We start from the raw sequence: 57,671 nt of genomic DNA, 5'->3' as shown, positions 1-57,671 counted from the left end.
GAAGACAAAAAACCAATCAAAGAAGCGTTAGCAGCATACTGAAACACAATAGGAACATCCAAAGCTGGGCGAGCACCAGGAACAACCTTTCTAGCAATACCCTGGAATGCTGGAACAAGCTCACCCAAAATAATGCGAACGCCATAAAGAATAATGCTCACACCAATACCAAATTGCAAAGCCTGAGCAAAAGCAGCCATAAGAAAATCACTGTAATCCTTAGGCTTAGAAGAAAAGATTTTCAAAACTTCCTTCATCGGCAGAACTATAGAAGACCACACCGCAAACACTAAGTAGAGAACAATCATAAGCAATGTAGTTGATAGCATGGAATCACGCAAAAAACTTAAGCTTTTAGGGAAATTAATATCCTCAGTAGATTTAGACTTCTTACCAACTGCAGTGCCTACAGCTCCGGAAATTATGTAGCTTAAAGAATTAAAATGCCCAATTGCAATATTGTCACTGCCAGTTATGCGGCTCATAAAAGGCTGCGCAAAAGCAGGCAAAGAAACCATAGCGGTCGCCATAATAACAGAGCCAACAATCACAATAAGTATCTGATTGGCAGTCCCAAACCCAACAGATAGCACAACAGACATAAGAACCGACATAAATACAATATGATGGCCGGTTAAGAAAATATATTTAAGAGGCGTAAAACGGGCGGCAAGAAGCATTAAAACGAAGCTTAAAACGATCATGTAAGCAGATGTAGAACCAATATAAGCTGAACCTACACCATGCTGGTTGTAAGCTTGTGCAGTAATAACCTCGTTTGTGGGGACAACACCGTGAGCGCCAGTGCATTTGAATACTAAAGCGCCAAATGGGGAAAGCGCAGAAACCACAACTCCAGCACCAGCACCAAGAATAAGATAGCCCATAGCAGCTTTCAATCCGCCAGCAATAACTTGACCAGCGTTACGTTTCAAAGCAATCAAACCTATTGCAGCTATAATTCCAATCAAATATGCTGGAACATTCAAAATTTGTTTGCTTATGAAACACAAAATCTGAACAGCAATGTCCATATCTTGCTTCTTTCTGCTATCTTCTTACGTATACGCTTACGTAGGTAAACAGAAATTCACCTAAAGCGTTCAAGATTTCACAGCCATGCGAGCTAAGACTTTCACGTCTCAGCAAACGCATAGCAGTGAACTCATGTTAATAAAACTACTCGTAGCGCTTAAGCACTTCCTTAATCTCTTCAACATCCATAAAGTTTTCAATACTTTCTACAGGTGTTGACGTGCCTTTAAGCTCCGATGCCAACTGAGGTGAAGTCATAACCACATCATTCATGTTTGCAGTGCCTTTAGCGCTGCCAACATCTGAAGTAGTTACAGACACATCCATACCAAGGTCTTCAGCAGCAGCCTCAACACTAATCTTGAGTAGCACTGAAGTACCAATCCCGTTACCGCATACGCACAGGATATTCATATCATCCTCGTTTCTATTAACTTTTAAAACTTTTAAAAACTCTCACAATTCCAGCGAGCGTACTCAGCTTTGAAGAATCGCACGAATCTTCTCCGCACTGTCGGCCTTAGACAGCGCGTCCAATTTTGCCGGTTCAGTAAGCGCAGCCGCAATCGTAGACATAACACCAACGTGCTCATTGTCATCGTGACCAGCGAGGCCAATCACCAGAGAAACTGGATCATTTGCGGCATTACCGAACTTCACTGGACTGCTAAGCCGAATCCAACTTAAACCACTTTTTAGTACCGCCTTTGACGGCCGTGAATGCGCCAGCGCTAAGCCTGGAGCAATCACTACGTAAGGCCCCATGCTTTCCACGGTATTAATCATCTCGTCAGTGTATACATTAGTCGTAAAACCTGCTTCTCGCAAAGCATCACCTGCTAAACGAATTACACTGCGCCAATCTTTTGCTTGCACATCAAGTTTAACAGCAATATTCGGAAGCAGCGAATTAATGTCTACACTCATACATTTCCTCCATAACCTACTTATAATAGCCGCCCAATATATTTGCTAATAAACACGAACTCTAATCTTGCATAACAGAGCTATACCACTCCCCAGAAAGCGCTGCACAAGCCTGCTCATAAGCTTGCTGCAATGTAACATTTGAAAGCTTAAAACGCACGTCATCTAAAGCAGCAGGTGTCATAGAAAGCGAAGTAACGCCTAAACCTACCAAAACAACAGCGAGATTAGGATCAGCAGCAGCCTCTCCACAAACACAAACAGGCGTGTTATGTAACTTACCAGCATCAACAATCATTTTTATAGCGCGCAAAACAGCAGGATGCCAAGTAGTCTGATAGTTAGCTACAGAACCTAAAGTTCTATCAGCAGCAAGCAAATACTGAGTTAAATCGTTCGTACCGATTGAAATAAAATCAGCAATTTGAGCGACTTCATCCGCCATAAAAGCGATCGAAGGAACTTCCGCCATAATACCGACTTTTTTCAAACCTTTAGATTTTCCAAGTTTAACAAAATACTCAGTTTCTTGCTCGTCTGCAACCATAGGAGCCATAACACACAAATCAGAATTTGTTACAGAATTTGCTCGAGAAAGAGCTTCCAACTGACCTTCTAAAACGTCACGATGCTTGCACAATGTGCGCAAACCACGAAGACCTAAAGCAGGATTTGGTTCGTTTCCTGAAGCTAGGAAAGGAAGAGGCTTGTCTGCTCCTGCGTCGAGCAGTCGGATAACAACTTGCTTACCTTCAAATTTTGATAAAAGACTCACATATGCATCAGTCTGCTCATCGATACTAGGAGGCTTCTCGTTGCCGATAAACAAAAATTCTGTACGAAACAATCCAACACCCTCAGCACCATATTCGCAAGCAATACCAGCACCTTCAGGAGTGCCAACATTAGCCAACAACGGAATCTTATGCCCGTCACTGGTGCAGCCGCACATACCTCGAAGATCCTTGGCACGACTTTTACGTTCTCTTGCCTCACGTAATCTTTCAAGCTCATCTTCAGTAGGATCTGCAATAACAACACCGTTTGCAGCATCAACCAAAACCATTTGATTATTTTGCAAAACTGAAGATTCTTTTACTCCAACAACTGCCACGATCCCTCGAGCACGAGCAATAATAGCCGTATGACTAGTTGGACCTCCTTCACTAGTAACAACAGCTAAAACTTTCGTAAGATCTAAAGAAGCAGTATCTGCTGGAGAAATATCTTGAGCTACTAAAACAAAAGGCTCATCACTTTCCGGTATTCCAGGAGCTTCAACACCCAACAGTATGGCAATAACTCTTTGACAAATATCATGTAAATCTCTTACGCGTTCAGCAACATATCCGCCTAAACTGCGCAAAGTTTCTTCAAAACCAGCAAAACCTTCCCATACTGCTCTAGCAGCAGTTTTTCCGTCCAATACTGAATTATTAATTGCAGAATAAAGAGCAGGATCAATTGCAATCTGAGCGAGTGCTTGCATAATAGCAGCAGCTTTCTTACCAGCTTCATCCCCTTTTAACGCTGCCCTAGCGCAAGTTTTAAGATACTCACTGACAGTGCGTAAAGCGTTCTGCACATTTTGCATAACTTCTTCAACTGATTCATCAGACGAACGTGGCGTATCGTTCGGCTCCGCTATAGGCTGACCCATTCGCAATACTTTGCCAGCAGCCATTTCGCGACCTATACCTACGCCTGTAAGCCTCATTGAAACTCCTTAATCACCCAACTCATAAAACATACATTAGTAAAATATTTATACAACTTAAACGCAACTAGATAAATTTTCGCCATATTACGCTATGTTTGGAATTGAAGTGTGAAATTAGTGATTTTGGCCGCACTCATTGCGCATGTAATGAAACCAAAATGTAATCCTCTTACTAGCGGAAATACTCAAGGAGCAGAAATGGTCACCGCAATACGAACTCTTACTATTCAAGATTCTGTCGGTATTCACGCGCGACCTGCTTCTGATTTTTCGCAAGCTTCTATACGTTCTGGATGCGAAGTAGTTATTTCAAAAGGTGACGGAAACCCAGTAAACGCAAATAGTATTCTTTCGATTATAGGGTTAGGAATTACTCGCGGAGACACTATCACGATTAGAGTTGAAGGAGAGCGTGCAGAAGAAGTTGCAGATGATTTAATATCAATACTCGCAGAATCTTAAATACGCTTTTGAATATTTCCTAATACAGAAGCGCGCAAAAAAGAGCTTCAAAAACTAAAGTAGGATTACCGTTACCTACGAGTCTTCTTCTAGCTTTAGAAATCTCATCAACACACAGTAAAGCACGTTTGATAGTGAAATCTTTAGCAAGATTATTTATATCCGCATAAAAATCTTGATTAATAATAGGCGATGACTCTTGAGCATTGTTTAATACAATAAGAATATCCCTATAAACACTTTCTACTGCGTTTAAAGCACGATTTAATACGTCTCTACTAGTACGAGTAACTTTGCGTTTAACTTCATCTTTTTTGCCAATAGCATTATATGCTGCACGCAACTTTGAAGGCATACGATCATCTTTAGTTAACCCGTTAATCCTGCGAAACTCATCCTGCTCAGCTTCAACCCCACTCTGAACTTCAGTTTCAGCTTGTGCTTTAGAATCGTCGATAAGATTTCCGGCTAGAATTACAGCGTCTGTTGCAGCACGCAGGTGTAGCAGCCCGTATACGAGTTCATTTCTACGAGACAACGCACGTTCGTCTGAGGCATAAAGCTCAGCTAATTGCAAATTACCTTGCGCTATTCTCGCAACACTATTAGAAAGACTTTTATCGGCACCAGTTTTATCCGCAATATATTTAGAAACCGATTTTTCATCTGCCGTAGTCAGTTGCACGATTTGTGTACGAGAACGAATAGTTGGTAGAACATCCTGCACGCTGGAAGCACAAAGTATCCAAATAGTGTGTGGACTTGGCTCCTCAATTTCTTTTAGAAGCACATTTGTACTGCGTTCAAGCATCCGCTGAATGTCTTCGATAATAATTATTCGCCAATAAGCTGTACTCGGCATTTGTTCGGAAATAGAAACAATTTCTCGAACATCATCAATGCTTATAGTTACAGCATCAGTACTTAAAGTGTTAACATCCGGATGCGAGCCTGCTAAAACTTCGCGCGCCACCTGCGAAAGCTCCCCTTCGCTTTCACCATGATCTGGACTTTCAAGAGCTGCAGCAAATGCGCGAGCAAGAGTTACAGCACCAAAACCTTCAGCTCCACAAATAAGCCAGGATTGCGCTAGAGCGCTTGAATCTCCACAAGCTGCGGCACGGAGTCTTTTAACTGCTTGCTCCTGCCCTACTACACAATCCCAAACGCTCATTTAATCACGCTCCGCAAGTAAAGAATCAACATCCTCCTCAATTAATTTTGATAACTTTTCTGGAGAACAAGAAGCATCAAGAACACGATAACGGCTGTGATCATCATCCGCTAAATCAAGAAAAGCTTCTCTAGTTCGACGCGCAAAATCCAAACCTGCAGATTCCATACGATCAGCTTTACCGTGTAGTCTTTCAAAAGCCGCTTCCGGAAGCATATCAAGTAAGTAAGTTCGCTTAGGCCACAAAGAGTCAGTCGCCCATTCGCTTAAATTGCGAACGTCTTCCATTGTTAACTCTCTACCGCCAGACTGATACGCAAGAGAAGAATCAATATAACGGTCTGTTATCACTACAGCACCACGACTAAGCGCCGGTCGAATGATTTGCGCAACATGCTGTGCTCTATCGGCCGCAAAAAGTAAAGCTTCTGCTCGAGAAGAAATAAAACCTCCGTGAAGAAGAATTTCTCTTAAAGATTTACCAAGCGAAGTTCCGCCGGGTTCAAGCGTAACTACAACTTCTTTGCCGAGATCTTCTAAATGCTTTTTTAAAGCTTCAACCTGAGTGGTTTTACCTACTCCGTCAATACCTTCAAAAGATATAAACAACCCTTTGTTGGTTGAGACGTGATTTGAGCAACCGCAATTTCCGCCGCATGCGCAGGCTGTGGAAAAATCTTCAGAAAAATCTTCAGAAAATCCGCTATCTTGAGATTCCATAAGTAATTACCTACTTTGCTGCAGCTGACTTCGTAGTTTTTCTTGTAGTTGATTTTGCTACAGTAGATTTTTTCGAAGATGTTTTCTTTGCTGTAGATTTAGCAGCGCTTTTTGCAGTCGTACGCTTCTTACGTTTTACAGGTCCGGCTGCACGCTTCTGAGCTAACAGCGCAAAAGCTTCCTGTGGATCAATCGATTCAGGCGTATACTGTTTTGGCAAAGTACGGTTCGTTTCACCATCTGTAATATAAGCTCCATAGAAGCCGTCTTTAATTACCACAGGCTTACCAGTTTCAGGATCCGCACCTAATTCGCGAAGAGGCGGCTTTGCTGCAGCTCTAGTACGTTTACCATACTTTGGTTGACTAAACAAATCTTGAGCTTCTTGCAAAGTGATAGAGAAAATAGCATCCTCACTAGTAAGAGAACGAGTTTCTGGTTTTGCTGCGGAGGAATCAGAGGAAGATTCGCCCGAAGACTCATAGGATTTTGTTAAGTAAGCACCGTAACGTCCGTTATTCGCTTCAATTCGTGCGCGCTTAATATTACCTTCAGAATCTTTTTCTTCAAATTCACCAACTAATCGTGGCAAACGCAGCAACTGTAAAGCTTCCTGCAATGTTATAGTTGCAGGATCCATAGTCTTAAATAGGGAAGCCATTTTTGGTTTCTCAGCAGACTTATTTTCGCTACTTTCAGAAGAATCAGAAGAATCAGAAGATGATACTGAAGATGCTGATACGAGCGCAACGTAAGGACCAAATCTTCCGTTACGAACTTCCACACTTCCACCAGTTTCCGGATCAACTCCCAAAACTCGAGGACCTTCAGCATTATTTTCCAGCAAATCTCTAGCAACTTTAACTGTTAACTCATCAGGAGCTAAAGTTTCCGGCAATGAAGCGTGAAGAGGATTACCTTCAGAATCTAAATGTTTAGTATCTTCCAAATACGGGCCGTAACGACCAACTCGAACATTTAAACCGTCGCCAATTTCAATAGTGTTGATTTCACGAGCATCAATCTCACCAAGCTCAGCAACCTGCTGCTGCAAACCGGCATGAACCTGATCTTTAGAATTCAAAGACTCGTCGCCGTCACCAAAGTAGAATCTAGTAAGCCAATCCTTACCAGCTTCCTCTCCGTGAGCAATACGATCCAAACCATTTTCCATATCAGCAGTAAACGCGTAATCAACATACTTTGGGAAATTAGATTCCAAAAGCTTAATCACAGCAAAAGCAAGCCACGAAGGTATTAGTGCACGACCGCGCTCATAAACGTATCCGCGATCAAAAATAGTCGCAATAATACTCGCGTAAGTAGAAGGGCGTCCAATTTCTTTAGCTTCCAAAGTTTTTACTAAAGAAGCTTCAGTATATCGAGCAGGAGGCTGCGTTTCGTGAGCTTCAGCAGTAACGTCAGAAGTTGACAAAATATCTCCGCGAGACATTGGCGGTAAAGCTTTAGACTCCTCATCAGATCCAGCTTTGACGCCACCATATACTTTCATAAAACCTGCGAAAGTAATAACAGTTCCAGAAGCTTGGAAAGTAGCCTCTCCAAAACTAGCAGCATCAGCATTCAGCTTAACTGTAGCAGTGAAACCAGTAGCATCGGCCATTTGAGAAGCTAAAGTGCGCTGCCAAATAAGCGTATACAACTTCAACTGATCAGCAGGAAGAACACCAGCTAAATCACTTGGATTACGGAAACTTGCGCCGGCAGGTCGTATACATTCATGCGCTTCCTGCGCACCTGCAGTAGTAGTAGTGTACTGTTTTGGAGCATCCGCAACATATTCTGATCCAAAATTCTCCGCAGCAGCAGACCTAGCTGCAGCAATAGCCTCTTGAGAAAGCGTTACAGAATCAGTACGCATATAAGTAATGTAGCCGTTTTCGTACAAAGATTGAGCTGCTCGCATAGTTTGACGAGAGCTCATAGATAAACGGTTTCCTGCAGTTTGCTGCAAAGTTGACGTAGTAAACGGCGGAAGTGGACGGCGACGATACGGTTTCGTATCCATCGAGTCAACAATAAAATTAGATTTTCTAAGTTCTTCTGCAATTTTAGAAGCTTCAGACTCATCAAGATGTAACGCAAAAGTAGAGTCTTTATCAGCAACAAGCTCTCCCTTAGAATTAAAATCTTTAGAAGTAGCTATGCGTTTACCTTTAAGAGAAGTCATACGAGCATCAAACTCAACTTCTTTACCATCCGCATCAGGAGCACGCAAAACAGCAGTCAAATCCCAATAGGATGCTCGAATAAACGCCATACGTTCGCGCTCGCGCTCAACAATAAGCCTTGTGGCAACTGATTGTACGCGACCTGCAGAAAGACCTGGGCCAACTTTTCGCCAAAGTACAGGAGAAAGTTCGTAACCGTACAAGCGATCCAACACTCTACGCGTTTCCTGCGCATCAACCATATTATCGTCTACGTCACGAGTGTTACGTAAGGAAGCGTTAATAGCATCCTTAGTTATCTCGTGAAATACCATTCGCTTTACTGGCACTTTTGGCTTCAAAGCCTCTACAAGATGCCAAGCAATAGCCTCACCCTCACGATCCTCATCAGTTGCAAGATAAAGCTCATCAGCTTTAGCTAGAGCACTTTTTAATTCAGCAACAGTTTTCTTCTTATCTGCCCCAACCACGTAATAAGGAGCAAACCCGTGATCAACATCTACGCCAAATTTACCGTACTCAGCTTTATGTGAAGCTGGAACTTGGCTTGGTTGAGCGAGGTCGCGAATATGCCCCACTGAAGCCATTACCGTGTATCCATTACCCAGATACCCGCCAATCTTACGTGCCTTAGTGGGAGACTCTACAATGACCAGCTTATTCTCTGCTGTCATATTCGCTCCTTTCATAAACTAAATTAACTAACACACTTACACAACACATCATCTACACAAGTCATCGCGTAAACCGCATCCGGTAATGCGTACGCTAAGACATGTGCTGCATTACGATCACGTATTAAAACGTAAACGCATACCAACTCATAAGTAACTCTACCGAAACTTACACTGCATACCTAACAAATACTGCCTATGTGGATACAAGCACGCGGGGTAAACAATACTTGGTATAAGCTACTACTTTGCTTGCGGAGGCATCGGCGGCGCACCGACTAAACCAATACGGCTCAGCGGCGCTGCAGTTGCCTGACGCATCACCATTAATACGCCATACACAAACAACGATACACCTGCAATAGACCAGTATGTAGCAATATACGACACGCCAACAGCCCAACGTGCAAACAAATCAACTCCAGGAAGTATTTGCCAAATCAAGTATGCAGCGTACATGCACATCATCACACCCAAAGTAATCATTGATGTACCAACGATTTGCACACTAATTGAAGAACGCCTGGAACCAGGAATATCCATTCCTGATTTTCTTGTAAAAGCGAGAACCAGCAAAGTTATAGCGCCAACAATAAGCACAGAAACAATCACATCCGAAGGCCTGTGCCAGTGACCGGCTACAAGCGAGCATGAAACCAGGAAGACAAGTGCTGAAGAAGATAAAGCAGACCATGCTCTAAATCCACGGCTAGCGCAACAAACTATTAAAGCACAAGACGCTGCAATAATTAAAGCATGACCAGAAGGAGCAGAATTTGATGCTAAATACTCAATACTAATCAGCATTGGACGCGGAAGTATCTTTTTTAACGGTTCAGCAATAATTGAAAGCAATATAATTGCTGCGCACTGACCAATAAGCCACCAACGCTTACGCATAACAGCCAAAATCAGCGAACAAACTGTTATAACTGCCCCCAAAACCATTATGCCTATTGAATTTCTTAACGGCATAAGCACAATCGATAATGCAGAAGGCACACCGTTTACACCAAATCCTGCAATAACCATCTCCTCGTAGCCTTGTCCCAAAACGGTTTGTACGGTAACCCACCACAAAAATGTTGCAATAGAAAGCATCATAACTGCTAACACAACACACCATATTCGCGTAGATAAGCGAGGAAGATTCAAAAGCGGATCCTGCTGAGAAGTGTCAGGAATTTGCGCATTTTTACTCTTGCTGGCTGAAGATGATGAAGAACCATAAAGTATAGAATCAACGTTAGTGTTATTTAACTTTTCGTAATACTCTTCGTCGTTATTTTTATCAATCGGCTTAAAACCATTAAGTCCAGAAAAAGTGTCAGAATCTGAATCGTTTTGCTCACCAGTAGCCTCTTTGAGCACTGAATCAGAATCAGATACTTTATTTTTACTTTCGTAAGGTTTAAAAGAACTATCGTCAGTATCAAATGATGAGTCTGCACTATTTTTAGATTCATCAAAATTTTGGCTCGAGTCTTCGCGCATCTTTGCATCCTCATCCGCAGCCTTGTTAAGCGCAGCATCCATTGAAGCCGCTACACCTGAATCACTTGACGAATGTGCAGTTACGGAATTATCCTGCTGATTATCATCTTTCTGTGATGACATGAATTCTTCACTCATACTGTAGACTTTACGACAGTCTCTGCGATATCGCTAGTTTTGACATAATAAAAACCTCCACGCACCCACCAGAGGCCACTTACCCTTGCTGCATTTCTGCCCTGGGGGGATTGGGTGACGTAGTGCCACGCGGAGGCTCTATCTATATTACACTATTTTTTCTACTTGTCGAGTTTATCTAAACTACGCGCGCCAAACGCTTTTACCGTGCTCTTTAGCATTCTCAACATCTGCATCAAGTTGAGATTCATCAGCCTCAACTTTTCCAGCAATATACTGCTCTACTAATTCTCGCGCTTCACCATCTTCATACTGAACAGCAGGAGACTTCATAAAGTAGGAGCTAGGAGCCAAAATCGGCCCGGATAGATTACGATCTAAAGCAATTTTTGCAGCGCGAACAGCGTCGATTACAATACCTGCAGAATTGGGAGAATCCCAAACTTCAAGCTTATATTCCAAATTTAGCGGAACATCGCCGAAAGTAGTTCCTTCCAAACGCACAAAAGCAAACTTACGGTCATCTAACCAAGCCACGTAATCAGATGGTCCAATATGAACATTGTGCTCATCCATCTCATGAGGAACGATTGATGTTACTGCACGAGTCTTAGAAATCTTCTTAGATTCAAGCCTTGAACGTTGAAGCATGTTCATAAAGTCCATGTTTCCACCAACATTCAGCTGATATGTTCTATCTAGACGTACGCCACGATCTTCGAATAATCGAGCCATAACTCGATGAGTAATTGTTGCACCAACTTGACTTTTAATATCGTCGCCAATAATCGGTACTCCAGCGTCACGGAACTTTTGCGCCCACTCGGGATCAGAAGCAATAAACACTGGAAGGCAATTTACGAATGCACATCCTGCTTCCATTGCAGCAGTTGCATAAGCTTTATCTGCTTGCTCAGAGCCTACAGGAAGATAGGAAACCAAAACGTCAACATGCTTATCGCGCAAAACTTGAGCAACGTCAACAGGCTCCTTTTCTGACTCGTCAATCATTTCACGATAATAATCACCTAAACCGTCGTAAGTTGGTCCACGTAAAACTTCTACACCTAAATTAGGCACATCAGCAAAACGAATAGTGTTATTTTGAGAAGCTCCAATTGCTTCGCTTAAATCATGTCCAACTTTCAAAGAGTCAACGTCGAAAGCCGTCACAAACTCAATGTCTCTAACGCGATACGAGCCAAATACAGCGTGCATCAACCCAGGAATTTTATCACCGTCATCAGCGTTCTTGTAATATTCGACGCCCTGAACCAGCGACGAAGCACAATTGCCCACGCCGGCAATGGCTACGCGGATGCTCATATAGACTCCTTGCCTGCAAAATTAGCGACACTACTTAGTGCCGTCATTACACAAATACTATACCTTTTCATAATAATCGTTAGCCAATATAGGCGTTTTATATAGTAATAGTTATTACGCTAATTTACTAAAATTTTATGTTAGTTTAGCATTCTAAAAATTCTACGATACGCGCATAAGAAGAATATATTTTGGAAATTTACTTAATTACCATATTAAATACTGTTAAATCTTAATAAAATAATATAAATTCAATCTAAACTCGATTTAAACTAACTCTAAATTCAAGCCCGGGCGCTACGGTGTAAGTATGGTTGAACAAAGGGACAGGCGAAATTATACTTCAGCACACGCAAGAACAACGAGAAGTACAATACGACAATCGCAATCGAGCGCAACGCAAGGATCTAACTATTCAGAGTTTCAGCAAGGATACGCAACAAACTCTGCTTATGGCAGCCAATATTCCAATTCAAATCAACCAAGACACGGTCAAAGTAGAAAAAATGCAAACGGTGCAAGAGGATCAAAAAACTCAAAAAATCGGCACTTACCTTGGCGAAAACGTCACCCAATAATATTTTGGATGCTCATGATTATTTTTACGCCTATACTTCTTGGTATTTTAACCATACTTATAATGTATGCAACTACTGAAATACCGGCTCCAGATAAAGTCGCAATGGCAGATAAAACCAAGGTATACTATTCGGACGGAAAAACAGAAATAGGATCTTTTGCTGAACAAAATCGCGAAATAATTAGCTGTGACGCACTTCCAAAATACGTCGGAAACGCAATAGTAGCATCAGAAAACCGCTCGTTCTACGAAGATAAAGGAATTGATCTTAAAGGAATCGGTCGAGCACTTATACACAACATGACTAAGCGCGGCCGTTGGGGCGGATCTACAATAACCCAACAGTACGCAGAACGCTATTATTTGGGAGAAACAAAAAGCTATTTTGGAAAGTTACGCGAAGCTATTCTTGCCGTTAAAATCGCGCAAACTCAAGATAAGAAAACAGTTTTATGCAACTACATGAACACTATTTATCTTGGCAGAGGAGCATACGGTATTCAAGCCGCTTCGAAAGCTTACTTTGGAGTTGACGCTAAAGATTTAACACTTTCACAAGCTGCACTTTTAGCCGGCATAATACCAGCTCCTAGTAAATGGGATCCTGCAGTAGGTCCAAAAGAAGCAGGAATACGATTTAAGCGCGTTTTACGAATAATGAAAGAAGATCACTACATCAGCGAAAAAGAAGCGAAAGAAGCTACACTTCCGCAAACTATACAGAATAAGCAAAATAACGTTTATTCAGGACCTCACGGATATCTTCTTCGCATGGTTAGAGACGAACTAACTCGCAATGGATCTTTTACTCAAGACGATCTGGACACCGGCGGATATCGTATTGTTACAACTATAGACAAACCTCGTCAAGACATGATGTTTAAGGTTGCAAGTCCTTCACAAGATGGTAAAAATATTGTGCCGCAAGGATTGCAAATAGGAGCAATGTCTATAAACGCAAAAGACGGCTCTATTATTTCCGTTTATGCCGGAGACGACTATCTTTCTAAACCTCTTAATAACGCTACGCAAGCACTGTACGAACCAGGATCAACAATGAAACCTTTCGCACTACTTGGAGCAATACAAGCTGGTACTAGTTTAGATACGCAATTTAATGGAAATTCTCCACAGCAGTTTAGCGGAATTACGGCTCCCGTAAGCAATTTCGCAAACGTAAGCTACGGAAATATTAATTTATACCAGGCAACAGCAAATTCAGTTAACACAGTTTACATGCAGTTACAAAATAAGCTTGGCGCAAACAAAGTGGCTGAAACTGCTGTAAAAGCTGGGTTGGATCCAAAACGTATGAACGGTAAAAACCCATTCACCGTACTAGGAAATGATCCAGTGCACGTAAGTGAAATAGCCAGAGCCTACGCAACCTTTGCAAATCAAGGAAAACTCCCAGATCTACATATTGTTGCAAGCGTAAAAAATCCGGATGGAAAAGAATTTTATCGAGCGCCTGTAGAAGGAACGCAAGTATTCAACAGTAACGATACGAATCTTGCGTCGAAAGCGTTGACTGGCGTAGTACAGCAAGGTACTGCAAAAGAAGCACGCTCAGTTGGTAAAACTCTTGGCGGAAAGTCTGGTACAGCAAACGATAAAACTGCTGGAAGTTTCGTTGGATTTACTCCTAATGTTGTTACCGTATTTGCAATGTGGTACCCGGATGCAAACGGAAATCCTCAAAAAATACCAGCATTCCGCGGATATTCTGGAGGCAGCGATTACCCTATACACATGTTCACTCGTTACATGCGTCAAGCGCTTGCTGGGGAGCAAAATGCTAAATTCCCTGAAGCAAAAGATGATGGAAAAGTAGGCGGATTGGACGGAACATGGGGATTAGGTCGTAAAGAAGAAGTTGACGATAGTGCGGAAAATCAAGACGCAGAAGCCGATAAAGACGAGAACAAATCTGACGCCAATAAAGATAATCTTGGAACTGCTTCTGGAGCAGGTGCTGGAAGCGGAGCTGGCGCTGGATCTGGTGCCGGAAGCGGAACTGGTAGTAGTGCTGGCGCTGGCGCAGGTAGTGGATCTGGTACCGATTTGAGCGGAGGAAGCAATCCCACCGGATCAGGTGGATCTGTCGGTTCTGAAGCTGATACAAATCAGAAAAATAGCGGCATAGGCGGAGACTCAAATGATTGAAAATCAAGCGGAGTTAGATAAGTTTCGTTCATAAAGAGCGAATAAACGCAAATAAAAAATAACGGACGCTACAAAACGTCCGTTATAGAATTTTGCTTAAAAAATACTATTTTTAGTGATTTTTATGCATTGATTCGCTTGTAAACGTAGTCTTCCAAAACGTCTGCAGTTACGTTATTGTATCCGTTTAATTCCGCAAATTGTGGCCCGTTTTGTATGTGCGAACGAGAAAATGCTGTTTGAGCGATAGTAGTAGCACCAGAGTCTGCTGCGGCAGTAAGACCAGAAATTGAATCCTCAAGCGCAACGCAATACGCCATTTGCTTTCTAATTTCTTCTTCAGTACCAGAAATTCCCACTATTTTACCGGCTGCAATATAAGGCTCTGCGCTTGGTTTAGGAGCATAACCGTCATCGCCACAAACATAACCAGCAAAAGCGCCTTTAGGAGCTTGATTTACTATATTTTCAACCAAACTTCTCGGCGAATTGCTTACAAGAATCGAAGGAATACCGGCATCCGATAGGCTTTTTAATACGTCTAGTACTCCTGGAGTCCACGGAACATGCTCAGCTTCACGAGCAGCCACGTAATCTACCATACCCTTGCCGATTTCTTCTACAGTAAGTTTTGTACCGCTTGGAATCATCTTATCGGCAACTGTTTTCAAAGAACCGCCTGAACATTCCCAAGCTAAATCTTCATCCCAATATCCCCCATATTTTTTCACTAAATAAAATTCCGACTCATGCCAATACGGCTCTGAATCCACAAGAGTTCCATCCATATCCCAAAAAACTGCGCGCAATAATCTATCCGAATTATTCAATTTTGTACTTTTTACTGTCATTCACTTCCCTTTATTTATTTAATTACTTACATAGTTTTATTTGACATCGTTCTATGGTACACACACTGCTTACATGCGCATGTCACGAAATTTATTGCAGTAAAAACTCTTACTGCTTAATGATTTTTAAAAATTAATTGCAGAGTACATAGCGCCTAAAGAAGCCACGCTCGCCATAAAACCATAGATTTTTCGTCATCTGCTTTTGCGCTATTTTTAGCAGAATTTCTGCTATTACCATTCGTAGAACTGGAAGAAGGCAATTCCTTACGCACAGTTTTAATGTCACTTCGCCAATTGCGAGCGTTTCTTGAACGTTGAACTTCAAAAACATCTCCATCAGCGTTTGCGGCAAAAATATTTCTTGCAGACGACTCAGCTTCATCACGCAACCTGCGTAATTGTCTTTTAAGCTGGCGGTTTTCTTCTTTTAATTCAAGAATACGCATAATTCCAGCAAGATTTATTCCTTCAGACTGACTTAAACGCTGCGTTTGCACTAATCGATCTATATCTCTTAGCGAATACCTGCGAGCGCCGCCATCGGTCCGTTGAGGCATAATTAGCTTTAGACGATCGTACTGCCTTAGCGTTTGAGGATGTGTATTAGTTAAGGTAGCTACGTGACTTACCGTAAATATTGGCAGATCTATTTCAAAACCTACTTCATCGGCACCGTCTAAAGTTGCGTTACCGCGCACTAAAGCTACAGCACACATTTCATATAGTGCTTTTGTTTCTCGCTCTATATGCACCATAATGCAACCTTTCTTACTAATAACTTGCTGGAATTAAGGTGAGTAAATACTAAACTAAAATCACTAAAGTAACGCTAGAAAACGCGTTTTTAGTTTTCTCTCATATTAGCGATACTTTCAGCGAATTCACTACCTGCAGCTTTGTCAAATTCTTTCGCCGCATGCTTAAGAATTAGACCTGGCTTTTTCGGAATTTGTATCTCAACTATTCCTACGAAATCTCCATTGGTACCCGGTACTCCCTTACCTTCGACGCGAGTTTCAGTACCGCTTGATGCTCCTGCTGGAATTTTGAAAGTAACAGATTTGCCATCTACGTCTAATACTGTAACTTTCGCACCTGCAACAGCTTCACCAAGGGTTACTGGAATGTTGGTAACTAGGTTGTTCCCTTCAAGCTTGAACTTTTTATCTTCAGCAACATGCACTTTAAGATACATGTCTCCGCTAGTTCCACCGAACTCTCCCGGTTTACCTTTTCCAGATAAGCGAATTTTTTGTCCATCTCTAACGCCTGCAGGAACGCGAGTTTTGAAGCTTTCTCCGTTAGATTTTAACGATACTGTCGCACCTTTGTATGCTTGGCGAAATGTTAAGTTTATGGATGTTGTAATATCTTCGCCACGCTTAGGAGTTTCAGGATTACCGTACGAGCCGTTTCCATATTCTGACTCTTCAAATCCTGCGGAAGCTCTGGAATTACGACCAGTCCGTGCACTTTGCGCAGCATTAAACATGGAGAAAATATCTCCCATATTTGGAACACCGCCGGTTGTACTGAAACGTACATGCGTATTTCCATTGCCCATTCCGTTCATTCCAGCACCACTAAACATGGAGAAAATGTCGGAAAAACCTGATGCGTCGAATCCGCCATTACCCGCTCCACCAGCAAAACGAGCACCACCAGCACCAAATTGACGAATAGCGTCATAACGCTGGCGAGTTTGACTGTCTTTCAGCACATCATAAGCTTCAGAAACATCCTTAAATTTTTCTTCTGCTTCTTTTGTTTTGTTTAAATCAGGGTGATATTTACGAGCAAGTTTACGATACGCTTTAGTAATCGTTGCCTCATCTGCATCTTTGGAGACACCGAGAACCTTATAAAAATCCTTAGCTAACCATTCATTTTCAGCCATTTGTGCCTCCTTTCACATCAGCACATTGGCATATTTACGCTATATTTTTGACCCAATATAACCTACTCGTGCTGACTTATGAGATTAAAGCCAACACGAGTAAGTATGTAAATCAATTCTTAATCACTATTAACGCTTAAATTTATAATGCGTTAATTGCAATTAATTGTTATTTGGCGACGCTACTACAACACGAGCTGCGCGAATAACGCGATCTCCAATTCGGTAGCCTGCTTCGACTACAGCATCTACAGTTTCTTTGGTTGCGTTTGGATCCGGACGATGCAAAATAGCATCATGCTTAGTAGGATCGAAATCCTCGCCTTTTTGACCAAACTTTTCAACACCGAATTTTTCGAACGCTTTATCTAATTTTGCAGCAACAGCTTTAAACGAATCATCCATATCACTATGTTCGCGTATGCGATCAATATCATCTAAGGCTGGAAGTAATGCAGTTAATACGTCGATAATTCCATGCTGGCGGAAACGATCCTGCTCTTTCGCCGAACGATTGCGGAAGTTAATAAACTCTGCTCGTTCACGCTGCAACGCTTCTAAATATTCTGCAGCCTCTTTTTTAGCTTTTCCAAGTGGAGTAAGGGAATCATCTTTTGTAGATTCCGCACTATCCTTAGAGTCTGCATTATCAGAAGTTACGGCGTCATCTGTGTCCGAAACGTTATCTGCTTGAGAGCTTGCTGTAGCGTTAGAAGAATCCTCTTGCTTTTTATTCTCGCCTTCGCTATGGGTAGACGAGTCAGAAAAATCGCCGGTACCGGCTGATGCTTTTTCAGCATCGCCAGTACCTGCATTATTTTTTAACGACTCAGCATCATCCATACCGTTGAGGTAATCGTTGGTGTTGAAGTCGGACATTACTTGTTGTCCTTATCGTCCTTGTCGTCGTCCACCACTTCGGCGTCAACTACATCATCGTCTTTTGCGGAAGGCTTAGCACCTGCAGCAGAAGCAGATGCAGAAGCATTATCTCCTGCAGCACCCTGCTGAGCGTAAAGCTGCTGACCGATCTTCTGAGCAGAAGTCATCAACTCGCTTTGAGCAGACTTAATCTTTTCAACGTCGTCACCCTTCAAAGCTTCCTTCAAAGCATTAACTTTGTCGGTAACTTCCTTAGAGATTTCGTCGGAAAGCTTGTCTTTATTGTCGTTCACGAGCTTTTCAGTCTGGTAAGCAAAGGCTTCTGCCTGGTTACGAACTTCAGCTTCTTCCTTACGCTTCTTATCTTCAGCTTCGTGAGCTTCAGCTTCCTTCACCATGCGGTCGATTTCGTCCTTTGGAAGACCAGAACCACCGGTAATAGTCATGGACTGTTCCTTACCAGTGCCCTTATCCTTAGCGGAAACGTGCACAATGCCGTTAGCATCGATATCGAAAGTAACTTCAATCTGAGGAACGCCACGAGGAGCTGGAGCAATACCAGTCAATTCAAAAGTACCGAGAGGCTTGTTATCGCGAGCAAACTCACGTTCACCCTGGTAAACCTGAATCAACACGGATGGCTGATTATCTTCGGCAGTAGAGAATACTTCCGAGCGCTTCGTAGGAATAGCAGTGTTACGATCGATAAGCTTTGTCATAATTCCACCCTTGGTTTCAATACCCAAGGAAAGTGGAGTTACATCAATAAGCAGAACGTCCTTACGGTCTCCCTTAATAACGCCAGACTGCACGGCTGCACCAACTGCAACAACCTCATCTGGGTTCACAGACTGGTTAGCTTCCTTACCGCCGGTAAGCTCCTTCACAAGATCCTTAACAGCTGGCATACGAGTTGAACCACCAACAAGAACCACGTGATCAATCTGGCTTACTGAAATACCAGCGTCAGCAAGCACGTTGTTGAATGGAGTACGGCAGCGACCGAGCAAGTCGGAAGTCATTTCCTCAAAGTGAGCACGAGTCAAAGTCTCATCCAAATGCACTGGAGTGCCGTCAGGAGTCATTGCCAAGTACTGCATAGAAATTGAAGTGGAAGTAGAAGAGCTAAGTTCCTTCTTTGCCTGCTCAGCAGCTTCCTTCAAGCGCTGCAAAGCAATCTTATCCTTGCTCAAATCAACGCCATACTTGTTCTTAACTTCGCCAACGAGCCAATCGATAATCTTCTGATCCCAGTCATCGCCACCCAAGTGGTTATCACCGTTAGTGGCCTGAACCTGGATTGTGGAGAATCCATCGTCATCCTTACCAATTTCAAGCAAGGACACATCGAAAGTACCGCCGCCCAAGTCGAATACCAAAATGCGCTCGTCTTCCTTGCCTTTTTCAAGGCCGTAAGCCAAAGCTGCAGCAGTTGGTTCGTTAATAATACGAAGAACGTTCAAGCCTGCAATCTTGCCTGCGTCCTTAGTTGCCTGACGCTGAGCATCGTTGAAGTAAGCTGGGCATGTAATAACAGCGTCTGTTACCGGCTCACCCAAGTAAGCTTCAGCATCGCGCTTCAACTTCATCAAAACCTGTGCGGAAATCTCCTGTGGAGTCCACTTCTTACCGTCGATTTCAACAGTCCAATCAGTGCCCATGTGACGCTTTACAGAGCTAATCGTGCGATCAACATTTGTTACGGCCTGACGCTTAGCAACTTCACCAACCAAGATCTCGCCAGACTTGCTAAATGCTACAACAGATGGCGTGGTACGAGCGCCTTCAGCGTTTACAATAACAGTTGGGCTGCCACCTTCAAGAGTAGCGATGCAAGAGTTAGTTGTACCCAAATCAATACCTACTGCGCGTCCCATAATTTCTCCTTGTTTCTTTTTTGCGCGTTACAGCGTAAATATTATTTTTTCGTCTAAGTTTTGTTATTACATAAGCTGCGCTTTTATTAACTTCCGTATTTATTAACTTCCGTATGGTAGCTAATAATCAGCAGCAGCTTTTTTTACTTTCCAAAACCTGAGCCTACTACACTCAACTTCCCAAAGTCAACTTTTATTCCCAAAAATTATAAAAAACTTTATACAACTAGACTCAAGTTTTAAATAAAAGCATAATTTAAGGAGAAATTACGCACGTCTCACGCGCTGAATTTAAAATGACGTAAGGAATTATTAAGCGCATTGTAACGCGCTAAAACGCCAATAAGCGGCGTGCCAATACCGGTTATGAGTTTGATTGCTTCAGTTGCCATCATTGCGCCAACAATAGCTGCAGTCGCGCCTAATACAGCCGATTTTGGCACTTTTTCTTTAGGCGGAGGGCAAGCGTACAAATCACGCAAACCAGGACCTTTTCCTGGCACAAAAACGCTTACTTGACCTTCATAATAAAGTACCGAGCCGTAAACTTCCGGCGTACCAGCGCCCCAAGCAGCATCCGCAATCAAAAAGCGAGTAGAAAAATTATCACAACCATCAATTATCAAGTCGTGACTTTCTACAAGCTGTTTTGCGTTATCTTCATTAAATCTATTTACAAGGTTGATTTTTAAACCTGGAGATAACGCCTGCAAACGCTTAGCTGCAAGTTGCGCTTTAGATTTGCCGCACTGATCGACAGTATATAAAGTCTGCCTTTGCAAATTAGAAAGCTCAACAACGTCGTCGTCACAAATCGTGATTTCGCCAACTCCTGCTGCAGCAAGCGAAAGCAAGCACGGCGAACCAAGTCCACCTGCACCAACCATGCAGATTTTCGCATCGCGAAGTAACTGCTGATGCTCATGCGTAAAGCCCGGCAGGAGCAAGTGGCGGCAAGTGCGTTCCGCCTCAAGCTCCTGCAGGCTGCTATACGAATCGTCGCAAAACGTATTGCTCACAGAACCGAATCCGCCCAAGCGCGACCTTCAACAGGCGAAGAAGCGAGCGCATGTTCACGCTTAGGAATACGGCCAGCATCGTGAGCAAGCTTGCCAGCAGTAACAGCAGCAGCCATTGCGCGACCCATCTTAACTGGATCTGGGCAGCGAGTTACAGCGCTTGCAAGGAGCACGCCCGAGCAACCAATTTCGAAAGCTTTAACAACATCGGAAGCAGTTCCAACACCAGCATCCAAAATCACAGGAACGCCAGCTTCCTTGCATTCGCGCACAATCAGCTCAATATTTCGAGGATTCAGAATACCAAGACCAGTTCCAATTGGAGCACCCCCTGGCATAACAGCTTTCACGCCAAGCGACACAAGGCGACGAGCCACAATCGGGTCGTCATTCGTGTAGCAAAGCACGCTAAAACCTTCTTCAATAAGCTTTTCAGCAGCAAGCAAAACTTCGCGAGTATCTGGGAGCAAAGTATCATCGTCTGCAATCACTTCGAGCTTAATCCAGTCAGTTCCAAGCGATTCACGAGCCATTTTTGCTGTAAGAACAGCATCATGCGCAGTTTTGCAACCAGCAGTATTTGGCAAAACGTTAATATTATGGCGTTGCAACATACCGTAAATATCAACGCCAGTTTTTGCGTGACGACGTATTGCAACAGTCGCTACTTCCGCACCTGAAGCTACCAGCGTCTTTTCCATAATGTCAATACTCGTCATGCCACCAGTGCCAAGCAAAAGCCTTGAATGTAAAGTCTTACCGCAAAGCTGCCAAGTATCGGCATTTTCTTCTTCATTATTTTCTGTATTATTTTCTGACATTTTAAGCCTTTTATATAAATTTTTTGAAACTATACTCAAATTATTTGAAATCAGCCGCTTATTTGAAATCAGCCACCCTGAACTGCACTGAGAATTTCGATTCTATCCCCATCGCAGATAATGCTTGATTTCCATTGCGCGCGCGAAAGTACATCGTCGCCAATCGCAACAGCTATACCAGGACCTGCATCTGGGCCATAAAGATGCGCAACAAGATCTGCCACAGTCGACCCATCTTGAACTTGAGTAGTTTCACCATTGACGACGATTTGCATAGTTCAACCTTTATTAACGTCTATTAAAACTTGCGTTACTAGAACGCTTACTAGAAACTTGCGTAACTAGAAACTTGAGCTACTAGAATCGAGCAGGATCGCAGCTTTCCAAGAAGCCCTTTTCCTTCTCAGTCAACTCTTGCTCAAGCACAAGCTTTGTAGTCAAAGAAGAACCCAAAGCGGTGAGCAAAATGCCGTGACGGAAGTAACCGGTGGAAATCGTTGTATGCGTCTTAGGATCAATGCCAATGAATGGCAAATCATCTGGAGTTCCAGGACGGCCACCAGCGGTAACCTCAGTAATCGAGCATTCCTGAATGCCAGGAAGCACGCTTGCTGCATCGCGAAGCAAGTCAAGCACGCCGCCAACCTTTGGAATATCGCGGTCATCTTCGCGAGAAGTAGCACCGAGCACAAGCTCGCCAGTTTCCTTAGCGCGAGGCACCAAATAAACTGGACGGTCATGCACAAATCCACGAACCACAGAGCTCAAAATTGGACGCAAAGGCTCTGGAATAGTCATACGAATCATATCGCCCCACACAGCACGAAGCTTAAGCTGCGGAAGCATATCCTTAGCACCCAAACCAGATGCCAAAACTGTGTCTGGACCCAAATCGTCTGGAGTGCTTGCGCGACGCTCAATAACAACACCACGCTTTTCAAGTGCATCAATCATTGCTGCAGTGAACTGACGAGGATTAATCTGATGATCATCCGGCACACTTACAGCGCCTGCAATCGTCGGCGAAAGCGCAGGCTCAATTTCACGAAGCTTACTCACAGAAATATGCTCAGCTCTACGTCCATAACGATGCTGCAAGTTTAGCAACTCATTCACGTGCTCGTTATCTGCAGCGTCACCACCGATTACATAAGAGCCGCACTCTAAGTAGCCAGTTGGCTTATCGGTGTACTTTGCAACCGAATCAACCAATTCCTTATACATAGTTGCAGACTCAAACATAAGAGGATACAACGCTTCTTGCTGATATTGCATTTCTGCGGTAGGAGCTAACATGCCGGCAGCATGGTGAGAAGCGCCTGAGACTGGATCTGGATCAATTATGCTAACTTTTACGCCAGCTTCCGTAAGTCTCCAAGCTGTTGCTAAACCAATAATACCTGCACCAATAATACGAATATTTCGCATAATACTCCTTCCCTACGGCGGCATTACCCGCATCAGGTTTACGGTCGGCTTTCGCCCTCTCAGCCTGTGTAGAACAAGCTCCCGCGTTTCGTAGCTTTGACTTTCAAAACTGCGATTGTAAAACGCTGTAATATTGCCAACTTTAGCGATATTACAAACGCTACAGATAGACGCAACGAAAATATGTGAGCTTCGTCACACTATCGTGCAGCATTTTAACACTTCCACAGAAAATCTGTTAATTTAGCCGGTATGCCAAACGGTAAAACTAAGCATTTTCGTTACTAGCGCAGATTGTGTTCTGCATTAGTGTCTCTAATCGGCTGTTTTGGGACACTCGCGCAGTACGCGTTCTGCATTAGGGTCTGATTTTGCCTATCTTCAGACATTCGTGCAGATTGCGTTCTGCATTAGTGTCTCCAATCGGCTGTTTTGGGACACTCGCGCAGTACGCGTTCTGCATTAGGGCCTGATCTTGTTTGTTGCGCGAGTGTGAGATTGAGATGGGCGTGAGAAGTGTGTTAAGCGTGTGTGAGGAGTGGGTGTTACTTGTCTCGCAGCGCTACGCGAGTATCTGATTTTGGTGTGGCGCGAGTTTGGGGGGATTTCTCTCCTCGCACCTCCCGGCCTTCGCTACATAGTCATGCAAAACATTATTAACGTAAAACAACTTTGCTTATGTTGTACTTACGTTCGCTCAGTCCTCTTTTAGTGCTCGTAGAGAAATCCCCCCAAACTTCTGCGTGCCAATCGTTAATAACCGTGTTTAATCGCCGAGATTTTTCGATTTTTCTTCTTCGCTCAATGAATCACCATCGGAGTGCTGCGAATCGACTTGCATGAGCGCTTAAAGCGTAGCGCGCGAATGCACTTCGATTCGCTGAGCTTGCTCAAAGTTGAAAGCACAGTGTGCTTTCAACGCAAGCGAAGACGTGAGCGCGCTGTAACGCGCGAGCGATACATTTCGCTCTGTGCGAAAAATCTCAAATCTCTGCCTCGTGAATAGCAAAGCATCTTCAACCAAGCAACACCCACCCCTCACACACCACTAAAACTCGCGCTACGCTCTATGCACTCAGGCAGGTCGTAGCGCTGCGTAAGTGTCTCTAATTGAGTATTTTCAGACACTCGCGCAGATGAAATTACTCAACCGAACGCAGTAAAATCTCTTCAAGCACGCGCTTTACAGAAACAGGCAAAGTACAACGCCACTGCGCCCACTTCATTACAGAATCCTGATCGGTTGCTCTAGAGTTAAGCATATCCACGCTATTCCGCTGCGCTAAAGCCTCTTCGTTGCTATCGTATTCAAGAGCCGCAAGCGCACTCAAAGCACTCGCACTACCGCCCGACTCACGAATCGCATCAAAAGCCATTTCCTTACCGCGGTACGGCACTTGCGCTTGAAGCAAGAATCTATAAGCATCTCCAACTTTAGGGTCAGCAGCAATCTGCAAGCCGCCATCAACAATTACGCGAACTTCTGAACGCGATGGCACATCTTTTACAGAAACCGACAAGCTCAAAGTCGATTCTTCACCTTCGTAAGAAACTGCGAACTCATTTGCATTAAGATCTCTACTTCCAACAAACACTCGAACGTGCGAAAAATCAGGGCAAGCTACTCCCCTAAACACCACATTCCAGTCGCGAGTTTGTGGCACAGATTCTATAGCAGCATCACATCCTGCAACACCAGAAATAACAAATTGCGAAGAAGAATTACCATCTCGCCACACAAAATTCATGCGAGTATTGGCAGTATTCCCAGCAGACGCTGCAGCAAAGTCACCATTATCTTCGCGCATAACGAATTCGCCGTCAGCTCCAGGGAACGCAAGAACGCACAAAGCCCGCGGATTTTCAATACTATTCACCGATTCAGCAGCCTCATCGTTACGAGCGCAATCTTCAACACTTGGCAAAACTTGCGTTGGCACAATAGCGCCGGCATGCGCAAATACTGGCACGCGGTCAAGCGCACGCCACACTTCAAAGCGACGACCATTCCAACCACGAGACACGTATCGACGTCCATCAAAGAAATCGTACCAATCTCCCTCAGGCAGCCACACTCCAGCCGACCCACGCAAAGCAGCAGCATCGTTAGAAGAAACTATAGGAGACACTATCAGCTCACTACCAAACCGATATTCGTCGCGCATTTCGTAAGCAATACCAACTTCTGGAGACTGCCAATACATTGGCTCCACAATCGGACGATTCTCAAAAGCTGCGCGATAATTCATCGTATAAACGTATGGCAAAAGTTCTGCGCGCAAACGCAACATTTTTACCATAGCTTCACGAGTTTCTTGAGGGAAATTCCACGGCTCTTTGCCAGCAAACGGCGAACAGGTGGAATGTAAACGATTAATAGGACTAAACACTCCAAGTTCATACCATCGCGCTTCCAACTCGTTATCTCGCACGCCAAGCATATGGCCACCAATATCGTGGCTCCACCAACCATAACCAATATTCGAAGCAGTAGAGGTGAAGTACGCTTGAAAAGCCAGCGAATCCCAAGTAGTAACAGTATCTCCCGAGAATCCAACCGGGTAGCGATGCGAACCAGGACCAGCATAACGAGAGAACGTAAGAGGCCAACGACCACCGCGCGCAGAATCCTCATAATGCATATGATTTAGCATCCAAAGAGGGTCCAAACCAGGCTCGCGCGTCACGCCTCCCTGCTGCCAATCAACCCACCAGAATCGCACGCCTTCATCTTCCATGCGATGATGCATATTAAAATACGCTTGAACAAATTGCGGATTAGTTAAATCAAATTCCACAGCTTTACCACTTGCAGGATCAATGCCCATATCTCGTGCAACCTGCGGATAATCTCTTTCAAACGCACGCACGCCATCGCGCGGGTGCAAATTCAAAGTCGCAGAAAGACCTTCCTGAGAAAGCTTCCGTAAGAAAGCTTTATGATCAGGGAAAAGCTCTTCGTTCCAAGTGTAGCCAGTCCAGCCGGAACCATATTTCGCATCAACATCCGTAACATGCCAGTCCATGTCAATAACAGCCGTGCTAAACGGTATACCTTCACGCTTAAAACGATTATGCAATTGCAAATATTCATCTTGATGATAGCGATAATACCTACTCCACCAATTTCCAAGAGCAAATCTAGGAAGCAGAGGCTGAGAGCCAGTCAGTTTGTAAAAATCTTCAATAGCCTTAATATATTCGTGCCCGTAGCCGAAGAAATACAAATCCTCGTAGTTACCATATCCAACTAAGCTCTTACGCGGCAGCACCCAAGCGTCGTACGGATTATGTTTTCCACGAATTTCCTTCTCTGGCACTATTACGCAGGAATTCGAATCGTCTAAAATAGCCCAACCATCTCTGGAAATAATTCCATCACCGAGTTTTACTGGGCCGTCAACCTGATCTAAAGTTCTGAAAGTGCCTAAAAGATTACCTGGGCAATCGTCACCATAATGCCAAGTGTTAAACTGCGACCATGGTACTCCACGAACCACAACACTTAAGCCTTCTTTACTAAAAGCTTCACGATTGTACGTAAGAAGTAGCTTGCTGGTTTCGATTTCAAGTAACCCATCTTCACGATTTCGCACAGAAAATTGAGGAAGATTTTTTTCGTCGTAAAAATCGCGGTACAGTACAGTCTGCGTTGGAACGTCAACAAATTTGCCTTCATCGCTCCATTCAAGACGCAGCAGCGAATCGGTAATTACCGTAATCCTCCATTTATCTCCTTGCACTATTTGCTGAGAGCAAGCTTTTGCTCTTTTAGCGTTCGCAAACTTAGCAAAAATTTCAGAATTATCGCACTGCATTGTACTTATCCCCTATTCGACATTATTTTTTATTTTATTTTCACGAAATTTTGCAGAATTTAACGAAATTTTGCGGCATTTTGCGAAATTTTACAGAAATTTGCTACATTTTACAGCATAAAAATTACCGCTCAATACCGCTAAATATCACTCAATACCACTTAAATAAATGCAAAAATTGAGCCCAACAAAAGTATCATTGGATACCACGCGTACATAATCCAACGGAACTGCTTAGTTGGCTTTACTCCATCCCCATAAGGACTGCGGTAGTGAAGCACTGCAACACCAATACCCGGGCCGAGCATAGAAACTGCACCGAACATTCCTGCAGTCATCTCCATAGTAATTTCGCGCTTCTTCAAGAATTCAAAAAGAAGTACGAAAATAAGCAACGTTATGCCACCAAAGAAAATTCCGTGCTGTACAAAAACTTTTCCTAGTAAATTCCAAAGAAGGCCAGCAATTACAACTATAGTAATTGCAAAACCTTTACTGAATCCGCTGAAACGTTCTCGGATTGTATCTATACTCGAAAGTACAAATAGTGCTATAACCATTGCAAATACTGGATTTTGCGAGCGCATGTCGAAGAAACATTTGGAATTAACTAAATCGTATGGCACTTCGCAAATTACTGCCAAAATAAACAGTCTCAGCATGTAAAGATTCAAGTTATGAGTGTTGTGATATCCACGCACTAGTATCCACGCATACCACGGTACAGCAGTCCAACTTATAAATTCACAGACCAATATAATTGTTAATGCGAGCATATTATCTGTTACTGTTTCGCCGAACATTCGCGCGATTACTGTGTTACTAAATGCGCCTAGCATAAGCATAAAAGCACCGAGCATTTTAAGCTTATTAAGCGTTATACCAGTTTTTATGTTGCGATCAGCACGAATTGGTTTGCCGTTTGCGTCTAGCATTTCCTTATTCGTGTTTTCGCTATCGTGCATTATCGCTTTATCACTATTAATACTCATTACACGTCCTTGTTTATTTGCGCATGCCTAGTTTATATAAAACTTTATCGATAGTTGCGTATCTACTTAACTTGTAAGCTACAATTTACATTCCAAACACTGCAAAACTTTGAGCGCCGAGTGTTAAGCAATCACCATTAACTGATGTTTCTCCAATTTTAAGTAATGGATTGTAAGCAGATTCTTGCGTAAGATTTGCTAAGGTGTTTAATTGCACAGTTTCGCTATTTACGCCCGGGTTCATAACCACAATGCTTCGTTCTGCAGCTGATTCTCCAGCGTCACCTTTTGCGCAACGCTCGTAAGCAAATCCGCGGCCGTCAACCGGAGCATACAAAACTCTCCAAAACGCGTCAGCTTGTAAAGATTTGCGATTATGACGAAGTTCAATAAGCGAGCACACCCACGAAAGGAAGGAATCTTCGCAATTAATTTGCGCAGAAACAGTTGGAATTTCGCCACTTTCTACTGCTTGTTTGCGAGAGTTTGCGCAAGTTCTTCCGTCTGCTCGAGCTTCAACCGGCAAGTATAATTTAGATTTTGCAGCAGTTGAGAAGCCAAAATTCTTTGCATCATCCCATTGCATTGGCGTACGCGTGCCCGTACGAGCGTAACCGCCCTCTTTTGTTGGAATATCGCGATATTTCATGCCGATTTCGTCGCCGTAGTATACAAATGGCACGCCTGGCATAGTAAGAATCATGCCGAAAGCCACTCGACGCTCACGATCGTCAAGACGCGGAGCTAAACGCGGCGTATCGTGATTGCAAGTGATGAAACTAAAGTAACCTTGGTTGCATGTTGACTCATATTGTGGGCAATAATCGTCTAAAAATGGGCAAATGCTGCCGCCGCCGCGCGCATTAAAGTAGCTGTGATCATGCTCAGGATTGCTGTCTAAAGCATTATCAACATCACGAGCTAAACGTGCATAGCCGTTAGGATTTCCATCCCAGCGCCAATTCAAATAGAAGTCCATGTCGAATCCGGCAGCAAGAGCCTGACGTGGCCTACCCCATTCGGAAACAAAAGCAGCCTCAGGATACTCTTCTTTTACAGCACCCAGCATTTCCTGCCATGCGCGAATCGTATTGTCTTTGCCAAGACTTCCTTCGCCATTGTTGTCATCGTTTTTTACAAGCGAATCAGCCATATCAACTCGGAATCCATCCGCGCCGAGTGAAAGCCAGAATCTCATAACATCAACCATTGCAGCGCGAGTTTCTGCCGCTTCTTTGGAATCTGGAGCGGATTGCCAAGCTCGATCCCTATGCGCAAAACCGTAATTTAACGCAGGCTGGCACTTAAAGAAGTTCAGAATATACGTGGCATCACGCTCAGTTTCACCACCAATAAACGGCATAGAATAGCCGCTAAACGCACTGTCTGTCCAAATATATCGCTTGCTAAACTCGTTTTCTTCAGCTTTCGAGCTTTTCTTAAACCACTCGTGCTCTTCACTCGTGTGACCTGGCACTAAGTCAAGCAATATGCGGATTCCTCGATTGTGAGCTTCATTAAAAAGTTGCTTTAGATCTTCGTTCGTTCCGTAGCGTGCGGCTACTTTTTTGTAATCGCGCACGTCATATCCCGCATCTTTAAAAGGCGAATCATAGCAAGGATTAAGCCATATTGCGTTGCAACCAAGCGATTTTACATAGTCTAACTTTTCAATAATCCCCTGAATATCGCCTATACCATCACCATTGGAATCACAAAAACTTTGCGGATAAATTTCGTAAAATACTGCATTTTTAAGCCACTCTGGATGGTTACCTAACGTCATAATTACCCCTCATGCCTGTACGTCTAGTCTATTTAAATTCTACGCTTAACTCAGTTAAGCCTCACGGAGGAATTATAAAATACAAATAAAATACAAAATATACTATATTTTTTAATTAAACTTGCCTAGAAAATGGCTCTATTTCAACAAAATAGTTAGCAACACTCGCGACATGATTTGCGAACAGTTTCACATTCGTGTATACTTCACATTGCTTATAAACGGATTTCTGTATACGTGACGTTGCTGAACGCAACAATAACGCGATGAGGCGCCGCGTAGAAGTCCGATGTTACGCCACCAAGAGACATGCCAAGATGGCATGAAATAGGAGGTCAAGGATGACGAATATTAAGAAGATTCTAGGAGCCGGTGTCGCTGCCGCAACTTTGTTTGGTTTCGCAGCTTGCGGTTCAAACAAGAGTGATACTCCAAAGGTCGCCGATAAGTCTGCTCCAGTTCAGCTCACTGTTTGGGCATCTCAAGAGGATCAGAAGGCTGGCGGCTGGGTTGACACAGTCGAAAAAGAGTTTACTAAGACTCACCCGAACGTTACATTTAAGAATGCTGCTGTAGAGCCACCAAAAGCTGCAGAATCCGTCAAGAAGGATGCTAAGGCTGCAGCTGATGTTTATCTCTTCCCTAATGATCAGATCGGCGACTTGGTAAAGGCAAAGGCTATCGGCACTCTTACCGATGCTGCTACAAACCAGGTTAAGGAACAGAATGAGCAGACTTTGGTAGATTCTGTTACCGCACAGGATGGAAAGTTGTACGGCGTTCCTTACACTGGTAACACTTGGTACATGTACTACAACAAGTCCAAGTTCTCTGCTGACGACGTCAAGTCCCTCGACAAGATGCTTGAAAAGGGCAAGGTTGCATTCGACATTGCTAACGCTTGGTATCTCCCAGGCTTCTACCTCGATGGCAACATGACACTCTTCGGCGAGAAGGGTTCCGATGCTAAAGCTGGAATGAAGCTCAGCGACAAGGCTCCAGAAATTACAAAGTATCTTGCAAAGCTCGTTGCTAACAAGCACTTTGTTCTCGATGAAAACAAAGCAGGTTTGGCTGGCTTGAAGGACGGCTCCGTTGATGCAATATTCTCCGGTTCTTGGGATGCTGCCGACGTTAAGGATGCTTTGAAGGATAACTACGCTGCAGCTGCTCTTCCAAGCTTCAAGACCGAATCCGGCGAACATCAGATGAAGTCCTTCGCTGGCTCTAAGGCTGTTGCTTACAATCCTCATTCTAAGGCTCCAGAGATGGCCGCCGAGTTTGCTGCATTCTTAGGCTCTAAGGAATCCCAGAAGATTGCTTACGAGAAGGAGAATGTCATTCCTTGCGATAAGTCCCTTGCTGATAGCGTGAAGAGTGATCCAGCTGCTGCTGCTCAGATGGAAACCATTGCTAAGACTTCTGTCTTGCAGCCATCGATCCCTGAAATGGGTAACTTCTGGGATCCAACAAAGACCTTCGGAACTTCTCTTGCTAACAAGGAAATTAATGAAGGCAACGCTGCAGCAAAGACCGCAGACTTTGCTAAGGATTTGAACACAGCAAAGTAATAACAAGCTGAGTTTATAAAAAAATCTTATTTAGATGTGCGGTAATTTTATTGCACATAGCGAGTAATACGCCCCAGTCCCCAAGCTGGTGAAAAGGGGCGGGGCGTATTATTTGTATATATTTCTTTTAAAATACTCATTGTTTATTTGAAAGGTATGTCATGACTGGCACGACATCCACAAAGCGAAGGAGACGCCAGAAGACGTCAACTGCAGAATGCTTTGCTCCTTCACCGTATTCTTTGAAAGAAGCTGTAAAACATGCAGACGCGCTTTCATGGATTTCTATTATCATATTTGGCTTTGGTAATTTAGTACGCAAACAATATACTAAAGGCGTTTTGTTCCTAGTATGCGAAGTAGCTATTCTCGGATTCTTGTTCAACACTGGTGCTGACTATCTTCCAGATTTCTTTACTTTAGGAACTAGAGTTACACGTACTGTTACAATCAACGGCTTCCCATACCAAGTTGATGGTGACAACTCTATAGAGATTTTGCTTTATAGTGTCATGTCTTTAGCAGCAATTGTTCTGCTTGTATATTTGGCAACTCTTGCTCTTCGCAGTGCATATAAAGCTCAGGTAGCTATAGCAAATGGGAAAAAGCCTATTAAGTTTGTTGATGATGCTAAATCTTTACTTGATGAAAAAGCTCATATAGGTTTTATGACTCTTCCAACGGCTGGAATTGTTCTATTCACAATTTTGCCATTAATCTTTATGATTTCCATGGCATTCACGAACTATGACAAGAAACATTATCCACTGTTCACTTGGGTTGGTTTTGACAATTTCTTGAGTATAGGTAGCACTGGAAGTTCAATCAGTGCTTCTACGTTCATAGATGTTCTTACATGGACGCTTATTTGGGCATTCTTTGCCACATTCCTGAACTTCTTCTTCGGAATGTTTATTGCAATGGTAATTAACAGAAAGTCCACTCGACTTAAGGGATTATGGCGCACTTGCTTCTCCCTTACAATTGCAGTTCCACAATTTGTGTCCTTGTTAATTATGAACAACATGCTTCAGCGTAATGGTGCTATTAACCGTATCTTCTTGGAAAATGGTTGGATCAGCGAACCGTTACCATTCTTCCAGGATGCGACTTGGGCACGCGTAACAGTGATTCTTATCAACCTTTGGGTTGGTATTCCATTCACCATCATGCAGATTACAGGTATTTTGCAGAACGTTCCTGCGGAACTCTACGAAGCTGCAGAACTCGATGGCGCAGGATGGTGGCAGCGCTTTATGAATGTCACAATGCCATACATCATCTTCGTTATGACTCCATACTTGATTACCACCTTCACTGGCAATATCAATAACTTCAACGTTATCTACCTCTTGTCTGGCGGTGCACCGAACGTATCCGGTTCTTCTGCAGGTAAAACCGATTTGCTCATCACATGGCTTTACAAGCTTACAGTGGACAGGCAGTACTATGATGCGGGTGCTGTAATTGGTATTTTGACCTTCGTTGTTCTCGCTGTTATTGCATTGATTACGTATCGCAGCTCTGGATCTTATAAGAACGAGGAGGGATTCCGGTGAGTAAGAAAGATGAGACCAAGAACGAGGAAGTTGTAGTACACAGCTCTCGTACCGTTCCTCTTCTTCAGGATCAACATTTCAGGAGAGTGCTTGGAGATATATTCTCGCACCTGTTCTTGATTGTGTTGTCAATTATTTGGCTTATTCCAATCGTATGGGTTGTGCTGGAAAGCTTCAATAAGGATCAGTCTCCATTCCAGAAGACCTTCTTCCCTACTCAATACTCATTCGATAACTACATACGATTGTTTACAGAGCGAGAAGTGCTGGACTTCCCACGAATGTTCTTGAACACCTTGATTGTGTCCATTTTCGTGTGCATTATTTCCCTGTTCTTCGTATTGGCAGTATCTTTCTGCATGTCTCGCCTTCGTTTCAAGGGACGTAAGACATTCATGAATATTGCTTTGATCTTGGGTATGTTCCCTGGAATTATGGCTGTTATAGCTATTTACTTCATTTTGAAGGCATTGGGATTAACCAACGGTTCTGTAATACTCATAGCTCTGATTATTGTATATTCAGCAGGTAGTGGCGCAGGCTTCTACGTGATGAAGGGCTACATGGATACTATTCCAAAGTCTTTGGATGAAGCTGCATACTTGGATGGCTGCACAAAATGGCAAGTATTCTGGAAGATTATTCTTCCAATCTGCAAGCCAATGATTGTGTTCCAAGCTATTACCAGCTTCTTAGGTCCATGGCTTGACTTCGTTATGGTTAAGACGATTGCTAATACTCAAGATAATTACACAGTTGCACTTGGTTTATGGCAAATGCTTCAGAAGGAGTACATATTCCAGTGGTTCGCACGATTCTGCGCAGGTGCTGTGTGTGTCTCTATCCCAATCTCAATCCTGTTTATCGTTATGCAGCGCTTCTACGAAGAGTCCATGTCTGGCTCCGTTAAGGGCTGATCTCACATAAATTTGCGGGATTAATATGAAGGCCGAAACGCTTAAAAGGCGCCTCGGCCTTCACTATACTCAAATTAATTCACAAATTAAAACGCTATTTTCACAATTTCTAGCTAACTATCTAACCAATTATTTACCTACCTAATATCTACCTAATTAAAATTAATAAGACTTATTCAAAAACGAAATAAATACAAACTAAACGAAAATAAAAATAAAAATAAAAACAAAAACGAAATAAATACACACAAAATACGAATAAAACCGAATCAACGCGCTAAAATTTTATTTATAACAACATGCATTAAATATTCGTTAAAGGCGTAAAAATACAAAGCACACTAACGCATATTAAATGCAAGAAAGAAACAGGATTTTATTTATGGCATTCTCATCTTCAGCACAATGGCCAGTATATGAAGGTCAACTAGGCTTTAAACTAAACACAAAATCTACAACTTTTACAGTATGGTCTCCTACCGCTCAAACCGTTACATTGCGCCTTTTTGAAACAGGAAACAACAGCGAAGCTTCACAAACTTACGATATGAAACCTCTTCGTGATGGCGCATGGCACGTAAACATTCGAGAACGCTTGGACGGAGTCTACTACGATTACGTAATCAAATTCCCTGATGGAAACACTAGCCGAACTAGTGATCCTTGGGGCATAGCTAGCGGAGCCAACGGCGAACGAAGCTTAGTAATTGACGAAGAGCGTGTTTCTCCTGCAGGATGGCACAATGATAAATCTCCTAAATTTGTACGCCATTCAACAGTAGTGTGGGAAACTCACGTAGCAGATTTCAGCAGCGATGTTAATGGCGGCTTCAACCCTGCACATCGCGGACAATACCTTGCTTTTACCGACGAGCACACGACTTTGCAAAATTCAGATTCTTCTGACTGCAAATTCCCTACTGGATTAGATTATTTAAAGCAGCTTGGCGTTACTCACGTACAATTAGAACCAATTTATGATTTTGCTACAGTAGACGAAACAAAAATTTACGAAGCACGCAAAAATGGTGCTAATTCTGAAGAAATGGATTCGCTATACAACTGGGGCTACGATCCTCACGCTTACAACGTTCCAGAAGGTGTATATTCTAGCAACCCTTACGATGGCACTGTTCGCATACGCGAATGTAAGGCCATGATTGCAGCTCTTCACAAAAACGGATTCCGTGTAATCATGGACGTAGTGTATAACCACATGTTTGAAGCTGCATCTAACGCTTTCGAAAAAACTGCTCCCGGATACTTCTGCAGGCGCAAAGAAGACAAATCGTTTGCTAATGGTTCCGGCTGTGGCAATGAAATGGCTTCCGAACATCCTATGTTCCGCAGATTCTTTATTGAGTCTTTGTTGCACTGGGCACGCTGCTATCATATTGACGGTTTCCGTTTTGATCTTATGGGTCTTACTGATACTGAAACTCTTAACGAAGCAAGAGCGAAATTAGATAAGCTTCCAGGCGGACACAATATTCTTATGTACGGCGAACCTTGGGGTGCTACTGCTGCTTCCGTAGAAAAAAGTATTCCTACAGGAGATAAAGAAGGTCGCAGTACGCTTAATGAACGTATTGGATGGTTCAGTGACGAAAGCCGAGATACTCTTAAAGGCAACGTTATGAACCATTACGATCGCGGTTACATAAATGGCAATGAATCGTGGTGCGCAGATCCAGCAAGAAACGCACTAAACGCTTGGCGCGGCACACCTTCTTCTGGTAAAGAAGTAGGTCAAATAGTGCAGTACATTTCAGCTCATGACGATTTGACACTATGGGATAAACTCAGTATTTCTATGCACGAAAATGCTGGCAATGCTGAATATGATGCTGTAGACGAATCGCAAGTTTCCGACATTTTTAACGCAAATATGCTGGCCGCCGGAATGATCTTATGCTCTTCTGGAATTCCTTTCATGCTCAGCGGCGAGGAGTTTGGACGCACAAAGCATGGTTGTGATAATTCGTTCAACTGCGGCGTAGCAATGAATCAGCTGGATTGGCAGCGAGCTAAACGATTCAAGCCTCTAGTCGACTGGTATAGTAAGCTGATTTCCCTTCGTGCTACATACAAGTCGTTATATGACGGCGAACGCAAGAATTTGGAAACTTCAAACGCTACTGTAATTGCTCAACTCGTAGGAGAAGACGTAATTATTTGCGTAAATCCTATGTACAACGAATCAGCTACTGTACAACTTCCTAATTTGCAAGACGGTAATACTGCACGCTGGAAGTGTGTGGCAGATTCAACTGGTTATTTTGCTGAGTGGACGCACAATTCCGCTTCAGATACTGTATCTGTTGAAAATAATGCTGAAACGAATACCAGTACTTTGCACATACCTAGCAGAACTTTTGTTGTGCTTAGTACCAAGTAATATTTAAAATTTACACTTTGTAGATTAAATATTCTAAAAATAAACCCGACTGTTCTTAATATTTTTTAATATTACGGCAGTTGGGTTTTTATTTTACGTATGCTGAGCATATTAACTAATCTGTTTACAAAAATTAGTTTCACGTTGTTTCATATATTGTTTCATACGCTGTTTCACAAACTGTTTCATACTGCAGTATCATTATCCTATAAATTAACCAAGTGCTCATCAGCAAACAAGTAAGCATAAAATCATTGATAAATCAAGCAAAACACGCCATCGAACACTGGCATTTCTATTTGCAAACGCTATCAGTAATCCATATAATTGAAACCTAGGGTGCATCTTAATCCAGAGATGTATGAGGATGCATGCTATATAGCATCGTTGCACGTTTGGCACGCTTACGACGAAGTTAGAAATGTGCCAAATTTTAATAGAAGGAGCATTATGAGCACAACAGATGCTGGTAAAGCTGAGACTGCTAAGCCAATAGAAGAAAGCGCAGAGCGTCTTGCGCGTCCGCTGATTAAACTAGCAAAAGCATGCGGAGTTGCAACTTTTTACATTGATCAACAAGGAAGCTACACGGAAATTACCGATGAAGCTCTTGTTGGAGTGCTTGAAGCATTGGGAATGCCTGCAGACACTCCAGCAAAAATCGAAAAATCATACGAAACAGTGCTTAAGAAGCGCGAAAGTGAGCTTCTGCCGCCTACTGTCGTGTCGTTTAATGGCACAAAAACTTGCGTACACATTCACGCAGGAGATGCAAGTAAAGAGGATATTCACATCTCCCTTACTCTTGAAGACGGTACAGAATACGAAGGGGCACTAGACAACATTCAGAGCGAAAAAGATGGCGAGCTTTATGTTGAGCTTCCAGATGATTTGCCAATGGGCTACCATACTTTGCGCGCTTGCGTAAACGATTCACGCGGAAATATTAAGTTGCGTACTAAGTCTGCTCTGATTGCTGCACCTGCTCGCATACCTCTTCCTGAGAGTGTTAAGCAGCGTCACCGCTGGGGTTATATGACTCAAATGTATTCCGTTCGCTCTAAAGATTCGTGGGGCGTTGGTGATTATGGAGATTTGAAACGTCTTCTTAAGGATGCTGGCGAAATTGGTAAGGCTGATTTCATGCTCATTAACCCAATTCACGCTTGCGCACCTGTAACACCTCTTGAGCCTTCGCCATACTTGCCTGAGTCTCGTAGGTTCCTGAATGTTACTTATATTCGTCCTCAAGATATTCCTGAATATGCTGAACTTCAGGGTGAGGATCTTGCGAAAGTTGAACAGTTGCACGCTTCTGTTGCAGCACAGAATGATGATCCAAATCCTATAGATATAAACGCAGCTTGGGATGCTAAACTTCCAGCTTTGCGCATAATATTCAATCAGCCAAGATCCGCTGAGCGCGAGCGCGAATTTGCCGAATTCAAAGAGCGCTCTGGCGACGATTTAGACGCTTTTGCAACTTGGTGTGTAGCATTCGAAGTTTGGGGTGCTCCTTGGGGAGATAATCTTTGGTTTGATACTACTGGAAAAGGTACTCCGCAGATTGATGCTCTTAAGCATGAACACGCTGACCTGTTCGAATTCCACCGCTGGTTGCAGTGGATTGCAGATGAGCAAGTAGCTGCTGCACACGCCGAAGCTAAGGCTGCAGGAATGGCTATTGGCCTTATGCAGGATATGGCTGTTGGTGTGCACGGCTATGGTGCTGACGTTTGGTGGAGCCCTGAACGATTTGCTAATGGCGTAAGCGTTGGCGCTCCTCCTGATTTCTACAATCAGCAGGGCCAAGATTGGGGTCAGCCTCCATTTGATCCTAATTACTTGGATGAAACTGGCTATATTGCTTACCGCGATATGGTTCATAACGTGTTCTTGCATGCAGGCGCTGCAAGAATCGACCACGTGCTTGGTCTTTTCCGCTTGTGGTGGATTCCACAAGGACAGGGTGCTAGAAACGGCGCTTATGTTTATTACAACGTCGATGCCATGCTTGCAGTACTTACAATTGAGGCCACTCGCGCAGGCGGTTTGGTTATTGGAGAAGATTTAGGTACTGTACCGAAGTACGTTTCTAAAGTGCTTGCGGCTCACGGAGTATTAGGCACTGTAGTTGAGTGGTTTACTCACGATGATGATGCTGAAGCAGCCAGCAAGAAGGCAGGCAAGAAGGAGATTATATTCGCTAATCCTTCTACTTACCGCGAGTATGCGCTTGCTTCTGTTACTACTCACGATATGCCACCTACCGCAGGATATCTTGCTTTCGAGCATGTAAAGCTTCGTGAAGAGCTTCATCTTCTCACGGATTCTGTAGAAAGCTTCCAAAAGGCTGCAACTGCTGAGCGAGATGCAATGATGAAGATGCTTCTTGAAGGAGGCTGGATCAGTAAAGCCGCTTCTGAAGATGCAGAAGGCCACGTGCAAGAGATTGTGGAGGCAATGCACGCAATTATGCGCACTTCCCCATCTCTGCTCCTACAGGTGGCTTTAGTTGATGCTGTAGGCGAGCGTCGTTCACAAAATCAGCCTGGCACAAGTATTGAATATCCAAACTGGCGTATTCCACTTGCTGATTCTGACGGTCACGTAGTACACACTGATGAAGTATTCAAGTCTCCGCGAGTACTATCAATGGCTGCAGTTATGCAGGGCAAAAATACAGAGCTGTGAGTATAATTTAGGAGTTGGTTACCTGAAAAAGTAACTCAATTCCCCCCGTAAGAAACAGGGTTTGCACAGTAGCAAATTAAAATGTTTCTTGCAATGATGTCCTAAATAAGGCGCGTATCTGTGTCGATGCGCGCCTTATTTGTTTATTTCAAATCAAAAGTTATAAGAAATTAGACTATAAGCAAATTAGACTATAGGCAAATTACTTCACGTATTTTGCAAATACTTTTTCTAGAAGAAATTCATGGAACATAATTAACGATCCCCATCCCATGAACACCAGCAGAGGAAGACCCTGCGGTAGATAAATAATTGATGCGATAATTAATATCACAAATAAAACGTCCATAATCACCATAGAAAGCGTAGTAACCCAGTACGAAACGCCAAAAATAAGAGAATTAATAATCGTTTTTCCAAGAGAATTACTAAAACGCGCCTGAAGAGCAAACACCCATTCGGCCATAATAATCCACAATATACTCAAAATAAATTTAGGAACAAGTAAAGCTATAGGCCATACTGCAATCCATAGCCAAATAATAGCAAGCAAAACTGGTCCCATTACAGCCCAAATAATGGTTGATTCCAAAAAATTACTAGCAAAAGCACGAAAATATGCTGCAGTAATATGTCCTTCACCTTGCTCTATACGCCTTGCAGCATCATGCCCGGCAGAAAGAGAAGCACCGATAGTAATCAATGGAATGCTTGTTATAACCATCAATATAGTAAGCCATACAGCGTCGGCAAACGTTTCCATGCCTTGCGAAAACTTTGAGTCTGGGCTTCCAAACGAGAAAAACATTCTTTTACTATCTCCTAGTTTTATCTACTATTTTCGCTCTACTAAATATTCATAGATACTTCTAATAACGAACTCTACCATCTAATTACAAACTAAAGTAATCATTAAAACAAAGTGGCGGTGCGCGCAAACATCATAGTCTACGCGCGCCACCACTTTTATTACCACCTGAGATTTAAGAGGGGGAGGAATCTCAGCCTTTCACCGCACCTGACATAACACCTTTGATAATGTACTTCTGGCAGATGAGGTAGAAAATTATAATTGGGATAATTGCCATAACCAAGCAACTCATCATGGCACCCATCTCAACGGATCCATAACCGCCTTGCAAATATTGAACGGCTACAGAAATAGTCTTGTATTGAGTAAGATCAAGTGTTAGGAACGGAAGAAGGAAGTCGTTCCAAATCCACATTGCTTGCAAAATCGAAACAGAGATTATAGCAGGACGCATAATAGGTACAATAATCTGGAAGAATATGCGTGGCACGGAAGCACCATCAATCATTGCAGACTCTTCCATTTCTTGTGGAATTCCCTTGATTACACCAGTGAAAATAAATACTGCAAGTCCTGCACCAAAGCCTAAGTAAATAATCCACAATCCCCATGGAGTATTCAACTTTAGAGCGGTTGTAATATAAGCAAGAGTGAACATAACCATTTGGAATGGCACAATCATGTTGAATAGGAACAACACGTAGAGCAATTTCGCAAACCAATTATTAACTCTAACAATCCACCATGCACACATCGATGTGCACAGAAGAATGAGGATCACAGAACCAACGGTTACAACCACAGTCCATAAGAAGCTCATAGGAAAATCGGTGCGCTGTGAACCTAACTCGTAATTACCCATTCCAACGAAATATTTTGGATTAAGCGAGAAAGGCTCACTAGAAATATTTACCTTAGATTTGAAAGAGTTCAATACAACCAGAGCTATAGGAAAAATCCACAATAAACTTACGATAGTGAACAGCAAGGTCCATAACGCAGGATGCTTTGCTTTCTCGTTCATGCCGCTACCTCCTTAGACCTGGTAAGCATATTTTGAATCAAAGCAATCGCAGCAACAAGTACGAAGAACATAACAGCTTTTGCTTGACCAATGCCTGCACTGTGATTACCGTTTCCATAGAATGTGTTATAGATATTAAGAGCTAACATTTCAGACTTCTTAGACGGAGCACCATTAGTTAATGCTAAGTTTTGATCAAACAGCTTGAAGCCGTTGGTAACTGTTAAGAATGTGCAAACAGTAATAGAAGGCATCATCAATGGAATAGTAATCTTAAATAAAGTTTGCCTTGGACTTGCGCCATCGACAGCTGCAGCTTCCATAACATCTCCAGGAAGAGCCTGCATACCAGCAATGTAAATAATCATCATGTAGCCAATTTGCTGCCAGCAAACTACAATTACAAGACCCCAGAAGCCGTATATTCCAGAATACGTAATCGTACGGTTGAAACAACCACGCAGCACGCCATTTATCAAGAGCTGCCAAACATAACTTAAAATAATTCCACCAATAAGATTTGGCATGAAGAACACGGCTCTGAATATCGTCGTGCCTTTGAACTTCTTGGTAAGTAAATATGCAATTGCAAAAGCAACAACATTAATAATTATTGTTGTAACAATTGCAAAAAGTGCAGTAAATACGAACGAATATACAAGATTAGGATCACGTTCGAATGCCCTATAGTAATTACGAAGACCTACGAACTTGCCATCAGTTACGGTAACGAATTTTCTGAAGCTTAAATACACTCCCATAACAAATGGCATTAAAAAGCCGATGATAAAAGCAGCAAACGTAGGCAGTGCAAATAGCCACCACCACTTACGTATTGCCTTACCGCTCATACTAATCATGACTCGCCACTTCCTCCTCTTTGAGTGCAGCATCACCTACGACACCGCTGTCTCGAATCAATACTCTTTCATATTAGCTATCTGAACAATCGATGTCAAACGTTGTCATTTTTTGCATGTCGCAACGTTTTGCGCAACATTCAGTAAATAAAAAAATCGTTATTTTCCGTTGGCAATACAACAAAAGCTGATAGAATTGAACTGTTGCAAACGTTTGTTAATAAAGAGGGAATTAACGTATTTTGCAAACGATTACGATGTGCGAATAAAGGAGTTCACATGCCGGCAAATATTCAAGATGTAGCAAACGAAGCACACGTATCTGTTTCTACCGTATCACGCGCATTTACTAGACCTGACTTAGTTTCAGCAGCTACTCGCAACAAAGTACTTGAAATAGCAGATCAGTTGAATTTTTCCATTTCACGCTCTGCAGCAGCACTAAAATCTGGTCGCACGCTGCGAATTGCAGTACTTTTAAGCGATACTTTAAGATCCTGGTTCAACGCCTCAGTATTCCAAGGATTAAACAAAGTTTTTCACGAAGCCGGCTACGACTTATCTATTTTCCAAATTTCGAGTGCAGAAGAACGCCGAGAATTTTTCGAAATTTTACCAATAAGAAGAAACGCTGATGCAGTAATCGTTTCTTCTTTCGATATAAACGAGTCAGAAGTTGCTGAACTCAAAAAAACTGGCGTGCCAGTTGTAGGAATTAATTGCTTAGATCCGCAAAGCTGCGGATTTGACGCAACTATAAATATAGACGATGTACACGGCGCGCAACTTATGGCACGTCATCTTATAGGACTAGGTCACAGAAATATAGTGTACGTTAGTACGTCGCGAGACGTATCTTTACGTTTTAGCATAGTGCAACGTTATAAAGCGTTTGTCAGCGAATGCAAAAATAATGGCATCACACCTATTGAAATTGGTGTTCCTGCAGGCCCAAATCGTATAAACACTATTCTTTCAGAATTGTTAAGTGAAAACGATATGCCTACAGCCATTGCATGCCAGGAAGACGGTATCGCTATTCCGCTCATGTTTCAGCTTGCTAGAAGTGGATACAATACTCCAGGAGATTTGTCAATTATAGGCTTTGATGATAGTTTTTACGCTGAAGAAACTGGATTAACTACCATACGTCAAGATCCTATAGATATGGCAGCAAAAGCTGCAGAAATGACACTTTCACTTATATCTGGCAAAGAAATTGATAATACGCATGTGATAGTTCCAGCAACTTTAGTTGTGCGTGCTAGCACTTCCTCACTTTCCTGAACTAGCAAATAATTAAATACAATATAGTTTCTCGGCACTCTTTTATAAAAATTAGTTTGCAAATTATCGCAACTACTATGCGAGTGCTGTATCTATATATATTTTGCAAAATAACGACTTTGCAAAATAATGACTTATTTGTAAATACAAAAATAGGTCTGCTGATTCTTTATGAATCAACAGACCTATATTTATTAAATTTTATGAATATCAGTCGTCATCATCTTCGTGAGCCTGAGAATACTCCTTAGCCCAGCCGTCCACGAATGCAGTCTTAACCTTATCCCACTTGCCTGTACCCTGAGCGTACTCGAGCAAAGCAGAACCAAGATCGTTCTTCCAGTTCTCAGATGGCATCATAGTGAAGTTCCAGCTTACCTGAGTCTTACCGGACTTAGCATCCTCAACAGCAGCTTGAATCAATGGGTTATCAGACTTAACATCACCGAAAGTCTTGAATGGAGTGGTGAAGCCCATCTTCTTGGAGAGAGCATCCTTACCTTCGTTAGAGGTAATGAGCCACTTCAGGAAGTCCTTCGTAGCCTTCTTGTTAGCATCCGAAGACTTCTCATTAATGCACCAGTAGTTCTCAGAACCAGTAGCCAAGCCCTGCTTCTCTTCACCCTTAGCGCCAATGTAAATTGGGAGCATGCCGAGCTGATCAGCCTTCATACCGGCCTTGGAGAGGTCAGTCCAAGCCCAAGTACCATTCTGGTAGAACACAGCCTTGCCAAGAGCAAACTCAGAATTAGCATCCTCACCAGTCTTAGAGCTCAACTGAGTTGCAGGAGTTGTGGAATCAGTAATATAAAGATCGAAGATCTTCTTATATCCATCAAGGAAGCTACCCTTTACCTTCGCAGGCTGCTTTGCAACTTTACCTTCCTTAAACTCATAGTACAGAGGAAGATTTGCAAGGTGAGTCTTGAAGCGCCAATCGGAGCTTGGATCGAAGCCTGCAGAAGTGAAAGCACCCTGCACGCCAAGTTCTGACTTATGCTTTTGAATATCATCTGCAACAGCCTTCAACTTATCGAAGGAATTAATTTCAGCAGCAGACTTTACCTTAGCATCACTAAGATCAGTATACTTCTTAAGCAAAGTCTTGTTGTAAATCAAGCCGTAGGTTTCCATTGCGTAAGGAACACCAACAACCTTATCTCCATCCTTAAGAGCAATATCCTGATTCTGAAGCTGCTTATAAATTTCAGTATCCTTCAAATCAGCTGTGTAATCCTTCCAGTTAGCATAGCCGACTGGACCATTAACCTGGAACAATGTAGGCGCATCGTCACCCTTGCCGATTTCACTCTTCAACTGCTGCTCATAAGTACCTGCTGCTGCAGTCTGAACCTTAACCTCAACACCAGTTTTCTTTGTGTACTCTTTAGCAACTTCCTTCCACTGATCAGCTGCTTCTGGCTTGAAGTTCAGGAAGTAAACTTTACCCTTACCATTAGAGCTGCTATTGGAAGAACCACATGCAGCAAGCGCGCCGAACGCCATTGCAGAGCATGCCACCAATGCGATTGTTGACTTAATCGTACGATTCATCATCGAACCTTTCTCTATGTCTCGACCCCACGTTGAGCCGTTGCACTTTTAAGTGCTCTTTCGACATATTTATTATGCAACAAATATGTTTTTTTTGCAAACGATGGCATTTTAATTAAAACAATGTGTGTCGCGTAACGTTACTAGCATTTGCATCGCATTAAGAAAACAACACAATTTATATCTTTCGTAAAAAGACAATATGTACGCAACCGTTTGCCGAAAGAGCAGACAAATTAACTCAAAACTAAATCAATTAGGCTAACTCTTACTGTGAGCAATCTTATATTCCTTAGCCCAGCCGTCCACAAACGCTTTCTTAAGAGTATTCCATGCATCATTAGCACTAGTAGAAGTCATACCGTCTTTTGTAGCTTGAGCGTATGTAAGCAAATCAGAGCCAACATCGTCTTTCCAACCGTTAGATGGCATGGTAACAAACACCCACGTAACAGGTACTTTGCCTTCTTTAGCTGTGTAATCAGCAGCAGCCTGGACAAGAGGATTTTTTGCTTTAGGGAAATTTTTGAAAGGAGCAGTAAAGCCCAGCTTATTAGCTAAAGCATTCTTACCATAATCTGAAGCGAGTAACCAGTTAAGGAAATCATTAGTTGCCTTCTGATTCTTTTCTGAAGCCTGTTTATTAATGCACCAGTAGTTCTCAGAACCAGTAGCCAAGCCCTGCTTCTCTTCACCCTTAGCGCCAATGTAAATTGGGAGCATGCCAACATCTTCAGACTTTATGCCAGCATTTGAAAGATCACCCCAAGCCCAAGTACCATTCTGGTAGAACACAGCTTTACCAAGAGCAAACTCATAAACAGCATCCTCGCCAGTTTTAGTGCTTAACTGACTTACAGGAGTTGTGGAATCAGAAATATAAAGGTCAAAAATATTCCTGAAATTATCTAAATAGCTGCCTTTTATTTCTGCAGGCTGCTTAGTGTCGCCATTAAACTCGTAATAAAGAGGCATATTTGCAAGATGGGTCTTGAAGCGCCAATCGGAACTGGAATCGAAACCAGCAGAAGTGAAAGCACCATCAATTCCAAGCTCATCCTTGCGTTTTTGCAAATCGTCTGCAACTTCTTTCAACTTATCAAAAGAGGTTATTTGATCTTCAAAAGATTTACCATCTTCTTCTGGAGCCAACTTTGAATTATGAAGATCCGCATATCTAGCAAGCAAAGCTTTGTTATAAATCAAGCCGTAATTTTCAGTAACATATGGCACACCAACCGGCTTACTATCTTTATCCTTAATTGCAAGCTTTGGATTAGTAAGTTGCTTATAAAGAGGGGAATTACTTAAATCAGCCGTGTAATCTTTCCATTTAGCGTAGCCAACAGGACCGTTAATCTGGAATAAGGTAGGCATAGCATCAGGATTATTTTTAACAGCATCACGAAGCTCATCTTCGTAACTGTTGCTTTGCGGAGTCTTGACATCTATATCAGCCCCCGGATGAGTTCTTTTATACTCATTAGCAATGTCTAACCAAATATCCTTGCCTTCAGGCTTGAAGTTGAAGAAAATAACTTTCCCACCAGCAGACCTATCGGTATTTGCACCAAAAGACTTAGAAAAACCAAAAGCAGTAAACGCGCAAGCCGCCAAAACAGCGCAAACTACTAGCGCAATAATCGACTTAACTGAACGACTCATCATCGAACCTTTCCACATACTGCTAATCTCTTATAAACTAACTAATTACCGCTATTAAATACTGTTTAAACCACAGTAGTGAACTAATAATACAGCAAATGCAAGACTCAAATATATAAACGTATATGCAATAAAAATTGTGCGAATCGCAATAAAATATCTGAAATTCTAAACCGTATTTCAGCAATTCCAATGCACGATTACATTGTCGCCTTTATATGTGCCCAACACAGAATAATGCGCAGTATCGAGACGCAACAATCGCGCAAAATCTGGGCTTACTCCAAGCCAGCGCGCAGTAAGAATACGCAATACATGAGCATGCGCAACAACAAGCACATCCTTACCTAATTTCAATTTAGGCATTGCCATATCAATAATTTTTTGAGTACGATCCGAAACCTCTTGCAGGCTTTCTCCAGAAGTCCTGTGCACATCCACTGCTTCTCCACTAGGAAGTACTTCTTTAGCGTCACTAACCATGTGAGAAGGAAGAACTTTAGGACCATGTTTCCACACATCCCACGCCTCAACGCCACTTAATGCCGCAACATCACCTCTAGTGCGACCTTCAGCAGCGCCATAATCCCACTCAGCAATGTCATCACAAACAGTATATGTAGAATATCCTGCATTTTGAGCTGTTTGCCGCGCGCGACGAAGTGGGCTTACAAGCACACAATCCTGATTAAAACCTTGCGGAAATTCTTCACACAAGCGCACTCCAGCCTCTTTTGCCTGCTCAACACCAACTTCAGTAAGCGGCAAATCCGTGCGCCCGGTATGTTGACCAGACACACTCCAAGCAGTTTGGCCATGTCTTAATAGAATTAAGCAACCGTAATTATTACTACAGCAATCATTATTATCAACGCTTTTTACATTATTAACGTTTTCCAACACACATGCCCCCTTAAGCGCAAATTATTACGCAATCGACATTGTATGCCAATTGCCAAAAGCCTGATTTCTACAATGCATTGGCGTCGCTGCCAACATATTGTAATACTGTTATATATTACAGCTACATTTGGTATTTCGTTACCATTAACATAGATAATATGACGCAATTATCATCGGCAAATAATAAATCTGCTCACTCTCATCTTGCAGCTCAAGCTGCCGTGCAACAACTTAATGCAACAAATCGTAAAATTGATGCACTTCGCGAGCGCCGATTAAAAAATCAAAATACTTTAGGAGATTCCTTACTAAAACATGCACTACCTTCTTTTGCAACGTTTATGGCAGGACAGTTAGCGCACTTAATATGGAAAAAGAATTTTGATACTAAAAAAACTAATCTAAGATCTAATAAGCGTTCTAACAATCTTTCTAAAGAAAAAATTGCACAAAAGAAGCAAGCTAAACAAGAAGAACCGTTGCTAATGGCACTAGGATTTGCAGTATTTTCTGCTATTATCACTACGCTTGTTGGGCGATTTGTAGGACGCGGAACTTCGTCTTATATTGCACACAGGCAAAGAAAGCGTCAGTTTAGAAAAAATAAATTCTAATTTTGAACAAATGAACTGAGAATACAGAAATAAGCGAAAAATAGTCGAAATAATAAGAAGATAATAAGGAAATAATAAGGGACAAGAGAAACGTGCAAAACTTACGTCATAACGAAACTATTGATACTTTACTGAACCGCCGCTCTATTCGAGCTTTTTGCAATGAAGCGATTGACGAAGATACAGTTTCCACTCTCGAAACCGTAGCACAACATGCTGCTTGCAGCCAATTTTTGAACGACTGGTCAGCGATTAGAATTACTGACGCTTCAATCAAGCAGAAGCTTGCCGAAATTGGCAATCAAACATATATTGCTACAGCTCCACTACTGTACGTTTTTATTATTGACGAGCATAGGAATGCTGTAATCGCACGTAAAAATGGTGTAGATACCAGTAGCGACGAGTTTATGCTTAAAACGCGCTACCGCTTTACTCAAGCACAAAATGACGTAGTTTTGGCACTTCATGCAATGGAAACTGCCGCGGAATCTTTGGGGCTTGGTTGCGTAATTCTTGGTTCAATTTTGAACAGTAGAACTCAGCTTATTGATATTTTGAATTTGCCTGAATATACGTACCCTGTGCTCGGCTTAGCAATTGGTAAGCCTGCGCAAAATCCGGAATTAAAGCCGCGAATGAGCGCCAGCATGCAGATTTTTGAAAACCGCTACCCTACCGATGAAGCTAAATTATTAGAAAATATTGCAGATTTTGACGCGCGCGTGCATAAATATTATGATTTGCGAAATGCCAGTCGACCAGTTGACGCTTTTAGTGCACAAATTGTTGCGCTAGCAAAGGATAGTAGCGCGAAAAAACATGAGGAAGAAGACGTTGAGCAGGTTGCAAGGCAAGGATTTAACGTCGCGTAAGTTTAGTGCGATTTTAACTTAGCGTCGTCTCGGTTTATATCCGCGTTTTCTCGATTTTGGCTTAGTAGTTTCAAAATGCGAGCGCGTATCGCAATATTTGTGAATTGCAGGATTTGAATGAGTTAAATGCCAGCAACTGCAATATTCGCATTTGTAAACCCAAAGTTGCGTTCCGCGCTCTCTAAGACTTTTATCCGCTGCAATAAGAGCCTGCCCTTTATTTGCATACATTATTTTTTGAGTAGATTCACATCTGCGCGGAGTAAAGAAATACATGTAATTCATGGTATCACTACAGCAAAATGCGCAAGTAAACCCGATAACAAAAGCATTACAAGACTATAGATTGCGCAAAATCGTATTCAAATAGATCAAAATAAGTTCAATTTAATATCTTTTAGTTCAATTACTTAACTAAAATTCAATTCAAGCTTAATCAAAATTCAATTTTTCTATTATTTTTTGAAAAACTACTGTACAAATCTGGCTCTCGTGAGTAATATTGGGCAAATAATTCAATTTAATACTTATACTTTGAACTTTGTTGTGAACTTTATTCTCAGTTTGTTCAATTTATAAACGCTGATTTTACGAGAAAGAAAGATTATGACACAGAATTTTGCTGATGAGCTTAAGAAAGCTATGAAACGCAAGGGGTACAAGCAGATTGACGTAATCGAGCTTGCAGCAAAAAATGGTCATAAACTTGGCAAAAGCCAGTTAAGCCAGTATTTAAGCGGCAAAACTGAGCCTCGCAAAGACGTGCGTAACATGCTTGCCGAAATTCTTGGAATCAGCGGCGACGGAATAAAAGGTGGGCATTCCTGCGCAAAAATCGAGCAAAACTGCCAATCTGCAGAAGAATCACAATTAAATCAGCCACAGCTTACAGAAGATGAACTTTCCGAAACCCTAAAACATAGAAACTTCAACAAATCAAGCAAACTTGAGCACGTGCTTTACGACGTTCGCGGCCCGGTTGTTGAAGAAGCAAACCGCATGGAAGCGAACGGAACGCATATTCTAAAGCTCAACATTGGAAATCCTGCACCTTTCGGTTTTCGCGCTCCAGACGAAGTGATTTACGACATGCAACAGCAGCTTATTGACTGCGAAGGCTACTCGGATAGTCGCGGACTTTTCTCTGCACGCAAGGCGATTATGCAATACGATCAGCTTAAGGGCATTCCAGGCGTGCAAATGGAAGATATTTACACTGGAAACGGCGTTTCCGAGCTGATTAACCTTTCTATGCAAGCGCTGCTTGATTGCGGCGACGAGATTCTTATACCAAGCCCAGACTATCCTCTGTGGACCGCGTGCGCGAGCTTGGCCGGCGGCAATCCTGTGCACTACATGTGTGACGAAAAATCGCATTGGTACCCAGATATTGCCGACATTCGCTCTAAAATCACGCCTCGCACTAAAGCAATCGTGATTATTAACCCAAATAATCCTACGGGCGTTCTGTATAGCCGCGAAGTTTTGGAAGAGATCGTTAAGATTGCGCGCGAGTTTAATTTGATTATTTTTGCTGACGAGATTTACGACCGTCTTGTTATGGACGGCAAGAAGCATATTTCGATTGCTTCTCTTGCTCCAGATGTGTTCTGCGTAACCTTTAGCGGACTTTCTAAGTCGCATATGATTGCTGGCTTCCGTATTGGTTGGATGAGTCTTTCGGGAGATAAATCCAAGGCTCGCGACTACATTATGGGGCTTAACATGCTGTCTAATATGCGCTTGTGCTCGAACGTTCCTGCGCAATCGATTATTCAGACTGCTTTAGGTGGGTACCAGAGCGTTGAGAAATATTTGGAGCCGGGCGGACGCGTGTATGAGCAGCGCGAGTATTGCTATAACGCGCTTCAGGAGATGGATGGCGTAAGTGTTGAGCGACCAGATGCCGCTTTCTACATGTTTGTAAAGCTTGATCCTGCTCGCTACAACATTCATGATGACGAACAGTTTGCGCTTGATTTGCTACGAGATCAGAAGTTGCTGATTGTGCACGGCAAAGGCTTTAATTGGCAGACTCCTGGCTACTTCCGCGTAGTCTACTTGCCGCGTTTGCAAACGCTTCGCGACGCAATGAGCAAACTCTCCAACTTCCTCTCCTACTATCGCCAGTAGCCGCAACCACTGCATATAAACTGCAATAAAACACTCATTTAACTCACAGTCCAGAAAAAGGTGTATATCAAGAGGCATATATCATTCAGAATATGAAAGACATTCATAACATGAAAGAAAAAAAAAGAGAAGGAAATGAACGCTGCGGCGCGGATTCGCACAACTCTTATTATTGCCGTTTTATCGCTTAATGCTTTTCTTTTAACAAGCTGTAGATTTGGCGTAAGTCTATATCTTTTAATACATGTCGACTTATCTCACGCAGCGCTTAACGCAGTGTCCGTAGCGCTCATGACCTGCATAGCAGCACCGCTTGGCGGAATTATTGCAGATAAATATCCGCCAACTAGATTGTTTATAGCGCTAACGTTTTGTTTTGCCTTGTTGTGTACTGGATACGGTTTCGCTTTAGTAGCACAGCATAATCTTATTGCTATTACGGTTACACTACTCGGCATAATATTCGGGTTCTTTACTGCATTTTCTTCGCCTAATCAAAAAGTATTGATGGCGTATAGCGCACCGACTGGCGAAAAAACCAAATTTTTAGCAAGCATGCGCATGTGGATTAATCTCAGCAGGCTTGCTGCACCTGCGATTACTGGCATATTTGTTGATATATGTAATCCGCTCATTTTCTTTACGAGCATTGCTGTTGTGATGATACTAGCGGCGCCACCTCTACTGTTAGTTAATCTAAACCAGCAAGAACAAAATAGCGCAAACAATAAAACAGGAAGCAATAAAACTGCTGGTTTTGCAGCTTCTCTACACTATATGAAATCTACACCATGGTTAATAGTCTTAGGAGTAGTATCAGCATTACAATCGGGATCATGGCTTGCTGCATTTAGACTAATGGGAGCACACCATTGCCTCACGCTTTTTCATTCGGCATCCACTTGGGGATCAATAGTCAGCATATTTAACATTGGCATGATTGTAGGTTCGCTATTATGCAAATATATTGTGCTGCATTATGAGATTTTATACTCTATTTTATTACCCGGATTCCTTTCTATTCCTTTACTTATTTTCGCACTTAATAATTGGATTGCTCTTTTTCTTTGCTCTGCTTTCATTGCAGGTATTATTTTTGACGCAACTATTGTCTATGGGCAAACAGCTCTTCTCGACGGCATACCAACACACATTCTCGGCGCGACTACTACTTTTACTTCTATTATGGAGCAATGCGGCATTATCGTAGGGTATGCAAGCGTACTAGCATGGGGAAATCTAAATTCATCATTATTCATAATGATTGCTTCTGGCGTAATACTTGTTTCAACAGGTATAGCCTTATGGATTATTCAAGCTCGTAAACAAACATACCCATCAATGCTTACCAAAGATTATTGGACACCATCAACATGGGTAAAAAGAAGCATATAACAAGCTATTTAGTGCGAAAGCACAATGAATCATAAAGAACACATGGCAACTTCTTCACTCAGCTATCGCCCTGCCTCAACCATATTGCATTAAGTTACTAAGCTTTAAGCGAACTTATTCGCTGCGGAGTAACCCCCGTAAGCTCCGCAACTACCTTTATACAATCCACTTTGTAAAGGTTTTCCTAGACAAGATATTCATCATACAAATTCAAGTACTATTATTACTTAAATAATGCTTTTCTAAAGGAGCAATATGACAGCAAAGCATATTACTGTTGGCATTGTTGATGATGATTGTTTTTGTCTACACGGCCTAAAAACATATATTGAACAGGTTGTTCCGTCCTGCAGTATTTGCTGGTTGTCCACGTGCGCCGATCAAGCAATTCAGTTTTGTCAAAATCAATGCCCAGACGTGCTGCTAATTGACATGTATATGTCTGGGGTTTCGGGAATTAAAATATTATACGAATTGCGAAGAAGATACTCACTCCCAATAATAATTGCCATAACTTCATTCCCTATCAACGATTATGCTTTAAAAGCATCAACGGCAGGCGCGCAAGGCATTGTTGGAAAGAACCACCCCGAAACTATTTGCGCCATGCTTAGCAGTATTATCCAAGGCGCGTTCAAGCCACAAATAATAGGCGATCTTCATTTTGACGACACGATGACAGCATTTCAACGTTTGCAAAATAAGCCAAAAAAGGGACGCCTTGCTTTAACGGATCATGAGACTGAAATTGTAAAGTTGTGCAGTAAAGGCATGACCAATGCGCAAATCGCTAAACGTTTATTTGTTGAAACTTGTACTGTGGAAACTATCCTTCGTCGCGTGTTCAAAAAGTTGAATGTGACAAATCGTTCACAACTTATTACTACATGGTTGCATGATGAATATTTAGGAAATGATACACAATGATTATTTTCTTAATACGTCGTTTGCGAGAAAAGTTTATTGACAATAAAACATTTTTACTATTGGGATGTTTGTCGAGCGCAATGGATGCGTATATTTACTCCAATAGCGACAATAGCACAATACAACTTGTTATAGTTTACATGATTCTTGCTGCTATAAATCTGTTCCTTTGCTTGCGCCCGCATTTTATGAGCATGTGCTATATTTTTGTACATCTCAGCATTCTTGCTATTCCTAGTCTGAATCTTCCACCAGTAACTTTCGGGCTCATCATATCATTTGTTTTTATTTCGTATTTATATCCGATTCAATTTACACTACCTTTATTCTTAGTGCTAGATGCATTACACTACGTTGCATACCGATACTTATCAACTTTGTCTTTCAAGTATCTTATTGCTTACCTTTTAATAAATATATTTTGCGTTTGCACTGGTATTATTTTGCGCATTTCTCACCAAAAAATGGTTCTTTATGAAAAAGATAAGCAAACAATTAATAATCTTCATCTGGCTGTGCGAATGCACGATAAATTAACTAATAAGATTGCAGATATTGCACTACAAAGTAAAATAGCATTACTTGACAAGTCTATTTCTAAAAAGCAGCGAAGTGCTATTGAGAAAATAAATGATTTGGCAGATCAGGCTTTTGAAGAAGGTCATAATATTATCGACATTCTACGTGGAAATACTGCTAAGCAAGATGCTCGAAGCGAGTTCATTCAGCGCATTGAAGATACGCTACAAATGAATGACTCAATCAATGAATCATGTGGATTAAAAGGAAGATCCATATGCAATATATCTAGTAACGATATTCCTGAAGATATTAACGATGAAATCATCTGTGAAGTTATTGAATTAATCGAAGAACTATATTTGAACATGCGAAAATATGCTTCCTTAGTTTATCACATTAGAATTTCGATACGCGAAAAACAAATTGTTATAAAACAGTTCAATGTTCGATTTTTGGGCGGGAAAAGTAAAGATGTGATTCGCGCAGTATCTCAAAAAGGACTTCTGCTTCATCGCGATACCATAAAGCATTTAGGCGGTTCACTCTATTTTCGAGCCTTTGGTAAGTATTGGGAATGTAATGCAGTTATCCCTTTCAAAAATGAACATAACTATATAGATAGTATGCTTTACTGATTCAGTTTAAAAGATTAATGAATCTTAAGCAGTTTTAGTTAGTAATTATTTGTAAAGGTTTTCATATACAAGATATTGTTTACCTTTTAACACGCCATTAATTTATAAATTGTCAAAGTTTTATATACACAATTATTTTCTTGTATTAGAAGGAGAAGAATATGAGTAATTTAGAAGATACAAAAGCACAAATTCCGTCCGTATTTTGGACAATAGCCAATGGCGTATTTCTTGCTAGCGGAATTGCGCTGATTGTAATGCGTAATGATTATCTATGGGGAGTGCCTCAAATTACCGCTGGATTATTTGGCCTTGCAACCATGTTTCTCATTAAAAAACCGTGGTGCGCGCAGCTATATTTTATCGTATCTTCACTAGCTGTAATAGCAAATGGGCTTATGGAAATATTCGGCATAATCCACGGATCTGGATACGGTTATGTTCCGCTGATTATTGGCATAATCGTGCTTCTATTTATAGGCCTTGACAAGGATGAAAGTTCAAAAGCTCTTGGCATAGCCAAAAATAAGTAAAAGCATTAGACTGCGAATTTTAATATAAAAACATATCACAATTTTCAAAGGTCAAGCTGTAGCCACACATCCTACGGCTTGACCTTTGATTATTTATCTGTTATTTATTTATTTATTTTGCATAGAGTTTATACGTTACCGAGTGCTTGACTTGCTCAGAGGTCTAATATCACTCTATTAAATCACCGCTTAAGGCTATCCTCGTTAAGCAAAAAATCAAATAGGTCCATGGTGATTACTCCACGATTATCTCTTGTAGCATGCAACCCATTTTTCGTAACTACTATCTTTTTGAAGGAATTATCAATATAGTAAAGCGAGCGCTTTTCTTGCAATGATTTTTCTTCCGTCGTCATAGCGAGCGCAGATTGTATATAATATTTTTCACTTCCCAAAGTAGCAATAAAATCTATTTCCAAAGATTTTTGCGCATAAATATCATGGTTATTTTTATCTTTTCGACCAGTATTTTCAGCAATATTCATTTCGCCAATATCCACGCTATATCCGCGATATCTTAACTCGTTGTATATAACATTTTCCATGATATGCGACTCTTCGATTTGCCTAAAATTAAGCAAAGCGTTGCGTACTCCAATATCTTCAAAGTAAATTTTGAACAAGGAATCAATGTATTTTTTGCCCTTAATATTGTACTTCTGAGCTTTGCTTACAAGAAAAGCATCACTGTAGTAGTCTATGAAACGACTGACAGTTTCTGAAGTAATTTCTCCATATCCGTGGCTAATAAACGTGTTAGAAAGTTTCCTTGGGTTAACAGGAGCGCCTATTGATGAAGCTATTACTTGCAGCGTTTCAGAAAGAGCCCGCTCTTTTCGCACGCCGTTTCGCTGAACTACATCTTTCAAATAAGTTTCTTTAACAAGATTTTCAAGGTATTTTATTTGTTCCTCAACATTTTGCATTTTAGCTACAAGCGGTATTCCGCCAGCAACAATGTAATCTGCCCAAGATTCTGAAACCGTTTTGCTAGAACTTTCCATGTATTCAGCAAAAGTAAGAGGTTGAACGTGAACTTCTGTGCTTCTCCCCTTAAATTCAGTAACAATGTCTGATGAAAGAAAACGGGAGTTAGATCCAGTAACATATATGTCTAAATTTGCATGCCTTAAGTAACTGTTAAGTGTGCCAACAAAATTATCAAGCAATTGCACTTCGTCGAGGAAAATGTAAAACTTGTCGCTATCATTTATTTGCGACGCAATGTAGCGACGGAACACTTTAGCATTTATAACGTAGCCAAGTTTTTTATCTGCGATTTTTACTGGCTCGCCATTTGCGAATGGCTCAAGACGATCAATATCTTCGTCTGCATCAAATGCAAACCGAATAATATTACTCTGCAAAACACCTTGAGAAATAAGAGAATTATAGAACAGCTCGTTAAGAATGAAGGATTTTCCCGCGCGGCGCACACCAGTAATGATTTTAACCAGGCCGTTCCAACTAAGCTGGTTCAGTTTCTTTATGCACCTTTGACGATTGAAAATCATTCACATTCCTTTTCTTTCCACTTCTATCTTCAATTTAGCAAAGTACTTTGGATTTCGCAAGATAGAATCAGCGAAAATAGGGCATATTTGGCACTTCTATCTGATATTTTCCAAAGTACTTTGGATTTTGCAAGATAGATTGGTTTTTGTGGAACTACTTTTCTTGCGCAAGTTCGATTGGCGGATGCTCCGCGCGGAAAGCATTTACGTGCGCTTCAGACGCATACCCTAACGCAAAACCAGTAATCAGCGCATACTCCGGCGGAATGTCGAATACTTCGTCAAGCGGTGAACGCCATGTAGCAAAAACGCCAAGCGGGCATGAATCTACGCCTTGCTCTTTGGCAGCCAACAGTAACGTTTGCAGCATAATTCCAGCATCCAGCGCAGCAAACGGCAGAAAATCGCGACGAACAAGCACAAATCCCATAACTGGCGCACCAAATGCCTGGAAGTTGCGTAAAGTGTGAGCATTTCGAGCAGGAAAATCTTTACGATCAATATTTAAATGTTTATACAACGCCAATCCTAAACGCGCACTGCGCTCTTTAAGTGATTGTGGATACGGAGCCATTACAGGAAAATCTCCATCCGGCTGGCTCATTTTCTGAGCTATAATGCGCTCTTCTTCGCTAAGAGTTGCGTCTTTAGTACGAAACATTGTTTTGCATTTTTGCGTATAAGCATCAATAAGCTGCTGCTTACGTTCTCCTTGAGCAATAGCAAGCATGTAGCCACGAGTGTTAGACCAACTCGGCGATTGTGCAGCTGTTTGCAAAATAGTTTCAAGGATTTTAGAATCGACTGGTTTATTTAGAAAATCACGTGCGGAAAATCGCGACTTTGCGAGTGCTTCAAAAGTTTGTGTAATCATGCTTTTTAGTATATCTCACCAAATACGTACGCAGTACTCTCTCGCGTTTGGAGGATTTAGTGTCAGTATTTGCTCCATTTGCGAGAGGCAATTCTCGTAAATGGAGTTGTTCTCTCAATTAATTGCTCCATTTGTGAGACTACTTTCTCGCATTTGGAGGGTTTAGTGTCAGTATTCGCTCCATTTGCGAGAAGCCGCTCTCACGTTTGGAGGTTTTAACCTGATTATCCGCTCCATTTGCGAGAGATGATTCTCGTAAATGGAGTTGTTCTCTCAATTAATTGCTCCAATTACGAGAACACTCTCTCGTATTTGGAGGATTACAAAAAACAGGAGTAAAAAAAAATAAAAAAGCGGGGAACAATCAAGTTCCCCGCTAGAAAATTAATGCGGCAGCGTGCTAGTCTCCCACACCCTATCGAGT

Annotated in this window: 45 protein-coding genes and 1 other RNA gene (1 of these 46 running past the window's edge); 15 read left to right on the top strand and 31 right to left on the bottom strand. The window is 42.1% G+C overall.

Annotation, left to right across the window (positions count from 1 at the left end):
* From ACNEUN_RS06050 to ptsP, 4 genes are all read right to left on the bottom strand, one after another.
* Positions 1-1,034, bottom strand: the 5' portion of a protein-coding gene (locus ACNEUN_RS06050) for a PTS ascorbate transporter subunit IIC (RefSeq protein ID WP_463631519.1). Its footprint begins 478 nt before the window's first position; only the first 1,034 of its 1,512 coding nucleotides appear in the window; it begins with the start codon at positions 1,032-1,034; its stop codon lies beyond the left edge, outside the window.
* 145 nt (positions 1,035-1,179) lie between these two features.
* A complete protein-coding gene (locus ACNEUN_RS06045; RefSeq protein WP_427876171.1) occupies positions 1,180-1,449 on the bottom strand; it encodes a PTS sugar transporter subunit IIB in 270 nt (89 codons plus the stop codon).
* 63 nt (positions 1,450-1,512) lie between these two features.
* On the bottom strand, positions 1,513-1,962 hold the full coding sequence (locus tag ACNEUN_RS06040; protein ID WP_463631518.1) for a PTS sugar transporter subunit IIA: 450 nt from the start codon (positions 1,960-1,962) through the stop codon (positions 1,513-1,515).
* Positions 1,963-2,023: 61 nt separating this feature from the next.
* Positions 2,024-3,679 (bottom strand): phosphoenolpyruvate--protein phosphotransferase, encoded by a 1,656-nt coding sequence (ptsP, locus tag ACNEUN_RS06035; protein ID WP_463631516.1) that lies wholly within the window; start codon positions 3,677-3,679, stop codon positions 2,024-2,026.
* 201 nt (positions 3,680-3,880) lie between these two features.
* Here ptsP and ACNEUN_RS06030 point away from each other — a divergent pair, with 201 nt between their 5' ends.
* Complete coding sequence (locus ACNEUN_RS06030) at positions 3,881-4,144, top strand: HPr family phosphocarrier protein (RefSeq protein ID WP_427877654.1); 264 nt, start codon at positions 3,881-3,883, stop codon at positions 4,142-4,144.
* A gap of 19 nt (positions 4,145-4,163) precedes the next feature.
* Here ACNEUN_RS06030 and ACNEUN_RS06025 read toward each other — a convergent pair whose 3' ends face one another.
* The 6 genes from ACNEUN_RS06025 to ACNEUN_RS06000 form a co-directional block, all read right to left on the bottom strand.
* Positions 4,164-5,318, bottom strand: coding sequence for a DNA polymerase III subunit delta' (locus ACNEUN_RS06025; RefSeq protein WP_463631514.1), 1,155 nt, complete (start codon positions 5,316-5,318; stop codon positions 4,164-4,166).
* Positions 5,319-6,038: a dTMP kinase gene (gene tmk / locus ACNEUN_RS06020; RefSeq protein WP_463631512.1), complete on the bottom strand. Its 720-nt coding sequence runs from the start codon at positions 6,036-6,038 to the stop codon at positions 5,319-5,321. It abuts the gene before it with no gap.
* A 10-nt stretch (positions 6,039-6,048) separates the two neighbouring features.
* Complete coding sequence (topA, locus tag ACNEUN_RS06015) at positions 6,049-8,904, bottom strand: type I DNA topoisomerase (RefSeq protein ID WP_463631510.1); 2,856 nt, start codon at positions 8,902-8,904, stop codon at positions 6,049-6,051.
* A 243-nt stretch (positions 8,905-9,147) separates the two neighbouring features.
* A complete protein-coding gene (locus ACNEUN_RS06010; protein WP_463631508.1) occupies positions 9,148-10,536 on the bottom strand; it encodes a phosphatase PAP2 family protein in 1,389 nt (462 codons plus the stop codon).
* Positions 10,537-10,581: 45 nt separating this feature from the next.
* An RNA gene (gene ffs / locus ACNEUN_RS06005) (signal recognition particle sRNA small type) lies at positions 10,582-10,678 on the bottom strand.
* Positions 10,679-10,719: 41 nt separating this feature from the next.
* A complete protein-coding gene (locus ACNEUN_RS06000; RefSeq protein ID WP_463631506.1) occupies positions 10,720-11,862 on the bottom strand; it encodes an inositol-3-phosphate synthase in 1,143 nt (380 codons plus the stop codon).
* Between the two features lie 310 nt (positions 11,863-12,172).
* Here ACNEUN_RS06000 and ACNEUN_RS05995 point away from each other — a divergent pair, with 310 nt between their 5' ends.
* On the top strand, positions 12,173-14,608 hold the full coding sequence (locus tag ACNEUN_RS05995) for a transglycosylase domain-containing protein (protein ID WP_463631504.1): 2,436 nt from the start codon (positions 12,173-12,175) through the stop codon (positions 14,606-14,608).
* 122 nt (positions 14,609-14,730) lie between these two features.
* Here the strand turns inward: ACNEUN_RS05995 and ACNEUN_RS05990 are convergent, their stop codons facing one another.
* From ACNEUN_RS05990 to ACNEUN_RS05935, 12 genes are all read right to left on the bottom strand, one after another.
* Complete coding sequence (locus ACNEUN_RS05990) at positions 14,731-15,459, bottom strand: HAD family hydrolase (protein ID WP_463631503.1); 729 nt, start codon at positions 15,457-15,459, stop codon at positions 14,731-14,733.
* 155 nt (positions 15,460-15,614) lie between these two features.
* Positions 15,615-16,217, bottom strand: a complete 603-nt coding sequence (locus ACNEUN_RS05985; protein ID WP_427876153.1) for a heat shock protein transcriptional repressor HspR — start codon at positions 16,215-16,217, stop codon at positions 15,615-15,617.
* A gap of 89 nt (positions 16,218-16,306) precedes the next feature.
* A complete protein-coding gene (locus ACNEUN_RS05980) occupies positions 16,307-17,359 on the bottom strand; it encodes a DnaJ C-terminal domain-containing protein (protein WP_427876151.1) in 1,053 nt (350 codons plus the stop codon).
* Positions 17,360-17,521: 162 nt separating this feature from the next.
* Positions 17,522-18,238, bottom strand: coding sequence for a nucleotide exchange factor GrpE (grpE, locus tag ACNEUN_RS05975; RefSeq protein WP_463631500.1), 717 nt, complete (start codon positions 18,236-18,238; stop codon positions 17,522-17,524).
* Positions 18,238-20,118: a molecular chaperone DnaK gene (gene dnaK, locus ACNEUN_RS05970; RefSeq protein WP_463631499.1), complete on the bottom strand. Its 1,881-nt coding sequence runs from the start codon at positions 20,116-20,118 to the stop codon at positions 18,238-18,240. Before dnaK ends, grpE begins: the two co-directional genes overlap by 1 nt.
* A gap of 278 nt (positions 20,119-20,396) precedes the next feature.
* A complete protein-coding gene (locus ACNEUN_RS05965) occupies positions 20,397-21,137 on the bottom strand; it encodes a HesA/MoeB/ThiF family protein (RefSeq protein WP_427876147.1) in 741 nt (246 codons plus the stop codon).
* Positions 21,134-21,958: a thiazole synthase gene (locus ACNEUN_RS05960; protein ID WP_427876145.1), complete on the bottom strand. Its 825-nt coding sequence runs from the start codon at positions 21,956-21,958 to the stop codon at positions 21,134-21,136. Before ACNEUN_RS05960 ends, ACNEUN_RS05965 begins: the two co-directional genes overlap by 4 nt.
* Before the next feature lie 68 nt (positions 21,959-22,026).
* Positions 22,027-22,233 (bottom strand): sulfur carrier protein ThiS, encoded by a 207-nt coding sequence (thiS, locus tag ACNEUN_RS05955; RefSeq protein WP_427876144.1) that lies wholly within the window; start codon positions 22,231-22,233, stop codon positions 22,027-22,029.
* An 82-nt stretch (positions 22,234-22,315) separates the two neighbouring features.
* Positions 22,316-23,386 carry a glycine oxidase ThiO gene (gene thiO / locus ACNEUN_RS05950; RefSeq protein ID WP_463631496.1) on the bottom strand — a complete coding sequence of 357 codons (1,071 nt, stop codon included), beginning with the start codon at positions 23,384-23,386 and terminating at the stop codon, positions 22,316-22,318.
* Positions 23,387-24,528: 1,142 nt separating this feature from the next.
* The gene (locus tag ACNEUN_RS05945) at positions 24,529-27,204 is read right to left on the bottom strand and encodes a glycoside hydrolase family 31 protein (RefSeq protein WP_463631494.1); all 2,676 of its coding nucleotides are present in this window, start codon (positions 27,202-27,204) and stop codon (positions 24,529-24,531) included.
* 161 nt (positions 27,205-27,365) lie between these two features.
* On the bottom strand, positions 27,366-28,196 hold the full coding sequence (locus ACNEUN_RS05940) for a TraX family protein (protein ID WP_463631492.1): 831 nt from the start codon (positions 28,194-28,196) through the stop codon (positions 27,366-27,368).
* 85 nt (positions 28,197-28,281) lie between these two features.
* A complete protein-coding gene (locus tag ACNEUN_RS05935; protein WP_463631491.1) occupies positions 28,282-29,982 on the bottom strand; it encodes an alpha-amylase family glycosyl hydrolase in 1,701 nt (566 codons plus the stop codon).
* Between the two features lie 341 nt (positions 29,983-30,323).
* Here ACNEUN_RS05935 and ACNEUN_RS05930 point away from each other — a divergent pair, with 341 nt between their 5' ends.
* The 5 genes from ACNEUN_RS05930 to malQ all read left to right on the top strand — a co-directional run bounded on the left by ACNEUN_RS05930 (position 30,324) and on the right by malQ (position 39,121).
* On the top strand, positions 30,324-31,553 hold the full coding sequence (locus ACNEUN_RS05930) for an extracellular solute-binding protein (RefSeq protein WP_463631487.1): 1,230 nt from the start codon (positions 30,324-30,326) through the stop codon (positions 31,551-31,553).
* 161 nt (positions 31,554-31,714) lie between these two features.
* Positions 31,715-33,112: a carbohydrate ABC transporter permease gene (locus ACNEUN_RS05925; RefSeq protein ID WP_427876132.1), complete on the top strand. Its 1,398-nt coding sequence runs from the start codon at positions 31,715-31,717 to the stop codon at positions 33,110-33,112.
* A complete protein-coding gene (locus ACNEUN_RS05920; RefSeq protein ID WP_427876130.1) occupies positions 33,109-34,029 on the top strand; it encodes a sugar ABC transporter permease in 921 nt (306 codons plus the stop codon). The genes ACNEUN_RS05925 and ACNEUN_RS05920 overlap by 4 nt, the downstream gene beginning before the upstream one ends.
* A 382-nt stretch (positions 34,030-34,411) precedes the next feature.
* Complete coding sequence (pulA, locus tag ACNEUN_RS05915) at positions 34,412-36,427, top strand: type I pullulanase (RefSeq protein WP_463631484.1); 2,016 nt, start codon at positions 34,412-34,414, stop codon at positions 36,425-36,427.
* A gap of 450 nt (positions 36,428-36,877) precedes the next feature.
* Positions 36,878-39,121 (top strand): 4-alpha-glucanotransferase, encoded by a 2,244-nt coding sequence (malQ, locus tag ACNEUN_RS05910; protein WP_463631482.1) that lies wholly within the window; start codon positions 36,878-36,880, stop codon positions 39,119-39,121.
* Between the two features lie 202 nt (positions 39,122-39,323).
* Here the strand turns inward: malQ and ACNEUN_RS05905 are convergent, their stop codons facing one another.
* From ACNEUN_RS05905 to ACNEUN_RS05895, 3 genes are all read right to left on the bottom strand, one after another.
* Complete coding sequence (locus ACNEUN_RS05905; protein ID WP_427876124.1) at positions 39,324-39,929, bottom strand: YesL family protein; 606 nt, start codon at positions 39,927-39,929, stop codon at positions 39,324-39,326.
* Positions 39,930-40,122: 193 nt separating this feature from the next.
* On the bottom strand, positions 40,123-40,956 hold the full coding sequence (locus ACNEUN_RS05900) for a carbohydrate ABC transporter permease (protein WP_427876122.1): 834 nt from the start codon (positions 40,954-40,956) through the stop codon (positions 40,123-40,125).
* Positions 40,953-41,816, bottom strand: a complete 864-nt coding sequence (locus tag ACNEUN_RS05895) for a carbohydrate ABC transporter permease (RefSeq protein ID WP_427876120.1) — start codon at positions 41,814-41,816, stop codon at positions 40,953-40,955. The genes ACNEUN_RS05900 and ACNEUN_RS05895 overlap by 4 nt, the downstream gene beginning before the upstream one ends.
* Before the next feature lie 279 nt (positions 41,817-42,095).
* Between ACNEUN_RS05895 and ACNEUN_RS05890 the strand changes: the two genes are divergently transcribed.
* Positions 42,096-43,103 carry a LacI family DNA-binding transcriptional regulator gene (locus ACNEUN_RS05890; RefSeq protein ID WP_463631479.1) on the top strand — a complete coding sequence of 336 codons (1,008 nt, stop codon included), beginning with the start codon at positions 42,096-42,098 and terminating at the stop codon, positions 43,101-43,103.
* Between the two features lie 210 nt (positions 43,104-43,313).
* Here the strand turns inward: ACNEUN_RS05890 and ACNEUN_RS05885 are convergent, their stop codons facing one another.
* From ACNEUN_RS05885 to ACNEUN_RS05875, 3 genes are all read right to left on the bottom strand, one after another.
* A complete protein-coding gene (locus ACNEUN_RS05885; protein ID WP_463631477.1) occupies positions 43,314-44,660 on the bottom strand; it encodes an ABC transporter substrate-binding protein in 1,347 nt (448 codons plus the stop codon).
* Between the two features lie 258 nt (positions 44,661-44,918).
* Positions 44,919-46,325, bottom strand: coding sequence for an ABC transporter substrate-binding protein (locus ACNEUN_RS05880; RefSeq protein ID WP_463631475.1), 1,407 nt, complete (start codon positions 46,323-46,325; stop codon positions 44,919-44,921).
* Positions 46,326-46,502: 177 nt separating this feature from the next.
* Positions 46,503-47,222, bottom strand: coding sequence for a histidine phosphatase family protein (locus ACNEUN_RS05875; protein WP_463631538.1), 720 nt, complete (start codon positions 47,220-47,222; stop codon positions 46,503-46,505).
* Positions 47,223-47,383: 161 nt separating this feature from the next.
* On the opposite strand from ACNEUN_RS05875, the gene ACNEUN_RS05870 reads away from it, so the two are divergent.
* Positions 47,384-47,839 (top strand): DUF4235 domain-containing protein, encoded by a 456-nt coding sequence (locus tag ACNEUN_RS05870; RefSeq protein WP_427876115.1) that lies wholly within the window; start codon positions 47,384-47,386, stop codon positions 47,837-47,839.
* A 92-nt stretch (positions 47,840-47,931) separates the two neighbouring features.
* Positions 47,932-48,714, top strand: coding sequence for a nitroreductase family protein (locus ACNEUN_RS05865; protein ID WP_427876114.1), 783 nt, complete (start codon positions 47,932-47,934; stop codon positions 48,712-48,714).
* 18 nt (positions 48,715-48,732) lie between these two features.
* Here the strand turns inward: ACNEUN_RS05865 and ACNEUN_RS05860 are convergent, their stop codons facing one another.
* Positions 48,733-48,990 (bottom strand): hypothetical protein, encoded by a 258-nt coding sequence (locus ACNEUN_RS05860; RefSeq protein ID WP_427877652.1) that lies wholly within the window; start codon positions 48,988-48,990, stop codon positions 48,733-48,735.
* A 330-nt stretch (positions 48,991-49,320) separates the two neighbouring features.
* Between ACNEUN_RS05860 and ACNEUN_RS05855 the strand changes: the two genes are divergently transcribed.
* The 5 genes from ACNEUN_RS05855 to ACNEUN_RS05835 all read left to right on the top strand — a co-directional run bounded on the left by ACNEUN_RS05855 (position 49,321) and on the right by ACNEUN_RS05835 (position 54,859).
* Positions 49,321-50,847 (top strand): aminotransferase class I/II-fold pyridoxal phosphate-dependent enzyme, encoded by a 1,527-nt coding sequence (locus ACNEUN_RS05855; RefSeq protein ID WP_427876112.1) that lies wholly within the window; start codon positions 49,321-49,323, stop codon positions 50,845-50,847.
* Between the two features lie 135 nt (positions 50,848-50,982).
* The gene (locus tag ACNEUN_RS05850; protein WP_463631473.1) at positions 50,983-52,242 is read left to right on the top strand and encodes an MFS transporter; all 1,260 of its coding nucleotides are present in this window, start codon (positions 50,983-50,985) and stop codon (positions 52,240-52,242) included.
* A gap of 255 nt (positions 52,243-52,497) precedes the next feature.
* Entirely contained in the window at positions 52,498-53,169 is a 672-nt protein-coding gene (locus tag ACNEUN_RS05845; RefSeq protein ID WP_463631471.1) for a response regulator, read from the top strand.
* Entirely contained in the window at positions 53,166-54,326 is a 1,161-nt protein-coding gene (locus tag ACNEUN_RS05840) for a histidine kinase (RefSeq protein ID WP_463631469.1), read from the top strand. Before ACNEUN_RS05845 ends, ACNEUN_RS05840 begins: the two co-directional genes overlap by 4 nt.
* A 161-nt stretch (positions 54,327-54,487) precedes the next feature.
* On the top strand, positions 54,488-54,859 hold the full coding sequence (locus tag ACNEUN_RS05835) for a hypothetical protein (protein WP_427876096.1): 372 nt from the start codon (positions 54,488-54,490) through the stop codon (positions 54,857-54,859).
* 182 nt (positions 54,860-55,041) lie between these two features.
* Here ACNEUN_RS05835 and ACNEUN_RS05830 read toward each other — a convergent pair whose 3' ends face one another.
* On the bottom strand, positions 55,042-56,373 hold the full coding sequence (locus tag ACNEUN_RS05830) for an ATP-binding protein (RefSeq protein WP_463631467.1): 1,332 nt from the start codon (positions 56,371-56,373) through the stop codon (positions 55,042-55,044).
* Positions 56,374-56,527: 154 nt separating this feature from the next.
* A complete protein-coding gene (locus tag ACNEUN_RS05825) occupies positions 56,528-57,247 on the bottom strand; it encodes a nitroreductase family protein (protein ID WP_463631465.1) in 720 nt (239 codons plus the stop codon).
* Positions 57,248-57,671: the final 424 nt, after the last annotated feature.

This window comes from Gardnerella sp. C0684A1 (assembly GCF_055326835.1).
This window is presented reverse-complemented; position numbering and strand designations above follow the sequence as displayed.

Coding starts and splice junctions, on each gene's coding strand:
- ACNEUN_RS06045 (WP_427876171.1), bottom strand. CDS start 1,449: ATGAATATCCTGTGCGTATGCGGTAACGGGATTGGTACTTCAGTGCTA.
- ACNEUN_RS06040 (WP_463631518.1), bottom strand. CDS start 1,962: ATGAGTGTAGACATTAATTCGCTGCTTCCGAATATTGCTGTTAAACTT.
- ptsP (WP_463631516.1), bottom strand. CDS start 3,679: ATGAGGCTTACAGGCGTAGGTATAGGTCGCGAAATGGCTGCTGGCAAA.
- ACNEUN_RS06030 (WP_427877654.1), top strand. CDS start 3,881: ATGGTCACCGCAATACGAACTCTTACTATTCAAGATTCTGTCGGTATT.
- ACNEUN_RS06025 (WP_463631514.1), bottom strand. CDS start 5,318: ATGAGCGTTTGGGATTGTGTAGTAGGGCAGGAGCAAGCAGTTAAAAGA.
- tmk (WP_463631512.1), bottom strand. CDS start 6,038: ATGGAATCTCAAGATAGCGGATTTTCTGAAGATTTTTCTGAAGATTTT.
- topA (WP_463631510.1), bottom strand. CDS start 8,904: ATGACAGCAGAGAATAAGCTGGTCATTGTAGAGTCTCCCACTAAGGCA.
- ACNEUN_RS06010 (WP_463631508.1), bottom strand. CDS start 10,536: ATGAGTGAAGAATTCATGTCATCACAGAAAGATGATAATCAGCAGGAT.
- ACNEUN_RS06000 (WP_463631506.1), bottom strand. CDS start 11,862: ATGAGCATCCGCGTAGCCATTGCCGGCGTGGGCAATTGTGCTTCGTCG.
- ACNEUN_RS05995 (WP_463631504.1), top strand. CDS start 12,173: ATGGTTGAACAAAGGGACAGGCGAAATTATACTTCAGCACACGCAAGA.
- ACNEUN_RS05990 (WP_463631503.1), bottom strand. CDS start 15,459: ATGACAGTAAAAAGTACAAAATTGAATAATTCGGATAGATTATTGCGC.
- ACNEUN_RS05985 (WP_427876153.1), bottom strand. CDS start 16,217: ATGGTGCATATAGAGCGAGAAACAAAAGCACTATATGAAATGTGTGCT.
- ACNEUN_RS05980 (WP_427876151.1), bottom strand. CDS start 17,359: ATGGCTGAAAATGAATGGTTAGCTAAGGATTTTTATAAGGTTCTCGGT.
- grpE (WP_463631500.1), bottom strand. CDS start 18,238: ATGTCCGACTTCAACACCAACGATTACCTCAACGGTATGGATGATGCT.
- dnaK (WP_463631499.1), bottom strand. CDS start 20,118: ATGGGACGCGCAGTAGGTATTGATTTGGGTACAACTAACTCTTGCATC.
- ACNEUN_RS05960 (WP_427876145.1), bottom strand. CDS start 21,958: ATGTCAGAAAATAATACAGAAAATAATGAAGAAGAAAATGCCGATACT.
- thiS (WP_427876144.1), bottom strand. CDS start 22,233: ATGCAAATCGTCGTCAATGGTGAAACTACTCAAGTTCAAGATGGGTCG.
- thiO (WP_463631496.1), bottom strand. CDS start 23,386: ATGCGAAATATTCGTATTATTGGTGCAGGTATTATTGGTTTAGCAACA.
- ACNEUN_RS05945 (WP_463631494.1), bottom strand. CDS start 27,204: ATGCAGTGCGATAATTCTGAAATTTTTGCTAAGTTTGCGAACGCTAAA.
- ACNEUN_RS05940 (WP_463631492.1), bottom strand. CDS start 28,196: ATGAGTATTAATAGTGATAAAGCGATAATGCACGATAGCGAAAACACG.
- ACNEUN_RS05935 (WP_463631491.1), bottom strand. CDS start 29,982: ATGACGTTAGGTAACCATCCAGAGTGGCTTAAAAATGCAGTATTTTAC.
- ACNEUN_RS05930 (WP_463631487.1), top strand. CDS start 30,324: ATGACGAATATTAAGAAGATTCTAGGAGCCGGTGTCGCTGCCGCAACT.
- ACNEUN_RS05925 (WP_427876132.1), top strand. CDS start 31,715: ATGACTGGCACGACATCCACAAAGCGAAGGAGACGCCAGAAGACGTCA.
- pulA (WP_463631484.1), top strand. CDS start 34,412: ATGGCATTCTCATCTTCAGCACAATGGCCAGTATATGAAGGTCAACTA.
- malQ (WP_463631482.1), top strand. CDS start 36,878: ATGAGCACAACAGATGCTGGTAAAGCTGAGACTGCTAAGCCAATAGAA.
- ACNEUN_RS05905 (WP_427876124.1), bottom strand. CDS start 39,929: ATGTTTTTCTCGTTTGGAAGCCCAGACTCAAAGTTTTCGCAAGGCATG.
- ACNEUN_RS05900 (WP_427876122.1), bottom strand. CDS start 40,956: ATGAACGAGAAAGCAAAGCATCCTGCGTTATGGACCTTGCTGTTCACT.
- ACNEUN_RS05895 (WP_427876120.1), bottom strand. CDS start 41,816: ATGATTAGTATGAGCGGTAAGGCAATACGTAAGTGGTGGTGGCTATTT.
- ACNEUN_RS05890 (WP_463631479.1), top strand. CDS start 42,096: ATGCCGGCAAATATTCAAGATGTAGCAAACGAAGCACACGTATCTGTT.
- ACNEUN_RS05885 (WP_463631477.1), bottom strand. CDS start 44,660: ATGATGAATCGTACGATTAAGTCAACAATCGCATTGGTGGCATGCTCT.
- ACNEUN_RS05880 (WP_463631475.1), bottom strand. CDS start 46,325: ATGATGAGTCGTTCAGTTAAGTCGATTATTGCGCTAGTAGTTTGCGCT.
- ACNEUN_RS05870 (WP_427876115.1), top strand. CDS start 47,384: ATGACGCAATTATCATCGGCAAATAATAAATCTGCTCACTCTCATCTT.
- ACNEUN_RS05860 (WP_427877652.1), bottom strand. CDS start 48,990: ATGTATTTCTTTACTCCGCGCAGATGTGAATCTACTCAAAAAATAATG.
- ACNEUN_RS05855 (WP_427876112.1), top strand. CDS start 49,321: ATGACACAGAATTTTGCTGATGAGCTTAAGAAAGCTATGAAACGCAAG.
- ACNEUN_RS05850 (WP_463631473.1), top strand. CDS start 50,983: ATGAACGCTGCGGCGCGGATTCGCACAACTCTTATTATTGCCGTTTTA.
- ACNEUN_RS05845 (WP_463631471.1), top strand. CDS start 52,498: ATGACAGCAAAGCATATTACTGTTGGCATTGTTGATGATGATTGTTTT.
- ACNEUN_RS05840 (WP_463631469.1), top strand. CDS start 53,166: ATGATTATTTTCTTAATACGTCGTTTGCGAGAAAAGTTTATTGACAAT.
- ACNEUN_RS05835 (WP_427876096.1), top strand. CDS start 54,488: ATGAGTAATTTAGAAGATACAAAAGCACAAATTCCGTCCGTATTTTGG.
- ACNEUN_RS05830 (WP_463631467.1), bottom strand. CDS start 56,373: ATGATTTTCAATCGTCAAAGGTGCATAAAGAAACTGAACCAGCTTAGT.
- ACNEUN_RS05825 (WP_463631465.1), bottom strand. CDS start 57,247: ATGATTACACAAACTTTTGAAGCACTCGCAAAGTCGCGATTTTCCGCA.